Source organism: Frankia alni ACN14a (assembly GCF_000058485.1).
GTDB lineage: Bacteria > Actinomycetota > Actinomycetes > Frankiales > Frankiaceae > Frankia > Frankia alni.
On the sequence record NC_008278.1, the window covers coordinates 7,297,169 to 7,354,839 of the forward strand.

Annotated in this window: 51 protein-coding genes, 1 pseudogene and 1 riboswitch (1 of these 53 cut by a window edge); of the genes and pseudogenes, 28 read left to right on the forward strand and 24 right to left on the reverse strand. The window is 74.4% G+C overall.

Annotated features, from left to right (window positions below; genetic code table 11):
• On the reverse strand, nucleotides 1-1,018 hold the 5' portion of the coding sequence (locus FRAAL_RS32255; protein WP_055750092.1) for a glycosyltransferase 87 family protein. Its footprint begins 563 nt before the window's first position; the window shows 1,018 of its 1,581 coding nt (coding positions 1-1,018); it begins with the start codon at nucleotides 1,016-1,018; its stop codon lies beyond the left edge, outside the window.
• Nucleotides 1,019-1,214: 196 nt separating this feature from the next.
• Here FRAAL_RS32255 and FRAAL_RS29220 point away from each other — a divergent pair, with 196 nt between their 5' ends.
• Entirely contained in the window at nucleotides 1,215-2,471 is a 1,257-nt protein-coding gene (locus FRAAL_RS29220) for a Glu/Leu/Phe/Val family dehydrogenase (RefSeq protein ID WP_041939956.1), read from the forward strand.
• A 295-nt stretch (nucleotides 2,472-2,766) separates the two neighbouring features.
• On the opposite strand, the gene FRAAL_RS29225 is transcribed toward FRAAL_RS29220, so the two are convergent.
• Nucleotides 2,767-3,147, reverse strand: coding sequence for an RNHCP domain-containing protein (locus FRAAL_RS29225; protein WP_011607731.1), 381 nt, complete (start codon nucleotides 3,145-3,147; stop codon nucleotides 2,767-2,769).
• A gap of 261 nt (nucleotides 3,148-3,408) precedes the next feature.
• Between FRAAL_RS29225 and FRAAL_RS29230 the strand changes: the two genes are divergently transcribed.
• The 3 genes from FRAAL_RS29230 (at nucleotide 3,409) to otsB (ending at nucleotide 5,308) form a co-directional block, all read left to right on the forward strand.
• Nucleotides 3,409-3,717 carry a DUF3263 domain-containing protein gene (locus FRAAL_RS29230; RefSeq protein ID WP_011607732.1) on the forward strand — a complete coding sequence of 103 codons (309 nt, stop codon included), beginning with the start codon at nucleotides 3,409-3,411 and terminating at the stop codon, nucleotides 3,715-3,717.
• A gap of 8 nt (nucleotides 3,718-3,725) precedes the next feature.
• A complete protein-coding gene (locus FRAAL_RS29235) occupies nucleotides 3,726-4,373 on the forward strand; it encodes a LytR C-terminal domain-containing protein (protein WP_011607733.1) in 648 nt (215 codons plus the stop codon).
• A gap of 86 nt (nucleotides 4,374-4,459) precedes the next feature.
• Entirely contained in the window at nucleotides 4,460-5,308 is an 849-nt protein-coding gene (gene otsB / locus FRAAL_RS29240) for a trehalose-phosphatase (protein ID WP_011607734.1), read from the forward strand.
• Here otsB and FRAAL_RS29245 read toward each other — a convergent pair.
• Both FRAAL_RS29245 and FRAAL_RS29250 read right to left on the reverse strand, forming a co-directional pair.
• Nucleotides 5,286-6,785, reverse strand: coding sequence for an alpha,alpha-trehalose-phosphate synthase (UDP-forming) (locus tag FRAAL_RS29245; RefSeq protein WP_011607735.1), 1,500 nt, complete (start codon nucleotides 6,783-6,785; stop codon nucleotides 5,286-5,288). The two genes, otsB and FRAAL_RS29245, sit on opposite strands and share 23 nt — an antisense overlap.
• Nucleotides 6,786-7,109: 324 nt before the next feature.
• On the reverse strand, nucleotides 7,110-7,907 hold the full coding sequence (locus tag FRAAL_RS29250; RefSeq protein ID WP_041941141.1) for an HAD hydrolase family protein: 798 nt from the start codon (nucleotides 7,905-7,907) through the stop codon (nucleotides 7,110-7,112).
• 281 nt (nucleotides 7,908-8,188) lie between these two features.
• Nucleotides 8,189-8,304, forward strand: a riboswitch (SAM riboswitch).
• 8 nt (nucleotides 8,305-8,312) lie between these two features.
• Between FRAAL_RS29250 and thrC the strand changes: the two genes are divergently transcribed.
• From thrC to FRAAL_RS29265, 3 genes are all read left to right on the forward strand, one after another.
• Entirely contained in the window at nucleotides 8,313-9,590 is a 1,278-nt protein-coding gene (gene thrC / locus FRAAL_RS29255; RefSeq protein ID WP_041939957.1) for a threonine synthase, read from the forward strand.
• A 399-nt stretch (nucleotides 9,591-9,989) separates the two neighbouring features.
• Nucleotides 9,990-11,612 carry a chaperonin GroEL gene (groL, locus tag FRAAL_RS29260; RefSeq protein WP_011607738.1) on the forward strand — a complete coding sequence of 541 codons (1,623 nt, stop codon included), beginning with the start codon at nucleotides 9,990-9,992 and terminating at the stop codon, nucleotides 11,610-11,612.
• Between the two features lie 808 nt (nucleotides 11,613-12,420).
• The gene (locus tag FRAAL_RS29265) at nucleotides 12,421-13,011 is read left to right on the forward strand and encodes a Uma2 family endonuclease (protein WP_041939958.1); all 591 of its coding nucleotides are present in this window, start codon (nucleotides 12,421-12,423) and stop codon (nucleotides 13,009-13,011) included.
• A 28-nt stretch (nucleotides 13,012-13,039) separates the two neighbouring features.
• Here FRAAL_RS29265 and FRAAL_RS29270 read toward each other — a convergent pair whose 3' ends face one another.
• The 9 genes from FRAAL_RS29270 to FRAAL_RS29310 form a co-directional block, all read right to left on the reverse strand.
• Complete coding sequence (locus tag FRAAL_RS29270; protein WP_041939959.1) at nucleotides 13,040-14,776, reverse strand: DNA repair helicase XPB; 1,737 nt, start codon at nucleotides 14,774-14,776, stop codon at nucleotides 13,040-13,042.
• 143 nt (nucleotides 14,777-14,919) lie between these two features.
• Nucleotides 14,920-17,481, reverse strand: a complete 2,562-nt coding sequence (locus FRAAL_RS29275; protein ID WP_011607741.1) for a helicase-associated domain-containing protein — start codon at nucleotides 17,479-17,481, stop codon at nucleotides 14,920-14,922.
• Between the two features lie 42 nt (nucleotides 17,482-17,523).
• The gene (locus FRAAL_RS29280) at nucleotides 17,524-18,042 is read right to left on the reverse strand and encodes a hypothetical protein (protein ID WP_041939960.1); all 519 of its coding nucleotides are present in this window, start codon (nucleotides 18,040-18,042) and stop codon (nucleotides 17,524-17,526) included.
• 409 nt (nucleotides 18,043-18,451) lie between these two features.
• Entirely contained in the window at nucleotides 18,452-20,137 is a 1,686-nt protein-coding gene (locus tag FRAAL_RS29285; RefSeq protein ID WP_231861421.1) for a hypothetical protein, read from the reverse strand.
• A gap of 457 nt (nucleotides 20,138-20,594) precedes the next feature.
• On the reverse strand, nucleotides 20,595-21,032 hold the full coding sequence (locus tag FRAAL_RS29290; protein ID WP_041939961.1) for a DUF3180 domain-containing protein: 438 nt from the start codon (nucleotides 21,030-21,032) through the stop codon (nucleotides 20,595-20,597).
• A complete protein-coding gene (folK, locus tag FRAAL_RS29295; RefSeq protein ID WP_041941142.1) occupies nucleotides 21,029-21,646 on the reverse strand; it encodes a 2-amino-4-hydroxy-6-hydroxymethyldihydropteridine diphosphokinase in 618 nt (205 codons plus the stop codon). Before folK ends, FRAAL_RS29290 begins: the two co-directional genes overlap by 4 nt.
• A 4-nt stretch (nucleotides 21,647-21,650) precedes the next feature.
• Nucleotides 21,651-22,082, reverse strand: coding sequence for a dihydroneopterin aldolase (gene folB, locus FRAAL_RS29300; RefSeq protein WP_011607746.1), 432 nt, complete (start codon nucleotides 22,080-22,082; stop codon nucleotides 21,651-21,653).
• 68 nt (nucleotides 22,083-22,150) lie between these two features.
• Nucleotides 22,151-23,212, reverse strand: coding sequence for a dihydropteroate synthase (folP, locus tag FRAAL_RS29305; protein ID WP_011607747.1), 1,062 nt, complete (start codon nucleotides 23,210-23,212; stop codon nucleotides 22,151-22,153).
• Nucleotides 23,209-24,117, reverse strand: coding sequence for a GNAT family N-acetyltransferase (locus FRAAL_RS29310; RefSeq protein WP_011607748.1), 909 nt, complete (start codon nucleotides 24,115-24,117; stop codon nucleotides 23,209-23,211). The genes folP and FRAAL_RS29310 overlap by 4 nt, the downstream gene beginning before the upstream one ends.
• Nucleotides 24,118-24,903: 786 nt before the next feature.
• Between FRAAL_RS29310 and FRAAL_RS29315 the strand changes: the two genes are divergently transcribed.
• Both FRAAL_RS29315 and FRAAL_RS29320 read left to right on the forward strand, forming a co-directional pair.
• Nucleotides 24,904-26,493 carry an NsdA family TPR-like regulatory protein gene (locus tag FRAAL_RS29315; protein ID WP_041939962.1) on the forward strand — a complete coding sequence of 530 codons (1,590 nt, stop codon included), beginning with the start codon at nucleotides 24,904-24,906 and terminating at the stop codon, nucleotides 26,491-26,493.
• A 47-nt stretch (nucleotides 26,494-26,540) separates the two neighbouring features.
• A complete protein-coding gene (locus tag FRAAL_RS29320; RefSeq protein ID WP_011607752.1) occupies nucleotides 26,541-27,494 on the forward strand; it encodes an aminoglycoside phosphotransferase family protein in 954 nt (317 codons plus the stop codon).
• 89 nt (nucleotides 27,495-27,583) lie between these two features.
• On the opposite strand, the pseudogene FRAAL_RS35455 reads toward FRAAL_RS29320, so the two are convergent.
• Nucleotides 27,584-28,363: pseudogene (locus tag FRAAL_RS35455) on the reverse strand (phosphatase PAP2 family protein); the annotation flags it as partial.
• Between the two features lie 221 nt (nucleotides 28,364-28,584).
• Here FRAAL_RS35455 and FRAAL_RS29330 point away from each other — a divergent pair.
• A complete protein-coding gene (locus FRAAL_RS29330) occupies nucleotides 28,585-31,701 on the forward strand; it encodes a nucleotide-binding protein (RefSeq protein WP_041939963.1) in 3,117 nt (1,038 codons plus the stop codon).
• 18 nt (nucleotides 31,702-31,719) lie between these two features.
• Here FRAAL_RS29330 and FRAAL_RS29335 read toward each other — a convergent pair whose 3' ends face one another.
• Both FRAAL_RS29335 and FRAAL_RS29340 read right to left on the reverse strand, forming a co-directional pair.
• Nucleotides 31,720-32,997, reverse strand: coding sequence for a geranylgeranyl reductase family protein (locus FRAAL_RS29335; protein ID WP_011607755.1), 1,278 nt, complete (start codon nucleotides 32,995-32,997; stop codon nucleotides 31,720-31,722).
• Nucleotides 32,998-33,029: 32 nt separating this feature from the next.
• Complete coding sequence (locus FRAAL_RS29340) at nucleotides 33,030-34,223, reverse strand: DUF5926 family protein (protein WP_083866961.1); 1,194 nt, start codon at nucleotides 34,221-34,223, stop codon at nucleotides 33,030-33,032.
• A gap of 451 nt (nucleotides 34,224-34,674) precedes the next feature.
• Between FRAAL_RS29340 and FRAAL_RS29345 the strand changes: the two genes are divergently transcribed.
• From FRAAL_RS29345 to purQ, 3 genes are all read left to right on the forward strand, one after another.
• Nucleotides 34,675-35,580 carry an NAD(P)/FAD-dependent oxidoreductase gene (locus FRAAL_RS29345; protein ID WP_231861422.1) on the forward strand — a complete coding sequence of 302 codons (906 nt, stop codon included), beginning with the start codon at nucleotides 34,675-34,677 and terminating at the stop codon, nucleotides 35,578-35,580.
• A gap of 82 nt (nucleotides 35,581-35,662) precedes the next feature.
• Nucleotides 35,663-36,205 (forward strand): ATP-binding protein, encoded by a 543-nt coding sequence (locus FRAAL_RS29350; RefSeq protein WP_041941146.1) that lies wholly within the window; start codon nucleotides 35,663-35,665, stop codon nucleotides 36,203-36,205.
• Between the two features lie 135 nt (nucleotides 36,206-36,340).
• A complete protein-coding gene (gene purQ, locus FRAAL_RS29355) occupies nucleotides 36,341-37,051 on the forward strand; it encodes a phosphoribosylformylglycinamidine synthase subunit PurQ (RefSeq protein ID WP_041939965.1) in 711 nt (236 codons plus the stop codon).
• A gap of 74 nt (nucleotides 37,052-37,125) precedes the next feature.
• On the opposite strand, the gene FRAAL_RS36450 is transcribed toward purQ, so the two are convergent.
• On the reverse strand, nucleotides 37,126-37,374 hold the full coding sequence (locus FRAAL_RS36450) for a hypothetical protein (RefSeq protein WP_231861778.1): 249 nt from the start codon (nucleotides 37,372-37,374) through the stop codon (nucleotides 37,126-37,128).
• Nucleotides 37,371-38,150 carry an ATP-binding cassette domain-containing protein gene (locus FRAAL_RS29360; protein ID WP_308205971.1) on the reverse strand — a complete coding sequence of 260 codons (780 nt, stop codon included), beginning with the start codon at nucleotides 38,148-38,150 and terminating at the stop codon, nucleotides 37,371-37,373. Before FRAAL_RS29360 ends, FRAAL_RS36450 begins: the two co-directional genes overlap by 4 nt.
• Nucleotides 38,151-38,186: 36 nt before the next feature.
• On the opposite strand from FRAAL_RS29360, the gene FRAAL_RS29365 reads away from it, so the two are divergent.
• The 4 genes from FRAAL_RS29365 (at nucleotide 38,187) to purL (ending at nucleotide 43,481) form a co-directional block, all read left to right on the forward strand.
• Nucleotides 38,187-38,936, forward strand: a complete 750-nt coding sequence (locus FRAAL_RS29365) for an ABC transporter permease (protein ID WP_011607764.1) — start codon at nucleotides 38,187-38,189, stop codon at nucleotides 38,934-38,936.
• Nucleotides 38,933-39,604, forward strand: coding sequence for an ABC transporter permease (locus FRAAL_RS29370; protein ID WP_011607765.1), 672 nt, complete (start codon nucleotides 38,933-38,935; stop codon nucleotides 39,602-39,604). The genes FRAAL_RS29365 and FRAAL_RS29370 overlap by 4 nt, the downstream gene beginning before the upstream one ends.
• A gap of 459 nt (nucleotides 39,605-40,063) precedes the next feature.
• Nucleotides 40,064-41,008 (forward strand): ABC transporter substrate-binding protein, encoded by a 945-nt coding sequence (locus FRAAL_RS29375; RefSeq protein ID WP_011607766.1) that lies wholly within the window; start codon nucleotides 40,064-40,066, stop codon nucleotides 41,006-41,008.
• A gap of 160 nt (nucleotides 41,009-41,168) precedes the next feature.
• Nucleotides 41,169-43,481 carry a phosphoribosylformylglycinamidine synthase subunit PurL gene (gene purL, locus FRAAL_RS29380; protein WP_041939966.1) on the forward strand — a complete coding sequence of 771 codons (2,313 nt, stop codon included), beginning with the start codon at nucleotides 41,169-41,171 and terminating at the stop codon, nucleotides 43,479-43,481.
• Between the two features lie 7 nt (nucleotides 43,482-43,488).
• Here purL and FRAAL_RS29385 read toward each other — a convergent pair whose 3' ends face one another.
• Nucleotides 43,489-44,511 (reverse strand): DUF3027 domain-containing protein, encoded by a 1,023-nt coding sequence (locus tag FRAAL_RS29385; RefSeq protein WP_157892255.1) that lies wholly within the window; start codon nucleotides 44,509-44,511, stop codon nucleotides 43,489-43,491.
• A 238-nt stretch (nucleotides 44,512-44,749) separates the two neighbouring features.
• Between FRAAL_RS29385 and FRAAL_RS29390 the strand changes: the two genes are divergently transcribed.
• From FRAAL_RS29390 to FRAAL_RS29415, 6 genes are all read left to right on the forward strand, one after another.
• On the forward strand, nucleotides 44,750-46,366 hold the full coding sequence (locus tag FRAAL_RS29390) for an MFS transporter (RefSeq protein WP_011607769.1): 1,617 nt from the start codon (nucleotides 44,750-44,752) through the stop codon (nucleotides 46,364-46,366).
• Between the two features lie 147 nt (nucleotides 46,367-46,513).
• Nucleotides 46,514-46,972 carry a hypothetical protein gene (locus FRAAL_RS29395; protein WP_157734317.1) on the forward strand — a complete coding sequence of 153 codons (459 nt, stop codon included), beginning with the start codon at nucleotides 46,514-46,516 and terminating at the stop codon, nucleotides 46,970-46,972.
• 270 nt (nucleotides 46,973-47,242) lie between these two features.
• Nucleotides 47,243-48,268: a futalosine hydrolase gene (gene mqnB, locus FRAAL_RS29400; RefSeq protein ID WP_011607771.1), complete on the forward strand. Its 1,026-nt coding sequence runs from the start codon at nucleotides 47,243-47,245 to the stop codon at nucleotides 48,266-48,268.
• 20 nt (nucleotides 48,269-48,288) lie between these two features.
• Entirely contained in the window at nucleotides 48,289-49,134 is an 846-nt protein-coding gene (locus FRAAL_RS29405) for a 1,4-dihydroxy-6-naphtoate synthase (protein ID WP_011607772.1), read from the forward strand.
• Between the two features lie 85 nt (nucleotides 49,135-49,219).
• The gene (locus FRAAL_RS29410; RefSeq protein WP_011607773.1) at nucleotides 49,220-50,098 is read left to right on the forward strand and encodes an Fpg/Nei family DNA glycosylase; all 879 of its coding nucleotides are present in this window, start codon (nucleotides 49,220-49,222) and stop codon (nucleotides 50,096-50,098) included.
• Between the two features lie 16 nt (nucleotides 50,099-50,114).
• Nucleotides 50,115-50,465, forward strand: coding sequence for a rhodanese-like domain-containing protein (locus tag FRAAL_RS29415; RefSeq protein ID WP_011607774.1), 351 nt, complete (start codon nucleotides 50,115-50,117; stop codon nucleotides 50,463-50,465).
• A gap of 58 nt (nucleotides 50,466-50,523) precedes the next feature.
• Here the strand turns inward: FRAAL_RS29415 and purS are convergent, their stop codons facing one another.
• Nucleotides 50,524-50,793: a phosphoribosylformylglycinamidine synthase subunit PurS gene (gene purS, locus FRAAL_RS29420; RefSeq protein ID WP_041939967.1), complete on the reverse strand. Its 270-nt coding sequence runs from the start codon at nucleotides 50,791-50,793 to the stop codon at nucleotides 50,524-50,526.
• Nucleotides 50,794-50,944: 151 nt separating this feature from the next.
• Here purS and FRAAL_RS35920 point away from each other — a divergent pair, with 151 nt between their 5' ends.
• Together FRAAL_RS35920 and FRAAL_RS29425 are read left to right on the forward strand one after the other, a co-directional pair.
• Nucleotides 50,945-51,127: an HAD family hydrolase gene (locus FRAAL_RS35920; RefSeq protein ID WP_011607776.1), complete on the forward strand. Its 183-nt coding sequence runs from the start codon at nucleotides 50,945-50,947 to the stop codon at nucleotides 51,125-51,127.
• 54 nt (nucleotides 51,128-51,181) lie between these two features.
• Entirely contained in the window at nucleotides 51,182-51,577 is a 396-nt protein-coding gene (locus FRAAL_RS29425) for an HAD family hydrolase (protein ID WP_011607777.1), read from the forward strand.
• Between the two features lie 7 nt (nucleotides 51,578-51,584).
• Here the strand turns inward: FRAAL_RS29425 and FRAAL_RS29430 are convergent, their stop codons facing one another.
• Nucleotides 51,585-51,896, reverse strand: coding sequence for a hypothetical protein (locus FRAAL_RS29430; RefSeq protein ID WP_041941149.1), 312 nt, complete (start codon nucleotides 51,894-51,896; stop codon nucleotides 51,585-51,587).
• A gap of 108 nt (nucleotides 51,897-52,004) precedes the next feature.
• Nucleotides 52,005-52,232, reverse strand: a complete 228-nt coding sequence (locus FRAAL_RS29435) for a hypothetical protein (RefSeq protein WP_041939968.1) — start codon at nucleotides 52,230-52,232, stop codon at nucleotides 52,005-52,007.
• Nucleotides 52,233-52,469: 237 nt separating this feature from the next.
• Here FRAAL_RS29435 and FRAAL_RS29440 point away from each other — a divergent pair, with 237 nt between their 5' ends.
• Nucleotides 52,470-52,865, forward strand: coding sequence for a cold-shock protein (locus FRAAL_RS29440; protein WP_009741588.1), 396 nt, complete (start codon nucleotides 52,470-52,472; stop codon nucleotides 52,863-52,865).
• 18 nt (nucleotides 52,866-52,883) lie between these two features.
• Here FRAAL_RS29440 and FRAAL_RS33860 read toward each other — a convergent pair whose 3' ends face one another.
• Nucleotides 52,884-53,057 (reverse strand): hypothetical protein, encoded by a 174-nt coding sequence (locus tag FRAAL_RS33860; protein WP_173402717.1) that lies wholly within the window; start codon nucleotides 53,055-53,057, stop codon nucleotides 52,884-52,886.
• Between the two features lie 349 nt (nucleotides 53,058-53,406).
• Between FRAAL_RS33860 and FRAAL_RS29445 the strand changes: the two genes are divergently transcribed.
• The gene (locus tag FRAAL_RS29445) at nucleotides 53,407-55,506 is read left to right on the forward strand and encodes a protein kinase domain-containing protein (RefSeq protein ID WP_372667114.1); all 2,100 of its coding nucleotides are present in this window, start codon (nucleotides 53,407-53,409) and stop codon (nucleotides 55,504-55,506) included.
• 43 nt (nucleotides 55,507-55,549) lie between these two features.
• Here FRAAL_RS29445 and FRAAL_RS29450 read toward each other — a convergent pair whose 3' ends face one another.
• Nucleotides 55,550-56,185, reverse strand: a complete 636-nt coding sequence (locus tag FRAAL_RS29450; RefSeq protein ID WP_011607782.1) for a TetR/AcrR family transcriptional regulator — start codon at nucleotides 56,183-56,185, stop codon at nucleotides 55,550-55,552.
• 287 nt (nucleotides 56,186-56,472) lie between these two features.
• Here FRAAL_RS29450 and FRAAL_RS29455 point away from each other — a divergent pair, with 287 nt between their 5' ends.
• Complete coding sequence (locus FRAAL_RS29455; protein ID WP_011607783.1) at nucleotides 56,473-57,282, forward strand: HNH endonuclease family protein; 810 nt, start codon at nucleotides 56,473-56,475, stop codon at nucleotides 57,280-57,282.
• Nucleotides 57,283-57,671 lie beyond the last annotated feature (389 nt).

The window sequence follows — 57,671 nt, forward strand, 5'->3', positions numbered from 1 at the left end:
CCGTCCGGGCGGGTCCGGCCGCCGGCCGGCGGCCCCGCGTCCACCACCACGCCGCCGCCGCGACGATGACGACGCCCTCGACGAGGCTGCACGCGGTGGCGACGGCGCGGGCCACCGAACCGCCGAACTGCAGGGAGCCGTAGGAGTAGGCGGGCGCCGGGCCGCCGAGCATGTGGGCGACGACGAACGGCGTCGCGGCCACCGCCTCGATCTGCAGCCCGCGGGCCTGCTGCGCGCCGAGGAAGCCCAGGATGTCGCGCCACCAGCCGGTCAGCGCGACGACGGCGGCAAGCAGCCCCACCGCGCCCGCCAACCCGCCGGCCAGCCGGGCCGCCCCCGCCCGCAGCCGGGCCGGCCACCGGGCCGGGGAGCCTGCCGGCGCCGGAATCGCGACCAGCAGCAGCAACGGCCACACCTTGAGCAGCGTCCCCACGCCGAGGTGGAAGCCGGCGCGGCCGAACCGGGCCCGCGACACGGCGAGCACCGCGGCGAGCCCCGCCGCGGCCGGAAGCAGGTCGAACCGGGCCAGCGCCACGGGGCCCAGGGCGGTGATCCCAAGCACCCAGAACAACGCCGCGCCACGGTCGCGCCGCGCCAACGCGGCGGTCACGGCGAGGTCGGCGAGGAGCGTCAGCACGACGAACGCCACCCGATAGGGCACCGCCGAAAGGGTGTGAGCCAGCTCCGGCAGCACCAGCGCGACCGCCGCCCCGGGCGGGTACTGCCAGCGGTCGTCGCCGACGGGCAGCCCGCCGCCGTGGCCGAGATCGTGCGCCCAGCCGGCGTAGATCCGAACATCACCGAGGACGGTCTGCTGAGCACCGAACGTCTGGCCGGTCAGGACGCCGGCGACGAGCAGGGTGCGAGTGAGCAGCCAGCCGCCCCACAACCGGCGGGCGGCCGATCGGGGTGCCCCCGGACCGGTCCGGGATGTGGCTGCCCGGCCGGCGGCGGCGGTCGCCCGCGGGGCGGGCGGGCGGGGCGCCCCGGCGGACGGGGCCGACTGATCCGGGCGCACGCCCGCGACCGTACCCGCCCGTTCGGGCGGCCCGAGGCGCGCCCTCGAGGCGCCGGGCGGAGGGCCTCTGCCGTCACCTATTGTTTGCGCCATATCGAGTCACTGCCACGGTGCGCAACGGAGCGCGCCGTGGCCGACGAACCCGGCGGCGCGTTCGGCGGCAGAGGGTGGCTCGAAACGCGCCGCGGAGGTGCCTGTGATCCTCGGATCCGGCTCAGCATGGGACACGGCCTGCGTTCAACTGGGGAACGCGGCTCGTCATCTGGGCCTCGACGACGGACTGCACGAACTGCTCCGCACGCCCCGCCGGGCGATCACCGTCAGCGTGCCACTGCTGCGTGACGACGGATCGCTGATGGTGTTGACCGGCTACCGGGTCCAGCACAACCTCGCCCGCGGCCCCGGCAAGGGCGGCATCCGCTTCCACCCCAGCTGCGACCTCGACGAGGTCAAGGCACTGGCGATGTGGATGACCTGGAAGTGCGCGCTGATGGGGATCCCCTACGGCGGGGCGAAGGGCGGCATCGCCGTGGAGCCGGCGCTGCTGTCCCGCCAGGAGCGCGAGCGCATGACCCGGCGCTACGCCGCCGAGCTCGTCCCCCTGATCGGGCCGGAGAAGGACATTCCCGCCCCCGACGTGGGCACCGACGAGCAGACCATGGCCTGGATCATGGACACCTACTCCGCCCACACCGGCTACACCGCGACCGGCGTCGTGACCGGCAAACCGCTGTCGATCGGCGGCTCCGCCGGGCGGGCCGGGGCGACCAGCCGCGGCGTGCAGCTCGCGTTGTTCGCCGCCCTGCGCCAGACCGGGCGGGACCCGTACGACACGACCGTCGCCATCCAGGGCTTCGGCAAGGTCGGGGCGCTCGCCGCCCAGTACCTGCACGACGCCGGCTGCAAGGTCGTCGCCGTCTCGGACGTCAAGGGCGGCGTCTACAACCCGCAGGGCCTCAACCCGGCGGCGCTGATCCGCCACCTCGCCGAGGGGGCGGAGACCGTCGTCGGTTTCCCGGGCACGGACACGCTCACCAACGACGACCTGCTCGAACTCGACGTGGACGTGCTGGTCCCCGCGGCCCTCGAAGGCGTCATCACCATCGAGAACGCGGACCGGATCAAGGCAAAGATCATCGTCGAGGGCGCCAACGGCCCGGTCACGGCGGACGCCGACCGGATCCTGGAGGACCGGGGCGTGATGGTCGTGCCGGACATCCTCGCCAACGGCGGCGGCGTCGCGGTCTCGTACTTCGAGTGGGTGCAGGACATGCAGGCCTACTTCTGGTCCGAGGACGAGGTCAACGACCGGCTGCGGACCCTGATGGAGCGGGCCTACGGCGAGGTGGCGATGCTTGCCACCACCCAGGGCGTCACCATGCGCGCCGCGGCGCACATCATCGGGGTGAGCCGGGTCGCCGAGGCCCACCAGACGCGCGGCCTCTACCCCTGAGCGACCCGCGACACCCCCGAGCGGCCCACGGCCGACACGCCGTTCCCACCTGACACCGACCCGTCCCCTCCCCCACGCCGACCCCCGAGGACGGGACCCGCTCGTCCGGGCTCAGATCCGACCGGCGGGACGCCCGCCGGCGCGAGGTGACGCGCCGGCACCGGAACGGGCCGCGCCGGGCGGCATCCCGGGATGTCCGGGACTGCCACCGGACGGTGCCGGTCGCCGAGTTGCCGAGGGTGACCACGGTCAAGGCCACCGATCGTGCGATCTCTCGGCAACTCGCGCGGCTGCCCTACCCGGCCGCCTCCCGACCGGGCCGCCTCCCGACCGAACCGCCTCCCGACCGGGCCGCGTCGGGGAACACCGCCGCCTGGGCCGCCGCGGCGGCGACGGCGAGCAGGGCGTCGCGGTCGTCGGCCGGCGCGGTGCGGTTTCGGCGGCGGTGACCGCAGCGCTCGCAGGCGTGGGTGAGCATCACGTCATGCGTGCGGGCCTCGACGGCCACCGGGCGCATCACCCCACCGCAGGCGGCCGCGCGGTCGCCGGGATGCACGTCGACGTGGCGCGAGCACAGGCAGGCCGGGCAGTGGTTGGTGTATCCGTCGCCGCGCACGGCGGTCCCACAGACGAGGCAGTCGAAGTCCTCCGTGGTGCGGGTGAATCGCCGGCTCACCGGTCCAGCGTAGCCATCGGCCGCCGGGCGGCACGGTGCGCACGGTCCGCGGACCCGGACCGCGCAGAATGCACCGCAATCGGCTCGGCCCGGTGTGCAACGAGCTCGGGTGGCGGTCATCGGCCGGAACGTGTGTTCCCGGAGACGACCGGGGATGTCGGACCCACAGGATGAAATAGTGGGCGGCGAACCATACCGGGCGTGGCGTGACCGCGCCCGACCGCGCTCGTCATCCCGGATGCGTCCCGAGGAGGTCCCGCTGTGCAGGCAGCTCAACCCCTGCCGCCCGAGGAACCCGGGCGGACGAGCACCCCGGCCGCGGAGCTGTCCGACCGCGACCGTCGCATTCTTCGCTTCGAGCAGGGCTGGTGGCGTCATCCGGGGGCGAAGGAGGAGGCGATCCGCGCCGAGTTCGGCCTGTCCTCGACCCGCTACTACCAGATCCTCAATCGACTGATCGACTCGGACGCGGCGCTGATCACCGATCCGATGCTCGTCCGGCGGCTGCGCCGGCTGCGCGAGCAGCGCCGGGCCGCCAGGTCCGGCCGCCGGGACCGGAACGAGGAGTAGAGCTCCGCATGACGCATGGCACGAGCGCGCCACCGCGACGCCGCCCCCCGGGCCGGCGCGCGGACCGGCTGCACGCCGTGGCGGCGGGGGCCGTCGCCGTCCTCGCCGTGCTCGCGGGCATCCTGCTGGTGAACCTGGTCAACGGCTCGTCCGACCCCGAGCGGCCGAAGCCGGTCGCGGCGCCCGCCCACACCCCGGACGACGCCGGCCCGAGCCCGTCGGCCTCGGCGCACCGCACGACGCCCGCGGCCTCGCCGACCCGCCGCCCGAGCCCGGCCGCGACGACGCCGCCCGCCGAGCGCCCGCCGTCCCCGACACCCGCGCCGCCGCCGGCAGCGCAGAGCCACCGGCCCACCGTGACGGCGCCGGTGGTCGTGCTGAACAACTCCCGGGTCTCCGGCCTCGCGGAGGTCGCGGCCGGGCGGGTCGAGGCGGCCGGGTTCACCGTCGAGCGGACCGGGAACTTCCAGTCGGTCTACAACGTGCCGGTCTCGACGGTGTTCTACGACGACGACGACGCCGCGGCCGCCCAGGCGCTCAAGGACGCCGTCCCGGGCATCGAGAAGATCGTCCCTCGCTCGCAGACGAGGATCGTCTCCACCGACACCCTGATCCTCGTCATCACTCGCGACTTCCCCGCCGACCCGGAAAAATGATCAGTGATCGTCCCGCCTGAGACATCCCCCGGTGGGAATGTCCGCCGGCCCTCGACCATCGACGACATCGACCCCGGGAAGGCTCCGTGAGCGATTCCGCCCCGCACAGCACGCCAGCGCCCCGCACCCCCGCCGGGGGTGCCGGGCTCGCCGCCCTGCTCACCGCGCCCGACCGCGCGCTGATCGCCCTCGACTACGACGGCACGCTCTCCCCGATCGTCGCCCGCCCGGCCGACGCCGTCCCCGCACCCGGGGCGATCGAGGCACTGCGCCGCATCTCCCGCGCGGTGGGCACGCTGGCAATCATCACCGGGCGGCCGGTCGACGCGCTGCTGGAGCTGACCGGGCTGGAGAAGCTTTCCGACCTCGGCGAGCTGGTCATCCTCGGCCAGTACGGACTGCAGCGGTGGGATTCGCAGTCCCGGGCGATCACCAGCCCGGAGCCGTTGCCGGGCGTGGCCGCCGTCCGCGCCGCGCTGCCCGAGCTGCTGCGCGACGCCCCCGCCGGCACGGTCGTCGAGGACAAGCACCAGGCGCTCGTCGTGCACGTGCGCCGCACCGCCGACCCGGACGCGGCGCTGGCCGCGCTCGCCCCGGCGCTGACGACGCTGGCCGAGGAGCACGGGCTGGAGGCCGCCCCCGGCAAGAAGGTGCTGGAGCTGCGCCCGCCCGGCCACGACAAGGGGGGCGCGCTGCGCGAGCTCGTCGCCGCCCGCGGAGCACGCTCGGTGCTCGTCGCCGGGGACGACTACGGCGACCTGCCCGCCTTCTCCGCCGTCGACGAGATGCGGGCGGGCGGGCTGCCCGGCATCTCGGTGTGCAGCGACAGCCCCGAGGTCCCCGCCGTGTTGCGGGAGCGCGCCGACCTGGTCGTCGGCGGTCCCGCGGGCATGGTCGCGCTGCTGGAGGTGCTCATCGAGCGTCTCGGCGGCTGATCGGTGCGTCGGGGCGGTCGGCGGCGAGGGCGTCGAGCTGGTCGGTGAACCAGACCCGCGGTGGCAGCCGGCCCGCCACGGCGGCGAGCTCGCCGGCGCGGCGCCGGCGGTCGGCCGCGGGCATCGTCAGCGCCGCGTGCAGGGCCTGCGCCGTCGCCTGGATGTCGAACGGGTTGATCACCAGCGCAGCCCTGCCCATCTCCGCGCAGGCCCCCGCCTCCCGGGACAGCACCAGCACGGCGTCGCGCCGCGACACGACCGGCCCCTCCTTCGCGACGAGGTTCATCCCGTCCCGGATCGGGTTGACGACGAGCACCTCGGCCAGCGAGAGCGCGGCGATCGACCGCGGGTAGTCGTCGGTGATCTCCAACCGCAGCGGCAGCCACGTGTCGGTGGCGAACTCGTCCTCGATCTCCGCGGCGAGCCGCTGCACCGCGGCCGTGTACTCGCGGTACTCCGGCAGGTCGTGCCGCGACGGGTAGGCGCAGACGAGGTGCATCACCTTGCCGCGCCACTCCGGGCGGGTCCGCAGCAGCTCGCGGTAGGCGGCGAGGCCGCGCACGATGTTCTTGGACAGCTCGGTGCGGTCGACCCGGACGATCAGGCGCCTGCCCTCGGCCAGCTCGACGAGCTCCGCGGCCCGGGCGGCGACGTCGGACGCGTCGGCCCGGTCGCGCAGCTCGTCGGCGTCGACGCCGAGCGGGTGCACGCCGATGCGCACCGTGTGCCCGGCTCCCGCCGCCCCGGCGGGCGGCGCCACCGTGATCGAGCGTCCCTCGACCCGCACACCGAGCAGACCGCGGGCGCACTCGGTGAAGGCGTCGGCCCACGCGTCGGTGAGGAACCCCAGCCGGTCGGCGCCGAGCATGCCGCGCAGGATCTGCTCGCCGACGTCGTCGGGCAGCATCCGGAAGTACTCCGGCGGCGCCCACGGGGTGTGGCTGAAGTGGCCGATGCGCAGGTCCGGGCGCAGCCGGCGCAGCTGCCCGGGGACGAGGGTCAGGTGGTAGTCCTGGACGAGCACCGAGGCGCCCGGAGCGGCCTCGTGCGCCAGCGCCTCGGCGAACATCGCGTTGTACGCCTCGTAGGCCGCCCAGTCGCGGCGGAACGACGGGTCGAACACCGGCTGCGAGGCCGGGGCGTAGAGCAGGTGCTGGATGAACCACAGGATGCGGTTCGCGACCGCGTTGTAGGCCCGGTCGAACACGACCCGGTCGACGTCGAGCATCCGCACGGCCGTGCCGCCGGTGTCGTGGCCGGCGAGGTCGAGCCGGCCGGCCGGTGCGGCGCGCACGGCGCGCCGGTCGGCGTCGCCGAGCGCGGCGCACACCCAGACCATCGGCAGGGCGTCGGGCGGGGCGTCGGCCGCCGCCTGCCCCAGACCGCTGACCAGCCCGCCCGCCCCCCGGCGCAGCACCAGCTCCCCGCTGTCACCGGTGGCGAAGGCGACCGGCCCCCGGTTGGAGGCGACCAGCACCCGCGCCGTCCCCAGCGGTGAAGGACCCCCCGACGTGCCCTGCTCGGCTTCCCGCGTCCGCTGCACACTGCGGAGGGTAGGCCATCCGGGCGGCCTTCCAGGCCGGACCGCCGGCCACACCGCGGCCATCCGGCGCGGATTCCGGCGGATATGGCCGGAGATCGTCCGTCCGGTGTCCGAACACCGTCCGGTCGGCCAACACCGGGCGAACCCTCCCTGAACCGGCGTCGGACCGGCCGTGAACCAGCGTCGGACCGGCCGTGAACCAGCATCGAACCGCCTGCGAACGCGCCTGGAACAGGAGGGGCGCTGCCGGCGAGCGGGTCAGGCGGCGACGGCCGTGCGCACGGCGCTCGCCCACCCCGCGCCGACCGTGCCCGCCTCGACGGTGACGTTGTCGTACCGCTCGAGCAGGGCGGTGATGTCGGGGTGGCGAAGCGCGTTGGCGACCAGGTGCATGCGGCCGACATGCGGGGCCATCGCCAGGTCGCTGGCCGAGTCGCCGATCGCGATCGCCTCGGCCGGGGACACGCCGCGCCGTTTGAGGTCGTAGGCCACCGCGTCGCCCTTGCCCACCCCGTCGGGGACGAGGTGGTAGACGTGCGGCGCGACGCCCAGCCCGGGCATGTGGGCGGGCGAGATCAGACCGTTGTCACGCATGCTCAACCAGGCGAAACCGGTCTCGGCGAGCCAGCCGTCGACCTCGGGGACGTCGATGCGACCGCGGAGCATGACGTCGACCTCGCGGCCGGCGTGCCAGGGGGTGTGCAGCTCCAGGCGGCCCGGGTAGTTCTCGATCAGCCGGTCGAGCAGCGACGCGGGGACCTGGTCGAAGTCCGGCGGCATGGCGCCGCGCAGGATCTCGCTGTCCCGCCCGTCGTTCCAGCCGACGATGGCGCCGAGCTCCCCGATGAAGCCGTCCGCGCCGAAGATCTGCGCCGCCTCGACGAGCTGGGGCCGAGTGCGGCCGCTGACCAGCACCAGCGCGATGCCGGCCGCGTGCAGCTCGGCGAGCGCCTGCGCCGGGTCCAGGGTGATCGCCCCGCCCTCGGCGCGGAAGAAGCAGCCCTTCGGGCCGACCATCGTGCCGTCGAGATCGGTGTAGACGACGCGAATACTCACTGTCACGGACTCCCTGGTCTGCAAGGTGGGTCGGCCCGCCGGCACCGACCGCCCGGGCACCGGGCGCGAGCGGCGGTCGCCGGACGCGGTCCGGCGTTCCCGGTGCCGGTGGACGTGCCCGGCCCCGGTGACCGTGCCCGGGGCGCCGAGGAACGTCGATGAACATTGTGGGGCCGCGGCGGGCCGCACCCGACGAAACACGATCTCATGAGCGTGAACCACGAAACACCGGTGCACGATCTCCGGCACTCGGTCTACAGTACGGACAGACAACTTCATCTGGCTCATCCAGAGGGGCAGAGGGAACGGCCCAGTGAAGCCCCGGCAACCACCCGCATCCGATGCGTGGCAGGTGCTAATTCCGACCCGTGGCAGGTTGCCCCGGGAAAGATGAGGAGCTTCTTCATGACTCTCGCGCCCGAGCGTGCCGACACTCCCGCCCTCGACGTCGCGAACCCCGCGGTCGGACTGTCCTGTCGCCACTGCGGCGCCACCTACCCCCTCTCCCCGTCCCACGTGTGCGTGGAGTGCTTCGCCCCGCTGGAGATCTCCTACGACCCCGACCTGCTCGGCCGGGTCACCCGGGAGTCCATCGAGCGTGGGCCGGCCAACCTGTGGCGCTACGTCGGCCTGCTGCCCGCGGGGCACGACCCGGCGCGCCGGGTGTCGCTCGGCGCCGGCTGGACGCCGCTGCGCCCGGCCCCGCGCCTGGCCGCCGAGCTGGGGATGAAGACCCTCTACGTCAAGGACGACAGCGCCAACCCGACGCACTCGTTCAAGGACCGCGTCGTCTCGGTGGCGCTGAGCGCCGCCCGCGAGCTCGGCTTCACCACGGTGGCCTGCGCCTCGACCGGCAACCTCGCCCAGTCCGTGGCCGCGCACGCCGCCGGGGCCGGGCTGCGCTCGGTGGTGCTGGTGCCGCACGACCTGGAGGCCGGCAAGACCGTCTCCACCGGCGTGTACGGCGGGACCCTCGTCGCGATCCAGGGCAACTACGACGATGTCAACCGGCTGTGCAGCGAGCTGGCCGGCGAGTACGAGTGGGCGTTCGTCAACGTCAACGTCCGCCCGTTCTACGCCGAGGGCTCCAAGACGCTGGGTTACGAGGTCGCCGAGCAGCTCGGCTGGCGGCTTCCCGAGCAGGTCGTCGTGCCGATCGCGTCCGGCTCCCTGCTGACCAAGGTCGACAAGGCGTTCGGCGAGCTCGGCAAGCTGGGCCTGGTGGAGCCGACGCCGTACCGGGTCTTCGGCGCGCAGGCCGCCGGCTGCAACCCGGTGGCCGCGGCGTTCGCCCGCGGGGTCGACACGGTTGCCCCGGTGCGACCGTCGACGATCGCCAAGTCGCTGTCCATCGGCAACCCGGCCGACGGCCCGTACGCCCTCGACGTCGCCCGCCGCACCGGCGGTGCGATCACGGACGTCAGCGACGACGAGATCCTCGAGGGCATGCGGCTGCTGGCCCGTACCGAGGGCATCTTCGGCGAGACCGCCGGCGGCGTCACGGTCGCGAACCTGCGCCGCCTGCTGCGCGAGGGTCTGCTCGACCCGGCCGCCGAGACCGTCATCTACAACACCGGCGACGGGCTGAAGACCCTCGACCCGCTGGTCGAGACCGGCGGCCCGACGGCCACCATCAAGCCGTCGCTGCGTGCCTTCGAGGCCGCCGGCCTCGGCGACGACTGACCCCGCCGGCCTCGGCGACACTGACCGCCCCGGCGCCCGGCGCCGATGCCGCGGCCTGTCGGCTGGCCGACACCGGGCCGGCAGCCGGCGCGTCGCGGCCCTGCCACGCGGCCTGACCGGGGGCGTCGCCGTGCCGCGCCCGGTCGCGCAGCGGGCCGTGGAGGCCGCGGTGCGCAACACGGAGAAGCGGCGGCGAGCTTGCACTCTCCCATGCCGAGTGCTAAACAGGACTTGGCACTCTCACCTAGGGAGTGCCAAGGCTGAAACGGCGAGGCTGCCCGTTCCGCCCGGCGTCCACGGTGGTTGCACCGAGGTCGGAGCCGGCGGGAGCCGTCCGTCGCGGGCGTCGTTGTGGCCAGGCCATCGAACCTGCCATCCCACTGGGAGGACCCAGAAACCATGCCGAAGATCATTGCCTTCGATGAGGAGGCTCGGCGCGGCCTGGAGCGCGGCATGAACCAGCTGGCCGATGCGGTCAAGGTCACGCTCGGTCCGAAGGGTCGCAACGTCGTTCTGGAGAAGAAGTGGGGCGTCCCCACGATCACCAACGACGGTGTGAGCATCGCCAAGGAGATCGAGCTCGAGGACCCGTACGAGAAGATCGGTGCGGAGCTCGTCAAGGAAGTCGCGAAGAAGACCAACGACGTCGCGGGTGACGGCACCACCACCGCGACGATCCTGGCCCAGGCCCTGGTGCGTGAGGGTCTGCGCAACGTGGCCGCCGGTGCGAACCCCCTGGGCCTGAAGAAGGGCATCGAGGTCGCCGTCGAGCGGGTCTCCGAGGAGCTGTCGAAGCAGGCCAAGGAGGTCGAGACCAAGGAGCAGATCGCCTCGACCGCCTCGATCTCCGCCGGTGACTCCGCGATCGGCGGCCTGATCGCCGAGGCGCTGGACAAGGTCGGCAAGGAAGGCGTCGTCACCGTCGAGGAAAGCAACACCTTCGGCCTCGAACTCGAGCTCACCGAGGGCATGCGCTTCGACAAGGGCTACATCTCCCCCTACTTCGTCACCGACGCCGACCGTCAGGAAGCCGTCCTCGACGACCCCTACATCCTCATCGTCAACAGCAAGATCGCCGCGGTGAAGGACCTCCTCCCCCTGCTGGAGAAGGTCATGCAGACCAGCAAGCCGCTGGTCATCATCTCCGAGGACGTCGAGGGTGAGGCGTTGGCGACCCTCGTCGTCAACAAGATCCGCGGCACGTTCAAGAGCGTCGCGGTCAAGGCCCCCGGCTTCGGTGACCGCCGTAAGGCGATCCTCGGTGACATCGCGATCCTCACCGGCGGTCAGGTCATCTCCGAGGACGTCGGTCTGAAGCTGGAGAGCACCTCGCTGGACCTGTTGGGCCGCGCCCGGAAGATCGTGGTGACGAAGGACGAGACGACGGTCGTCGAGGGCTCCGGTGACCCCGACCAGATCGCCGGCCGGGTCAGCCAGATCCGCAACGAGATCGACAAGTCCGACTCCGACTACGACCGGGAGAAGCTCCAGGAGCGGCTGGCGAAGCTCGCCGGTGGTGTCGCGGTCATCAAGGTCGGCGCGGCCACCGAGGTCGAGCTGAAGGAGAAGAAGCACCGCATCGAGGACGCGGTGTCCAACGCCAAGGCCGCCGTCGAGGAAGGCATCGTCGCCGGCGGTGGCGTCGCGCTGCTCCAGGCCTCGATCACCGCCTTCGAGAAGCTCGACCTCTCCGGCGACGAGGCCACCGGCGCGAACATCGTCCGCCTCGCGCTCGAGGCACCGATCAAGCAGATCGCGTTCAACAGCGGTCTCGAGGGCGGCGTCGTGGTCGACAAGGTCCGCAACCTGCCCACCGGCCACGGCCTCAACGCCGCCACCGGCGAGTACGTCGACCTCATCGCCACCGGCATCATCGACCCCGCCAAGGTCACCCGCTCCGCCCTGCAGAACGCCGCCTCCATCGCCGGCCTCTTCCTCACCACCGAGGCCGTCATCGCCGACAAGCCGGAGAAGAACCCGGCCCCGGCCGTCCCCGGCGGCGGCGGCGAGATGGACTTCTAGTCCAGCTCCTCCGCGTCACCCAGCGCACGCGCTGGATCAGCACCACCGTCACGACGAAGGCGGCTCCGGCTCACGGGGCCGCCTTTCGCCGTTCCCCGTCGCCCGCCGTGCGCCGTACCCGCACGAAGGCGCAGCAGTCCACTCGGCCTGTGGGCGGACTACCGCGCAGACCTCCACCCGTTCCGACGCCACGTCAATGCCGCAATACCCCTTTATTGGGGTGATGAATATCAGAGTCGTGCGTCACACTGAAAGTGTGCACCATCGACACTCGCACGGCAAAGCCGACATCTCCGGCTTTTCGTCGAGCTTGACCGGCCCAGGAAGATCGCCGAAGGCGATCTGACGGACACCCCGAACGGTGCCCTGGGCCAGGGGTCCCCGTGAATCGCCGAAGGCCCCAACGGCTCCCCCAGGAAGATCGCCGAAGGCGATCTGACGAAGACCCCGAACGGTGCCCTGGGCCAGGGGTCCCCGTGAATCGCCGAAGGCGATTCACGGGGGAAGGCGCCGCCTCCGCGGACGGGAGGTTCCGCGGAGGCGGGCTCATCGGCCTGGGAGCGGCGCCACTCGGGACGGAGCGAACGCCGGGAGGTGCCCCCAAAGACGGCCTTGCGCCAAGAAAGATCCTCGGCCACCAGCAACGGCGATCAAGTTACCACCCGGTATTGGGGCCGACAAGAGCTTTATGTCACTTCTTTTCAACAATTCGCGGTGGGGCCGGTTAGAGCTCGACTATTTGCACGACACGGACAATTAACGCAGCCGGCCTTTCGACAGGACCGCCACGGCGGGGCACCATGGACACGTGGTCCAGGCACCCGCGCAGTCCCGCTCCCACCGCCCGTCAGTGACCGTGCCCGCGCCTCCGGTCATGGTCGAGGACCTGGATACCGGCGGGTATGACGATGCCCGGCTGGAGCTGCTCGACGGGCTGTGCCTCCTGCGCCCGTGGCCGACCCCCCTGCGCGCCCGGGTGACCAGCCGGCTGACCCGGTTGCTGACGCGGGCGGCGACCTCCGGCGCCCACGTCCTGCCCGCCGGCGTCGGGGTGGAACTGTCGGAGCGATCCCTGCTCGTGCCGGACATCGTCGTGGCCCCGAGCGCCGAGGTGGTGGGCCGCCGGCTACGCGAGACGCCCTACCTCGTCGTCGAGGTCGCGGATGCGAGCACCCGCCGCTACGACCGCACGCTGAAACTCGACCTCTACCGGGAGCGCCGGGTACCGGCGTGCTGGCTGATCGATCCGGACACGGCGACGCTGGAGGCGTTCGAGCTGGTCGGTGGCGTCTACGTGACCGCCAGCGCGACCGGCCCACACGGTGAGTTCGCCGCGACCCGACCCTTCCCGGTGACCGTCCGACCCGCCGAACTGATCGACCCGCCCGACGCCGAGTAGGCGGCGGCGCCGCCGCGGGCCGGGCCGGTCAGCCCCGGCCGCCGGCGAGGTCGTCCGGATCCGCCAGATCGTCCGGATCCGCGAGGTCTCGTGGACTCGCCCCGTCGCCACGGCCGGTGTCACGCGAATCGGGGATGTCGTCGGCGTCGACGATCGTGTACGCGTAGCCCTGTTCGGCGAGGAAGCGCTGGCGGTGGGCCGCATACTCCTGGTCGAGGGTGTCGCGGGCGACCACGGTGTAGAAGTGCGCCGCCCGGCCGTCCGCCTTGGGCCGCAGCACCCGCCCGAGGCGCTGCGCCTCCTCCTGCCGGGAGCCGAAGGTGCCCGAGACCTGCACCGCCACCCCGGCCTCCGGCAGGTCGATGGACACGTTCGCGACCTTGGAGACGACCAGCGTGGTGATCTCGCCCGTGCGGAACGCCTCGAACAGCCGCTCGCGCTCCCGGTTGCGGGTCGAGCCCTGGATGACGGGGGCGCCCAACAGCTCGCCGAGCTCGTCGAGCTGATCGAGGTAGGCGCCGATCACCAGCACCCGGTCGTCGGAGTGCCGGCGGACCAGACGCTCCACCACCGCCCGCTTGCTGTGGGCCGTGGCGCACATCCGGTAGCGCTCCTCCGGCTCGGCGACGGCGTAGGTCATCCGCTCGTCCTCGGTCAGGGTGACCCGCACCTCGGTGCACTGCGCGGGGGCTATCCAGCCCTGCGCCTCGATCTCGCGCCACGGCGCGTCGTACCGCTTCGGCCCGATGAGCGAGAAGACGTCGCCCTCCCTGCCGTCCTCACGGACCAGGGTCGCCGTGAGGCCGAGCCGGCGGCGGGACTGGATGTCGGCGGTCATCCGGAAGACCGGCGCGGGCAGCAGGTGCACCTCGTCGTACACGATCAGCCCCCAGTCACGGGCGCCGAACAGGTCCAGATGCAGGTACTCGCCCTTGCGGCGTGCCGTCATCACCTGGTAGGTCGCGATGGTGACCGGGCGGATCTCCTTGCGCTCGCCGGAGTACTCGCCGATCTCGTCCTCGGTCAGCGAGGTGCGACGCAGCAGCTCGTGCCGCCACTGCCGACCGGCGACCGTGTTCGTGACCAGGATCAGCGTGGTCGCGCCGGCCTGGGCCATCGCCGCGGCGCCCACGATGGTCTTGCCCGCGCCCGAGGGCAGCACGACGACCCCCGAGCCGCCCTCCCAGAAGCCCGCGACCGCGCCCTTCTGGTACTCGCGCAGCTCCCAGCCGTCCTGCCGGAGCTCGATCGCGTGCTTCTCACCGTCGACGTAGCCGGCCAGGTCCTCGGCGGGCCAGCCGAGCTTGAGCAGCGCCTGCTTGAGCCGGCCGCGCTCGGACGGGTGCACGGCGATCGTGTCGTCGTCGAGGCGCGTGCCCAGCATCGGCGCGACCTTCTTCGCCCGCGCGACCTCGACGAGCACGGCCCGGTCGAGCGCCCGCAGCACCAGGCCGTGGACCGGATCGTTCTCCAGCCGTAGCCGGCCGTAACGATCCATGGTGTCGGCGACGTCGACGAGCAGCGCGTGCGGGACCGCATACCGGGAGTGGCGGACGAGCGCGTCCACCACCTGCTCGGCATCGTGCCCGGCGGCGCGGGCGTTCCACAGGGCCAGCGGGGTGACCCGGTAGGTGTGCACGTGCTCCGGGGACCGCTCCAGCTCGGCGAACGGCGCGATGGCCGCGCGGGCCTCGGCCGCGCCGGGATGGTCGACCTCCAGGAGCAGGGTCTTGTCCGACTGAACGATCAACGGGCCGTCCGCCACCCTCACCATCCTCCAGGTCCGCCGTAGGGCACAGGCCCACGCCGGGCAGGTCCCGACGGGCACGCCACCGTGCTGGCGACGTCCTTCGACGGTACAGGCGCCCACCGACAGGTTGTCGACCCCGCCCCACCGCGGCCCACGGCTCAGCTCGGGTCGGCCGCGTCCGGCGTGGCCGCCGTCCAGTCCGCCGGCGTCGCGGCGCCACCGGCACCGAACCCCTCGTCGATGTCGGCGACCCCGGTCACCCGGTGCAGGGCGAAACGGCGCGGGCCCGCGCTGAGCTCGTCCCAGGCTGTCAGCCAGCCGCCGTCCACCGCGGTCGGCCGCACGATCCGGTCACTGGGCGTGCCCTGCTGGTCGACGTACCCGAGCAGGACCCGACGCCGGTCCCGGACGGCGCCCTGCAACATCACCAGGATCAGCGGGGCGGAGCGGGTGAGTCCGATCTCGGCGCCGGCGACGCCACCGGCCGCCCGCAGCGCCCGCGCGCTGTCGTCACCGCGGCGGACCAGCCGCAGCACGTCGCGCGCCTGCGCGAGCCGCCCGTCGGCGACGTCGACCGGCGCCGGGCGCGGCCTGGCCGGGGTCCGGTGGGCGGCCGGCCGGCTGAGCACCACCCTGCCGTCGGGAGCCTCGGCGACCGGCGCGTAGCCCGCGGCGCGCAGGCCGGCCAGCAACTCGCCCGTCGGCAGCGACGAGATGACGATGGTCGGCGCGATCCGACGCAGCCCCAGCGCCTGCGTGCGACGGCTCGCGACCACCTCGGCGAGCAGCGCGGTGTCGTCGCAGCGCAGGTAGCTCGACGCCGGACCGGCGCGCAGCCGGCCGTGCCGGCGGGCGGTGTCGTCGATCAGGTAGGTCAGTCCCTGGGGAACGCCGGTGCGGCCCAGGCGACCGAGCGCGGCGTGGATGTCCTCGGCGACCAGCCCCGAGTCGAACCCCCGACGCAGCGACTCCTCCGAGAAGCGGTAGACGGTCGCGGCCCCGGACGACTCGACGTCCGCCATCCGCGCGAGCTGCGCGGCCACCCGGGGAACCAGCGGGCCGGGGGCGACCGCGGTCAGGTCCGCCTGCAGCAGCAGCTCCTCGACCGGTTCGGGCAGCAGCGGCGCCAGCGCGTCGGCGAGCCGGGCGCACAGCGCCGCGTCCCCACCGGCCGGCCGGCTCGGCAGGCCGACGACCCGCGCCGGGTCGGCGCTCTCCTCGTCGAGCTGCGCGGCCAGCAGGCGCCCGACGGCGCTGGGTGCGCCCCGCCCGGTCAGACCGAGCAGCTCCGCCTCCGCGAGCGTGCCGTCGATCATGCCGGCCAGCAGCGTGCCGGCCCGCCGCGGCGCCCGCCAGGTCAGCAGGGCGCGCAGCGACTCGCCGGTCGGTGCCACCCCGGCCGGCGCCGCCGCGAGTGCGCGCAGCACCTGGGCCCGCAGATCCGGCGCGTTGGAACGGCGGACCTCCAACGACAACGCGGCGATCTGGCGGCCCCGCTCGTCGCGCTCGCCCACCAGCCAGGCGGCGCTCGGTGACCGCAGCCAGCCCTCGACGAGCACCGCCCACCGCGCCGCGACCAGGTCGGTGCCCCAGCGGTCGTAGGCGGCGGTGGGCACGTACTGGACGTCAACGCCGGCGGTGGCGTCGACGAGTCCGGCGGCCGCCGCGAGCTCCACGACGAAGGCGGCGGTCCGCTCGTCGGTGTCGAGCAGCTTGGCGGTCGCGCGCAGGTCGCGCACGCTCAGGCCGCCGGTGCGCAGCGGCGTCACGGGCGTCGTGCCCCACGCCTCAAGCAGCGTGGTGACCCAGCGCACGACGGTGTCCGCGGCGAGCGCGGCCGCGGCGTCGGCGGCCGAGGCGCCGACAGCGCCGCCGGTCAGCTCGGGCGGATGCGGATGCAGCCGGCCGGCCGGCTCGTCGCCGCGCACCGCGAGGCCCACCTCCCGGGGCAGCTCGACGGTGTCGTCGTCGATCCCGACCAGCAGACCCCGGGCGAGCAGCTCCTCCACCGGGCTGCGGGCGGTGGCGACGGTGAGCAGCCGACCCGCCTCGGTGGTGGTGCCGAGCGCGGGCCCGGCCGCCAGCCGGAGCAGGAGCTGGTGGGCCCGTTCGGAACATCCGTCGAGCCAGCCGCGGACCCGGCTCGGTTCGGCGAACAGGTCGGCGATGGCGTCGACGAGGTCGGCTCGCACGGTGAACCTGCCCCCGGACTCCGTCGGATCCGTCGCGGCCGGGATCAGGTCCAGGGCGCCCGCGATCCTGGCGAGCTGGGTGTGCCGGTAGACCGACAGGCACTCCCGCACCGGTCGGCCGAGCCCGAGCGGCCGCGCCCCCACGAGGTCGACGACCATGCCGACGACCCGGAGTGCGCCGTCGTCACCCCAGAGCAGACCCAGCTCACGCAGCCGGCGCACCACCCCGGCGACCTCGTCGTGCCCGCAGAACGCGGTGAGCTCGGCGAGCGGCACCGGGGAGGGCAGGACGGTCAACGCCTCCAGCACCTCGCAGGCGAAGGTGTCGAGGCGTTCCAGGGCACGCGCGACGCTCACCCGGATCTCCAGCCGGGCGGCCAGGACGTCGAAGTCGGGGGGCGGTGGCGTCGCGAGATCGGGCCGCAGCAGGAAAAGCCGGATGATCGCCTCGTCGGGCAGCGCGCGCAACCAGCCCACGAGCGTCGTGGACTCGTCTGGCGCGCGATCGGCCGGCATCGACACCATCATGACGGTAGCTGGCCCGGCGGCGGCCGGACACAGCGCCGCGACCTACCCCGAACGCGCCGCGTCACCCGTCCGCAGGACGGAGTCGCAACCCCGGCGGACGCCGCCGTCACGGCGGACCGGCGGCGCCCCGGCGACCTGAAGGTCCGCGCGCCGCATGGTCGGGCCGCCACCGCCGCCCGCCCCGAGTCCGAGCCGGGCCGTGCCGACCTGGTCCAGCACCCAGCCGCAGCAGGTGTCCCAGCGCAGCACGGCGATCGCCGGATCGGTGCCACCCGGGGTGCGCAGGACGGCGAACGCCCAGTCCGGCGCGCCGGTCGAGGTACGGATGCCGGTGATGCGCAGGTCCGCCGCGACCGTGGCGACCAGCGGGCTGTCGAGCACGGCGGCGGCGATCGCGGCGGCCTCGGCCTCGGTCGCCGGGCGACCGGGGCCGTCGGAGACGTCGGCCGTGGTGGCCCCCGTCCCCGTGAGACCCGGCGCCGTCCAGTCCCGCTGCGGCACCCCGCGACCGGCGTCGCCAGCCAGCGGGACCGCAGGGGCTACTGCGAGTCTCGGACGCACGTGGCCTCCTTGGATGCCTTGGCAGGCCAGGGCACGCATTCGGTCGAACATCGGCGACCAGGCTGCCCGGCGGTTGCGGGCGCTCACGAGACGAGGCCGACGGAATGCGACAGACCTACCAATACCGATTGGACACGCCGAGGACCGCCGAACGCAAGGGGATTCGGCAAACTGGGACGCATCAATTTCGGCCGGGTCCGCTTCCCCCTCCTCGGGGGCGGGGAACGTCACACGCAACCTAGATCGCAGGTTACCCGAACATTGACTTGATCACACGCAAGGGCGACCATAAAGCGACAAGCTCGACAACGGCGACAACAATGCCCCTCCACCTGACAAACCGGTAACTATGTCACCGCCTGCGACGGCATTCCCACCCGGACCACCAAAACGGCCACCTGTCGGGCCCTCAGCGCAGCGCGTCGACCCGATCGACGAGGAACGTCAGGTGGTTTGCGCGGCCCCAGTCCGCGATCCGCGAGATCGTTCCGGCGTCCCCGGGCAACGCCAGCGTCCGGCCGAGCGACACCCCGACGACAAGCGCCACCAGCACGAGCACGGCCTGCAGCAGGCCGGGCCGACGGCGCCCGCCCGGGCGAGCGCCAGGCCCGCCGACCGGTCCGCCCGTCCGGGCACGTCCGTAGCCGCGTTCGCGCGCACCCCGGCGGTCGTGTGAGTCGTCGCGGTCGTGCGGGTCGTCACGGTCGTACGGGTCGCGGTCGTACGAGTCGTCACGGTCGTACGGGTCCGGCGGCGGGCGCCCCTCCTCGGGCGGGCGGTCGAATCGCCCGCGAGGTCGGTCGTCTCGGCGCACGGCCGTGCCCCCGGTGGGCCCGCCGGCCTGCGGCGATCGCCCGGAGGTCCGGGCCCGCCGGTCATCCGGGAGGCGGTGACCCGCCCCCAGTCGCTCGGCGCCGGCGGGTGGCCGCGTCCCGTCCCGGGTCGCCCCGCGGGGCTGCCAGCCCTCGCGGACGGCGGGCTGATAGCCGGTGAAGCTGACTTCGTCCAGCGCCGAGCCGCCGTCCGGACTCCGTCCGCGGGGGCCGGCCGGCCCCGGTTCACCGACCGGGACCGCCCGCTGCACGCCGGTGAAGCTGACCCGGTCGAGCAGGCTGGGCGCGGCGGGCAGATCGCTGGTCGGGCCGGCGGCGGGGCGCGGCTCGGGCTGACGGAGCTCCCGGTCCCGGTGGCGAGGATCCCGATCGCGGGGATCGCCGTGGCGAAGATCCGGATCGCGGCGATCGCCGTGGCGGGGATCGCCGTGGCGGGAGTCTGGGTGACGAGCGTCCGGACGGCGAGGGTCCGGACGGCGAGCGTCCGGCGCCCCGGGGACGGGGGCGACCGTGGCCTGCCGACGCTGGTCGGGAAAGCGCCGGCCGCCCGGCGGATCGACCGCGGGAAAGTCGCTACGGCCCGGCGGATCGGCGTCCCGGAATCCCCGCCAGGCCGGCGGGGCATCATCCCGAAAGCCGGTCGGCGGCGGCGCCGGTTCGCCGCCGAACTCCGCGTACGCCGGCCGTCGCCGAATTCCGGCGAGGTCCGATCGGTCGAACCGGTCGGACCGATCGGACCGGTTCGACCGATCGGACGGATCAGCCAGCGGATCACCGCCCGGAGTGCGGTCGGCGGGATCGGGACGCCACGGGCCCGGCGGCGGTACCTCCGCGGGATCGAACGGCACCACCTCGGCCCCGCCGGCCGTGGGATTGCCGAAGGCCACAGCTCGAAACGTCTGGCGGGCCCGGCCCTGCGGCGCTCGCCCGGAGGGTGGAGGGACGGCCGGGGGCACGTCGGCGGACCGAGTCGGCAGGCCACCGTCCGGGGGCTGCGCGGTCATCATGTCCGCCGGGTCGAACCCGGTCACGGCCGCGATGCGCTCGGCCCGGGGCTCGGGGCGCCTGGTGGGGCCGGTCTGCAGGGTGCCGAAGGCGACGATCCGGCCGCCCCCGGTCTGCTCCAGCCCGGGTGGGTCCGCGTACCGAGCCGGCTCCGGAGGCGGGAGAGGGGGCGGGGCCGGGAGAGGGGGCGGGGCGCGTCGGCCGGCGTCGGACGGGTAGCCCCGCGCACCATCGCGGCTCCGGCCCTCAGCGACCACCACCCGCACCTTCCCGCCTTCGCGTCCTGCCACCGCGACATCGGCCGATCAGCAAAATTCTTGCCAATCACCACAAGGTGGTCTTAACACGGACAACCCTGGCACCGATCGGGGTCACATGCGGCGATTCACCTCAGAGTAGCTCCGGTGTCGAGCTGCCCAACAACCAGCTCGGCGGTCATGACCAGCCCCGATCCGCCCACCGCGGGCACCGGGAGACGGCAGGCTCGTTCGGGCCAGCACAGTCGTACCCCGGCAGGTCGGGACGCCGGGCGGCGGGTCGGGCCCGCCCGCACCAGGCGCGGGAGTCCGACCGGGGCGGCGCCGATTCCCGTGCCGCCCCGGCACAGTAGTTGCGGTACGTCCTGCATGGTCTGACGCGGCGAACCGTGCACACCGCGCCGCAGCCCAAGCCACGCAGGCCGGCACCGAACACCGGAGTCGGTGAGCGGCTGCGCTACTGCTTCTTGACCCGGCACACTCGTTCCAGGACCAGCCCGCCGACGACGAGCACGACGGCGGCGGCCAGGCCGAGCCCCGCGCTGATCGCGTCGCCGCCCGCGGTCGGGAACTCGTCCGTCCGCGGCGTGGTGTACGCGAGCGCGCCCGCCCAGGCCCCCGCGAGCGCCGCTCCCACGACCGAGCTGGCCTTCGCCAGGGCCGCCAGGCGGGCAACGGTGAGCGGCAGGATCGGCCGGGTGCCCGGCCGGCCCTCCAACCGGTGCCGGGTCTGGGCGGCGACCTGAAGCTCGATGACCCCGATGACCAGCACCGACAGCGACGCCGTGCGGGGCAGCGTGGGAATGGACCGGTAAGCCCACCACAGCAGCAGGTAGCCGAGGATCCCGAACACGACCGCGGCCAGTGCGAGATCGCGCGGTCGGGTGGGTCTCACGCCGACGCACCGCCTGCACCGAGCTCCCCGGCCGAGGTGGACGTCCTGGCGGTGCCGGACGGATCGGGGCCGGACGGATCGGGGCCGGACGGATCGGGGCCGAGCCGGCCGGAGGCCCGCCGCAGGCCGGCGAGCTCCCCGGCGCTCGCCATCCTGGCGACCAGGTCCGCGACCCGGCCGTGATCCGGCAGGGTCGCCTCGGGGTCGACGTCCAGCCAGGGAACGCAGACGAAGGCCCGCAGGTGCGCCCGCGGGTGCGGGATGATGATCTCTGGGTCGTCGCTGTGCAGCGTGCCGAGGGCGATCACGTCCACGTCGAGCGTGCGCGGCCCCCACCGCAGGGTCCGCGTCCGCCGCGCCCGCTCCTCGACGGCACGCACGGCAGCCAGCAGCTCCCGCGGTGGCGCCGGCGCCGTCAGCACGACCGCGTTGAGGTAGTCGTCCTGCTCGGGACCGCCCACGGGGTCGGTCTCGTACACCGACGAGCATGCCCTCACGCCGAGGAGCTCGTCGAGCTGGCGCACGGCGGCCCGCAGCAGCGCCCAGCGGTCACCCAGGTTCGAGCCGAGCGCCAGCACCGCGTGGGCGGCCTCGGCCATCGGGTCAGCGGCCATCGGGTCAGCGGCCATCGGGGGCGGGGCCGATCGGAGGCGGCGGGACCGGGGGTCGGGCCCGGGTCACGGTGACGGCGACATCCCTGAAGGGGAGCGGGATCGGCGCAGCCGGCTTGTGCACGGTCACCTCGGCGCGCACCACCCGGTCAGCGCGCAGGCAGGCGGCGACGAGACGCAGGGCCAGGGTCTCGATCAGATCCACCGGCGGCCCGCCGACGATCTCGGCGAGCGTCTCGGCGAGCTCGCCGTAGTGGACGGTGCGGGTGACGTCGTCGTCGCGCGCCGCCGCGGAGACGTCCAGCCAGACGACGGCGTCGATGACGAACTCCTGGCCGAGTTCCCGTTCGGCGGCCAGCACCCCGTGGTGGCCGCGGACCCGCAACCCGGTCAGGGTGATCCGGTCCAGCGGCACGTCGCCAGGCCCGGCCCCGACCAACTCCGACCGACCCGCCTCCGACCGGCCCGCCTCCGACCGACCCGGCTCCGAGCCGTCCGTCACCGGGCTCACCACGGCACCTCCCGCTCCCCCGCACAGCCGGGCGTGGCCGCGGGTCGGGCCCGGCGACTCGGCCCCGACTCGACGCTGCCGCCGCCGCTGCTGCCCGTGCCCCGGGCCGGGCCGGCGCCGGTCCGCGGCGCCGTGCCCAGCCGCGGCCGGTGCTCGGCCGAACCGCCGGCGGTGCCGGGCACGACCACCGGCAGACTCGCGGTCCTCGCCGCGTCCCCGGCACCGCCCTGCCGCCATGCCCGCACGACGCGCACCGCGTCGGCCGCCGGTCGCACCGCGTGCACGCGCACGGCCCACACACCGGCGGCGGCCAACAGCGCGGTGGTCGCCTGCGTGGCGTCGTCGCGCTCGTCGCTCGGGCGCGCCAGCGCGCCCCCGGTGGCCAGGACCGTGCCGAGGAAGGACTTGCGCGACGTGCCCACCAGCAGCGGCCGGCCGAGGGCGGCGAACGCGTCGATGTTGTTCAACAGCGCCCAGTTGTGCGCCGCCGTCTTGGCGAAGCCGATTCCCGGGTCGAGGATCACTCGCTCCGGCGCGACCCCGGCGGCGACGACCACCTCCAGCCGCGCAGCGAGCTCGGCGATCACCTCTGAGACGACGTCGCCGTAGACGGCTCGGCTGGACATGTCGACGCTGGGCCCGCGGGCATGCATGAGCACATAGTGAACGCCGCGGTCGGCCACCAGGGCGAGCAGATCCGGGTCGCAGCCGCCGGAGACGTCGTTGACCAGCACCGCCCCCGCGTCGACGGCGGCGGCGGCCACCGAGACCCGGCTGGTGTCGACGCTGACCCGTACCCCGGCGGCGGCGAGCTCGGCGACGACCGGCAACACCCGGCGCATCTCCTCCGAGGCGACCACCCGGGACGCGCCCGGCCGGGTCGACTCGCCGCCGACGTCGATGAGATCGGCACCCTCGTCCACCATCCGCAGCCCGGCCCGCACCGCGTCCACCGGGTCGAGGAACGTGCCGCCGTCGGAGAACGAGTCGGGCGTGACGTTGACGACGCCCATCACCCTGGTGAGGCCATCCGGCTCGAGGAGGTCGTCGACGCTCACGCGACCCCCGTCCCCGCCGGCCCGCCGTCCCGGGCAGCCGGCAGGTCCCGGGCAGCCGAGAGCGGCGCCCGGCGGTAGGAGTACCGGTAGACCGGCCGGAAGCCGAGATCGGCGTACAGACCCCTGGCCACGGTGCTGACCTCCTCAACCTGGAGATAGGCGTGCGTGGCTCCGCGCGCCCCGGCCCACTGCGCGAGCGCGGCGACGACGCGGCGCGCCGCGCCCCGGCCGCGGGCCGCGGGCAACGTCGCCATGCTGTAGATGCCCAGCCAGCGATCGTCGGCGACACCACGGCCCACCGCCACCGGCGCACCGTCGACGGTCAGCGTCACATAGACGGTGGGCAGGCGCAGCGCCGAGAGCACGGCGAGGGTACCGGCCCGCTGCCCGTCGAAGGTGGCGAGCACCTGCCCGGCGACCCGCAGCCACGCGTCGCCGGGCACGTGGGCCGTGGTCACCGCGAGCGAGGTCGATGTCGACGGCGATGTCGACGGCGATGTCGACGTCGACGTCAGCGCCCCGAGCGGCGCCACGCACACGTCGGTGGGCCCCGTGTCGTCGTAGCCGGCGGCGTCGAGCACGGTGGCAAGCTGCGACGGCTCGGTGACGGGGGTCTGCTGGAAGGTGGGCGGCAGGCCGGCGGCGGCGTAGAAGTCGGTGACCGCGGCCAGCGCGGCCGGCACGTCGGGCACGCCGCCATGCGCCCAGACCGAGTTCCCGCGCCGGGACGAGCCGGCGGAGGCCCGCAGCGTCCAGCCGCCGATCTCGATCTGCCGCAGCGGCGGCCACGCCCGGTGGGCCACGGCCTCGAGCTCGCGGGCCACCGACGCCTCGGCCGCGGGTAGATCGGCCCGCGGGCCGATCAGCGGGTCCGACGCGCAGGGCGCCGCCTGGTCACCGGGCACGGCGCGCCCCGGTCGACCGGGCCGGTCCGCGCCCCCGGCGCGACCTGCTGGAGTGGGAGTTCTGCTGGGCCGCATCCGCCATCATCCCGAGGCTACCGACCCGATGGCGTCGATGGACGGCGGCACAGGTCGGATGAGCACCACCTCTGTACCCCACCCAGCAGCGGCAACCATGACCGAATGTCATAATTTCCGAACTATTGCCGCTTCGTTCCCATTCTGGCGCAGACCGACGGTCGGTTGCCACCGGCGACCGATCCGGCCTCACCACGCAAGGCCGGCGGATTCCGACGGCACCTGCACAATCCTTCACCGTTCGGTCCGGTCAGGACGTGATTTCCTTCTCCCGCGGCCGCCGGAACCGGTCTCGGCGCAGCCCCACCAGGCGATCGAGAGCCGCCGGCCACAACAAGATCAATTGTGGAAACCTCGGAGAAACACCACGTAGAGCCACAATGACCGGCACATTGCGGCTGCTTCATCGTCACCCTCCGGCGCAGTGGTCCTCCTACTATCGAGAACGAGGAACCGGGAGAGCCGGGTCACCACGACCGGCGTGATCGGCCGGTGGCAGCGTCGCCACCGCGCGATCGCCGGAACAGCCGGCCATCGACCGCCGAAGCAGACCGGACCGCCGCCGGAGCAGCCGGTGGTCACGGAACCCGTCAGATCGCGTGGTCTCACTGTGCGCTTCCGACGGGTTGCCCCTCGAAGCGGACCTCGCCCCTCGCTACCTTGTCAACACGGTCGCAGACCGTGATGTCTTCGGAAGGAAGGACGCGCGGCATGCCGCAGTCGAGCGGATCTTCACCGGGCCGTGGAGCCGACCACGGGTCCTCGGGTCCGACCGGTCGCTCCGGCCCTCTCCCGGTGCGGCGAGCGACGAGCGAGTCGATCAGCATCCCGCCGGCCCGCACCCCCCCGGATGATCATCCGGAAGACTACCTGCCGGAGCCGCCCGCGCAGCCGCCGGTCGACCGGTGCGACCTCGGCCCCATCAGCGCGCCGTCCGCCCAGCGGCTCTGGGCCGCGGACGACCTCGCGGACCTGGCCCGTGCCGCGTCCCTGTTCGGCCAGGATCCAGTCGGCCCCGGGAGCACCATCGGGAGCGGGAGCACCATCGGGAGCGGGAGCCCGATCGGTTCCGGCTGGTCGGCGGGTGGCCCGCACCCGTCGTGCGCGGCGCCGTCGACGCATCCGGCCACCCTGTCCCTGACGATGTTCGGCGGCCCGGCCGCGTTCGCGCCGACCACGGCCGGGCCCGCGCCCGCCGACGCCGCACCCCCGGCCGCGCGGCCCGCGGCCCCGGGCGTCTCCGACCGACGCCAGTTCCACCGCTACGCCGGCGCGGCGATGATGACCGCGATCCTCGCCGAGGGCCAGATCATGGAGGTCTCCGACGTCCTCGCGGCCAGTCCCATCCAGCTTGCGCTGGAGCGGGCGGACGACATGCTCGGCGACCTCCTCGACGCCCACGAGGCGACCCCACCGGCGCACATCTTCGCCCAGACCGCCCGCCTGCGCCGGGGGCTGGAACGACTCGGCCGCCGCTCGATGCCGACCGGCGACGCCCGTCGCCGCGACGTGCTCACCGGGCGGGTCGCGGTCCTCGGCGCCGACGCGGCCTTCAAACTCGGCGACATCGAGACCGCCCGGTCGCTGACCGCCCTCGGTTTCCAGGCCGGGGGGCTCGCCGGGGAGGGGGCACTGCGCGGCTCCGCCCGGGAAGTCGCCGCGGTCAACGAGTTCTACGCCGGCCGCCCCGACGAGGCCCTCCGCCTCGCCCGCGACGGGCTGACCCACGTCGGCGACGGACCCGTGCGCGCGCGGCTCACCTGCCAGGTGGCCCGTGCCCTGGCCGCCCTCGGTGATGTGCGCGGCGCCGCCCAGGCGTTGGACCAGGCCTACGATCTGGCGGATCTGATCCCACCGGACCAGTGGGGCCGGCCGGGGCCGAGTTTCGAGAACTTCAACCCGGTCGAGGTGTCCTACAACGCCACCACCGCGCTGTGCCTGCTCGGCCGGCCGAAGGCGGCGCAGGAGCACGCCGAACTCGCCCTGCCGAAGCTCGACGCGATGAACGCCCCCGGCTTCCGTTCGGTCATCCGGCTGGACCTCGCCCTCGCCCTCGCCCGCCAGGGCCGCCTGGAGCTCGAACGGGTGTGCGACCTGGCCACCGAGGCCATCCAGATCTCCTGGGGACGCACGGTCGCCTCCGTTTCCGGGCGCGCCGACCAGCTCCTGTCCGCGACCCGTCCGCACAGCGAGGTGCGGGAGGTCCGGGACCTCGCGCTGCTCGTCCGGGAATGGCAGCGCTCCGCCGCCGGGCAACGTCCCGGACCGGGTGCGGTCACCGCCCCGGGCCTGACCGTCTGATCGGGCACCCCGACCCGGGGTGTCCCTCGATCGGGAGGACCGCGGCGATGGCCGACGACAGTCCTGCTCGGCACGATCCACCCGGCCCGCCGCGGCGGGCCCGTTTCACGGCGGCAGCCACCCGTCGCGCGGTGGCCGAGCTCGCCGCCCGCGCCGGGCTCGACGACGCCGGCGCCGTCCTGGTCAAACGGACGGTGAACGCGGTGTACCGATTACCCCGCGCGGGAGCGGTCATGCGCATCACCGGTTCCGCCGCGATGACGCACCGGGTGGCGAAGGTCGTCCGTGTTGCCGGCTGGCTGGCCGATCGGCGCGCCCCGGCCGTCCGCCTCCTGCCCGGCGTGCCCGCCCCGGTCGAGGCCGGTGGCTTCGTCGCGACCGTCTGGATCGACGCGACGCCCGCCGGAGCACCGTCCGCCGGCCCGGCCCCGCACACCGGCGACCTCGCCGCCCTGCTGCGCGTCCTGCACACCCTCGACCCGCCCAGTCCACCGCTGCCCCGCTGGGACCCCCTCGACGACGTCCGGCGCCGATTATCGGACGCGGAGGTGTTGGCCGGCGCCGACCGCCGGTTCCTGGAACGGATGACCGAACGCGTCGCCGCGGCGCTCGATCACGTCCGCTACGCCCTGCCCACCGTCGTCGTGCACGGCGACGCCCACCTCGGCAACCTGATCCGGGCGGCGGACGGCCGGGTACTGATGTGCGACTTCGACGCCACGAGCCTCGGCCCGGCCGAATGGGACCTCGTGCCGGTCGCGGTCGGCCGCAGCCGGTTCGGCCACGATCCCCAGGCCCACCGCGACCTCGCCCGCGGGTACGGCTTCGATGTCACGTCCTGGGAGGGCTATGCCGTCCTGCGAGCCGTGCGCGAGCTGAAGCTGGTCACCAGCGTCCTGCCCGTGCTGGCCAGCAGCGCGACCGTCGCGGCCCAGTTCCGGATCCGGATCGACAGCCTGCGCCACCGGGACCACGACGCCCGCTGGTCACCGTACCGGTGACCCTGCTCCCCCGAAGCCGGGCCCGCCGGCCCGGCGCGCCCGGCGGCGAGTGCACCCGGCTGCCACGGACGCAGCAGAGCCGCCATCCCCAGCGCCCACGCGACGCCGAGAAGGTAGCCGCCGACGACGTCGGACACGAAGTGCACCCCCAGCCCGAGCCGGGAGAAACCGGTCAGCGCGACGATCAGGCCCCACCCGACCCACCAGGGCCACGGCGCCCGGCGACCGGTGACGGCCCGGACTGCGACGAGGCAGACGACGGCGGCGACCATCGCGCCGAGCGCGTGCCCGGAGGGGAAGCTGAGCCCGGCGGCGTGCGCCACCGGATTGGTGAACGACGGCCTGGCCCGCCCGATCAGGTCCTTGAACCCCGTCACCAGCAGGCCCCCGGCGCCGACCGTGACCAGGGTGAACACCGCCAGTCGCCGGGTGGCCGCAGGATCGGCCCGGCCCACGCCACCGCGGCCGGAACGCCACCACAGCACGGCGGCGCCGACCGCCGCGATCACCCGGAAGACCGTCGGGTGGAAGATCTCGCTCACCCAGCGCAGGGCCGTCACCAGCCATCCCGTGGTGGCCGCCAGCCGACCGAGCGCCTCCGCGACGTCGGCGTCGTTCTCCACCACCGGCATCCAGCCGACGTCGACCATGATCGCAAGTATCACGAACGCCAGGGCGGCGGCCTGCGCCCCCCGGCGAATCCCGCGGGTTCCCGATGGCATCGTCGTGTCCCTGCCCAGCTTCGTCCGGCTTATCCCGGGCAGCGCCCGGCTCTCGAACCGCGCGAGCTGGGCGTTGCCGAGGCGATACGGGCGAGGCACGACGGATGGGACACACCGGCCCGTGCGGTCCGTCCTCCCGCATGTCATTCTGGTTCAACCCGCCGGACCCGTCCGGCCGGCCACGTCCTGCCACAGACGGTCGGTTCAGCTCGCCTCGAACCGACGTACCGTCCCCCCGCACGGGCGTCAGACAGCCCCGGCCGCATGGCTCGGCTCGCCCGATCGGAGGGGAGACCCTTGGACATCGCGGAGGGAAAGCCCGGATCGGAAGATCCAGCCCTGGGCCGCGCCGCCCGGGGAGTCCGGCCGTGAACGGCGACGGGCGAGAGATCAGCGCCATCCAGGTCGGCGGTGTGACCGACACCGAGCGGACCAGCGGTGACGCCGCGCGGCGCGAGGGCGATGCCAGGCTGGTCGCGGGCGACTCCGGGTGGGCCGCCGGCGACTCCGGGTGGGCCGCCGGCGGCACCGGGTGGACCGTCGGGGAGCCTGGGTGGACCGTCGAGGAGCCTGGGTGGACCGTCGACGAGCCTGGGCGCTCGCAGTCGCCCGTCCGTGGTTCGACCCGCGGGCCGGCCGGCGGAAGCGCGCTGCCGGGACCCGGGCATCCGTCCTGGCCGCAGGGCCGGCGGCCGGCGTCCTGGCCGGCAACCCCGCTCCCGGGCCAAGGAGCAGCGGGCGGTTCCGGGTGGTCCGCCGCGAGCACCGCCGGCCCCGGTCCCGCCGCGGGCCAGGGCTGGTCGGTCGACGCTGCCCCGCGCGGCGGTGACGCGGTCGCCCTGCCGTCCGAAGGGGCCGGTCACGCGGCGCCGCCGGCTGTCTCCGACACCTGGCCGTCGATCCCCCAGGCCGAGCCCGGCCCGGCCCCCGATCCGGCCCCGCAACCCGGTGGGACCAGCCGCAACGGCCGGATGCTGCCGATCGAGACACGCACGTTCGACCCGCTGCTCGACCGCCTCCCGCTGGCCCCGGGCGGGTCGTTCGGTCAGCCGTACCCGTCGGCCCCACCCGCGCAGACCCGCGCCTGGCGGGCGGAGCCGCTCCCGCCCGGCCCCCGGGCACAGCCGCCCGCCGCGCCGCCCCCGGCTGCCCCTGCGCCGCCCACCCCGCCGCTGCCGCCCACCCCCACCCCACCGCTGCCAGCCGCGCCCACGGCGCGCTACGCCACTCCGGTGATCCGCGGCGACGAGCGCCTGGGCGGTCCGGCCGGTTCGGGGTCCCTCCCCCCAGCCGGCACCGGTGCTGGCGCGCCCCCTGGCGAGCGCTTCGACGGGTACCGCCCCTCGACCGAGTACCCGGCTCCGCCACCCGGCAGCACGGCCACCGAGGCGATCGCCCTCGGTGGGCCGCTCACCGGGCCGGCGGCGCTTCCTGCCCCGCCGGGGCGCGTCCCCTCCTGGCTGCGCGACCCCACCGTGTCACCGGCCCGCCACCGGCCAGCGCCAGTGGACCCCGCGGCCTCGGTGGGCCGCGAGGGCCGCGGTCCCGGGCCCGACCCCCGGCGCCGGCTCCCGGCACCCGAGGCCCCGCACCCGGGCGAGACGCGCCAGCACCGCCCGCCCGCGCAGCCGCCCCACCCGGGCTGGGCCCACCAGGGCCGGCCGGCCGACCCACCCGGCCACGACCTACCCGGCCTCGACATGCCCCGCCGCGAGATACCGGCCCGCGACATGCCCGGCCGCGACGCGCCCCGGCCGGCGCCGCGCGTGGACAGTCATCGCCGCGTCATCCGGCAGGAGGCGCTCGGCCGCGGCGGCGCCCTCCCCACCCCGCCGCCCGTCGACGGTGCGCCGTACGGTGCCGGGCGGGCACCGGTCGGCCCGCCGCAGGGGTCGACCCCGTATCCCGACGACGGTTCCTACCGCCGGGCGAGCCGCCCGACGGATGCCGACCGGCAGCGCGCCCAGCGGAGCACCGGTTCCGGACGTCACCGCGGCGCCCGCACCGACCAGCCGCTGCGCACCGCCCAGCCGCCCCGCACCGGCCAGGCCCCCCAGATCAACCAAGGCCCCCAGATCAACCAGGCCCCCCAGACCGACCAGGAGTCCCGCACCGACCACACGCCCCGCACCGACCGGGAGTCCCGGGCGCGGCCGGACCAGGAACCCCGGCCGGACCGCGGCCCCCACCGCGAGCGCCGCCACCCCGCCCAGGACGTCGGCCCCCGCCGGGATGCGGAGATCCGTCCGGACCGCGGGCACCGCCAGGACTCAGCCGGCCGCCAGGACGGTGGGACGTGGTCGAGCCGCGGGGCGCGAGCCGGCCGTGGATCGCGGGCGGACTACGACCCCTACCCGGACGACGCTCCGTCGGTCTCGGCCGCTCCCTACGTCCCGTATCCGGACGGCGAGGCCCCCCTCGGCCAGACCCGACGGCACCGGGCGGACGGGTCCGACCCGTATCCGTCCGGGGAACACCCGTCCACCGGGACGACGCCGGGCGAGACCCGCCGGCCGACCGTCGCGCAGCCGGGGCCACGCGACGCGGGTGGCCGCGCCGGGCTGCTCACCAGCGCCCTGCTGCCCCCGCCGCCGCAGACGGCCTCCCGCGGTTGGCGCAAGCTCGTGTACCAGGTGTCGGCCGGCGCGGTGAATCCCGGGCCGTCGCCCGACGAGGTCCGCGATCGCCGGCAGCTCGCCCGCATCCGCACGCCGCTGCTGGACTGCCACCGGATCGCGGTGCTGTCCCTCAAGGGCGGGGTCGGCAAGACCACGACGACGGTGGCGGTCGGATCGACCCTGGCCAGCCTGCGGGGTGACCGGGTGGTGGCGATCGACGCGAACCCCGACCGCGGCACCCTCGGCTCGAAGGTGCCGCGCACCTCCGCGCACACCGTGCGGGAGCTGCTGGAAGATGCCCCGCGCCTGCACCGGTACGTGGACGTTCGCAAGTACCTGTCCCAGGCCGACTCGCGGCTGGAGGTGCTGGCCTCCGCCAACGACCCGGAGCTGTCCGACACCTTCGGCGCCGACGACTACCGGGCCGTGGACGATCTGCTCCAGCGGCACTACTCGATCCTGCTCACGGACTGCGGGACGGGCATCCTGCACAGCGCCATGCACGGGGTGCTGGAGCTCGCCGACACCCTGGTGATCGTGAGCAGCGCGACGGCGGACGGCGGCTCCAGCGCGAGCGCCACGCTGGACTGGCTGGACGCGCACGGGTACGCCGATCACGTTCGCGAGGCGGTCGCGGTGATCTCGATGTTCCCGGCGCAGGGCGAACGGGTCGACGTCGACGCTCTCGCCCGCCACTTCGAGGCGCGGACCCGGCGCGTGGTGCAGGTCCCCTTCGACCCGCACCTGGCCGACGGCGGGCGGATCGTGCTGTCGGACCTGAAGCGGGAGACCCGGACGGCCTACCGGGAGATCGCGGGAGCCGTTGCCGAACGCTTCGGCGAGGAGCGCGGCAGCGACCTCCGTTGAGCCGGGGCCGCCCCGAGCTCAGCGGCCCAACGCCGCCACCGCGGCGCGGACACCGGGGCGCCGCAGCTGGCGGGCGACCGTCGTGCGGCCCTCGATGAGGCGGGTGAACAGGCCGAAGGTGCCCGGGCCCGCCATGAGTGCGTGCATCACCCCCGGCCGCCGGGTGAACGCGCCGAGCACCTCGCGGCCCGCCGCCATCTCCGGCCCCAGAGTCGCCTCGACGCGAGCCGGGTAGGCGTCCAGGGCGGCCGAGCCGACGGGCCCGGCGGCGCCGGGGGCACCGACTGCGCCCGCCGCCGCCTCCCCGGCGAGCCGGCCCGAACGCAGCGCGAACGAGATGCCCTCCCGGGTCCACGGGTCGAGCAGGCCGGCGGCGTCCCCGACGACGAGGACCCGGCCACGGCGCAGTGGGGAGTCGACGGCCCGGACCCGGGTGAGGTGGCCGGAGTCGTGCTGGCGGGGGACGCCCGCGAGCCCGAGCCGCGCGACGAACCGCTCGTAGTAGCCGCGCAGGGCGGCGCCCCTGGCCCGGTCGCCGATCACCCCCACCGTCAGCACGCGCCCCTTGGGGAACAGCCAGCCGTAGGAGCCGGGCACCGGGCCCCAGTCGAGCAGCATGCGGCCGGCCCACCGATCGGCGAGCGCGGCGTCCACGACGAACTCACCCTCCAGGCCGACGTCGATCTGATCGCACCGGACCCCGACGTGGGTGCCGCAGCGCCCCGAGGCGCCGTCCGCCCCGATCACGACCCGGGCCCGCAGGTCGGCGCCGCCGCGCACCCGGACGTGCACCCAGCCGTCGTCGGCCCCGAGCACCGCGGCGCCCGCCCGCCGGTCGGCCGAATCGGCCACATCGGCCGCCTCGGCCACATCGGCCGCCTCGCGCAGGCCCAGCACCTGCACGCCGGTCCGCACGACCGCGCCCGCCGCCTCGGCCTCGGCCAGCAGCGCGGCGTCCAGGTCGGCCCGCATCACCATGGACAGCCAGGGCGGCGCGTCCGGCTGGCCGCGGCTGACCGTGTACCGGCCGTCCAGGGTCATGGTCAGCGAGCTGACCGTGGCGCGGACCAGGCCGGCCAGATCGATGCCGACAAGGTCGGTCGACAGGCCGACCAGGCCGCCCCCGCAGGTCTTGTAGCGCGGCATCGACGACCGTTCGAGGACGCAGACCCGGGCCCCGGCGGCCGCCGCCGCCCGCGCCGCGCTGCCCCCGGCGGGGCCCGCCCCGACGACGATGACGTCGAACGTGCTGTCCGGCCTGTCGCTCGTGCTGTCCGGCCTGTCGCTCGTGCCCACCGCAATCCCCTCCTGTCGGACCACGGCCCGCCTCAGCGCAGGGTGAGGCTGCGGCCGACGAGACCGGCCCGGACCCGGCGCTCCGGCGCGGTGAGCGGGGTCGGGTCCGCGAGCGCCTCCCGGTAGGCGAGCGCCAGCGCGGCGGCGGGCTCCTCGCAGCGCTCGGCCGCGGTGTCCGTGGCGAGATCCCAGACCGGGATGACGAGGCCGTCGGCCCGGAAGAAGCCGACGAACCGGGTTCCCGGACCGACGGTCAGCCGCTCGGCCGCGGCCAGCCGGGCGAGGGCGTCCAGCAACGCCTCCTCCGAACGGGCGGCGTCGCCGGTGTCCGCCGCGCCCGTGGCCGCCGGGTCCGTGGCCGCCGGGTCCGTGGCCGCCGCGCCCGAGGCCGCTCCGGCCGGCGCGGCCAGGGGCAGCGCCCAGCGCAGATGCCACCGGTCGCTCGGGTGACACCAGTAGGCGGCGGGCACGGCGGACAGCCGCACGGTGGGTACCACGGTGGCGTTGGCGCGCTCCAGCATCGCCGCCACCTCCTGGTTGGGCCCGCTGTCGTCGTCCGACGGCGGCAGCCACCACCCGAAGCCGGAATGGACGGTGATCTCCAGGGGAGCGGGGTCGAGCAGGTCGGTGAGCCGGGGCAGCCCGGCCAGCCCGTCCGGCCGCTGCTCGACCAGGCGCGGCGACGAGGCCGCCGGGACGTCCACCACGTTGCCCGGGTCGGCGTCGAGCGCGGCGAGCAGCGCCCCGGCGATGTCCCGGGACGGGTCCAACCCGGGTAGCGCGGTCTGCATCGCGACGAGGATCTCCCCGTCCTCGCGGACCAGTGCCGGCGCCGCCTGCGGCAGCATCGTGCAGAGCGTGATGCGCCTCTCGGCGTGCTCGGGATGCTTGGCGAGATGGTCGGCCGAGAGGATCACCGGGGCGGTCGCGCTCGGCACCAGCTCTCGCAACGCGACCAGGTCGGGCTCGTCCCGGCGGCCGAGGAAGGGCCGCAGTACCGGCGCCGGCCGCCGCCGCTCGCCGTGGCACGCCTTGTAGCGACGCCCGGAGCCACAGGGGCAGGGTTCCCGCGGCCCGACAACGCCGGTCGCGCCGGTCGGATCGGCCGAGCCGGTCGAGCCGGGCCCCGGCCCGGAGGGACGGCGGCGGGCGGCGGGGGTCGAACCGGCCGCGAGGCGAGAGGAGGGGCGGGCGCCCGGACGCTGGGGTGCGGGTCGACGTGCGATCGCGGGCTCCTGAGGTCATGACCGTCACGCACGGTCGTGGGCATGGGCTGGGTACGGCTGGATTCGGGGTAAGGCTAGGCCATGAGCGGCGCGAGGCGGGAACGCCGGGCGCCGCGGCGGCACCCCGCCCGCGCATTCCGGGAGAACCCCCATCCACCCTGGGTGTTGTCCCGTCAAGCCGGCACCGGCCGTACCCGGGCCTCGGGGTCGACAGGCACGATGATGGTGCCTGTCCGCCGGGGCGCTCCCGGCGGGTGCGCGGAGATGATCGCCGTGCTCGGCTCGCCTGCGCCGCCCGGTCGGACCCCGCGATCCCACGAAAGCGACATCCCGGGGCGGAGAATGGGGGTTTTCCCGCGAGCCGGCCAGCGTCGATGTCGAGACAACGGGGGGCTTGGTGGCAAAGGTCGTCGTGGCCGGCGGTGGAATTGCGGGAATCGCCTGTGCCAGTGTGCTGCAAGCGCGAGGAATCACGGTGGAGGTCCGGGACCGGGGCCGGGTGATCGGCGGCCGGATGGCCTCTCGGTGGATTGACGGGCGGATCGTGGACTCCGGCGCTTCCTACTTCACCGTCACCGCACCCGAGTTCGCCGAGGTCGTGGACGACTGGACGGCCCGGGGCACGGTGCGGCTGTGGACCCGGCGGATGTCGGTGATCAGCGGGCCGGACGCGACGCTGACCGCGGCCGAACCGGGGCCGCTGCGCTACGCCGCGCCCCGCGGGCTGCGGTCCCTGGTCGCGGACCTCGCGTCCCGCGCCGGGGTCAGCGTGACGCAGTCCGCCCCGATCGTCCGGGTCACCCCGGGCCCGCTCGTCGACGGCGAGCCGGTGGACGCGGTGGTGCTGGCCATGCCCGATCCGCAGGCGGTGCGCCACCTCGACGAGGCCTTCACCGAGGAACGCGCCCTGGTCGCCGACCGGCCCTGGTCGCCCGCGCTGGCGCTGCTCGCGGGCTGGTCGCACCGCTGCTGGGCGCCCATGGACGGCGCCTTCGTGCACGACGACGACACGATCGAGTGGATCGCCGACGACGGGCGCCGCCGCGGGGACAACGCGCCCGTCCTGGTGGCGCACTCGACGGCCGGGTTCGCCCGGCCGCGGCTGACCGAGCCGGCCACGGCCGGCCCCGCGCTCATCGAGTCGCTGCGGCGGCTGCTCGCCATCCCGGAGCAGCCCCGGTGGATGTACGTGCAGCGGTGGACGTTCGCCCGGCCGCAGCGCCCGCACGAGCAACCGTTCCACCTGTCCGACAATGGAATCGGCCTCGCGGGCGACGGATGGGGCCGCCCGAAGATCGAGAATGCCTGGCTCTCGGGCACCGGGTTGGGCCGGGCGATCGCCGAGCGACTCCGATGATCCGCAACGGTGTGACGCACTTCCGAGAATGTTCGTCTACCAGGGTCGATTGACGTTGCTCGCGGGGGGTACACCAGCCGACATGGAGATCAAACTAAGCCTGTCGTTGCCTCGCGATGAGATCTCCATACCGGTGGTTAGACGAATCTGTACGCAGTCGCTAAAGGTTCTCGGGGTATCCCAGGAATGCATCGATGATGTTGAGCTTGCGTTGACGGAGGCATGTGCGAATGTTCTTCTCCATGCCCAGATCGAGGACGAGTACGAGGTGTCGGTCGGCGTCGACAACGAGGTGGCCGTCATCGAGGTGAGCGACCGCGGCGGCGGCCTGGACAGCACCTTCGAGAGCGTGTTCGATCCGGACCGGGCGACCCGCCCGACCCCGGACGGCACGGCGCCGGAGAACGTCCCGGAGCAGGGGCGGGGAATCTTCCTGATGCGGGCGCTCATGGACCGCGTCCAGTTCCACCGCGTCGAGGGCCCACATCGGGGTACCCGCGTCCACCTGGAGAAGGTACTGGCCTGGGAGGAGAGCGCCCCGGGTGCGCAGCTGGCCCGGGCACGCAGGGCGACCGGCCCGTGGGGCACCCCCCACCCGCCGAAGGCCGCCGACGAACCCGTCTGACCCCACCCCAACCCACCCACGGTCACCGCGTGGGCGTTCGACCGGCCTTCCCGCGCGGGGGAAGCGGCTACCCTGACGCTAGTTGACGGAAGCTGGCGGAAGTTGACGGCGAGCGGGGGCTGGGTGGGTGCCGGGATGGATGCGGTGAGGACCGACGCGACCAGGACGACGGCCAGGATCGGGGTCGTCACCTTCCCGGGTTCGCTCGACGACCGGGACGCGGCGCTCGCCGTGCGGGCCGCCGGCGCCGAGCCGGTCGCCCTCTGGCACGGCGACGACGACCTCGCCGGGGTCGACGCCGTCATCCTGCCCGGCGGCTTCTCCTACGGGGACTACCTGCGCGCCGGCGCGATCGCCCGGTTCTCCCCGATGGTCGCGGCCCTCGTCGCCGCGGCCGCCGACGGCCTGCCCACGCTGGGCATCTGCAACGGCTTCCAGGTGCTGTGCGAGGCCGGCCTGCTGCCGGGCGCGCTGACCCGCAACGCCGGGCTGCACTTCGTCTGCCGCGACCAGCGGCTGCGGGTCGAGACCACGGCGACGGCGTGGACGCGCGACTACCAGGCCGGCGAGGAGATCGTCATCCCCGTCAAGCACGGTGACGGCCGCTTCGTGGCGAGCCCCGAGGTGCTCGCCGAGCTGGCTGCGCAGGACCGGATCGTCCTGCGTTACCTCGGCGGCAACCCCAACGGCTCGGCCGACGACATCGCCGGGGTCTGCAACGCCGAGCGCACGATCATGGGCCTCATGCCTCACCCGGAACACGCCGTCGACGAGCTGACCGGCTCGGGCCTGGACGGGCTGCGCATGTTCACCTCGGTGCTGACCGGCCTGCTCGCCCGCGCCTGAGGCGGCCCGCCGGTCACACCGGCCCGAGACCGGGCGCGGCGGGCGCGGCCGGCTGCACCCGACCCGGCGGGCTACTAGAGCTCGGATGCGAGCTCGTCGGCGGGCTCGTCGTCCCGCGCCACCGACCGGCGCAGCGCCGTATGCAAGGCCGCCGGCGTGAGCACGCCGACCAGCTCGCCGTCGGCGTGGACGTCGAGCGCGCCGCTGTCCTGCGCCAGCAGCGCGGACAGCGCCTCCCGCAGGGACGCCCCCACCTCGATCCCGCCCGGCCGGTGCCCGCCGGGTCGGGGCGGTTCGAGATCCTCCCGGCGCAGCGTGGTCACCGACAGCCGCCGCAACGCCCGGTCGGAACCGGTGAAGCCGGCGACGAAGTCGGTGGCCGGGCGGCCGAGGATGCGGGCGGGTCGATCTGCTCCAGGTGACCGCCCTGGCGGAACACCGCGATCCGGTCACCGAGCCGGATCGCCTCGTCCAGGTCGTGGGTGACGAACACCACCGTCTTGCGGATCTCCCGCTGCAGCCGCAGGAACTCCGCCTGCAGCCGGTCCCGCGCGATCGGGTCGATCGCGGAGAAGGGCTCGTCCATGAGCAGCACCGGCGGATCGGCGGCCAGCGCCCGCGCGACGCCGACCCGCTGCTGCTGCCCGCCGGACAGCTCGTGCGGGTAGCGCCTGCCCATCGTGGCCGGATCGAGGCCGACCAGATCGAGCATCGCGTCCACCCGCGCACGGATGCGGGCACGGTCCCAGCCCAGCATCCGCGGCACGGTGCCGACGTTCGCGTGCACCGTCAGGTGCGGGAACAGGCCGATCTGCTGGATGACGTAGCCGATGCGCCGGCGCAGCCGCACCGGGTCGGTGCGGGCCACGTCCTCGCCGGCCACCAGGATGTGCCCGGACGTCGGCTCCACCAGCCGATTGATCATCTTCATGGTCGTGGTCTTGCCGCAGCCGGACGGGCCCACCAGGCACAGCAGCTCGCCGGCGGGCACGTCGAGGGAGAGGTCCGCGACCGCGACCGTGCCGTCCGGATAGCGCTTGCCCACCCCGCGCAACGAGATCATCGGGTCCGCCGCGGTCGTCGATTCCACGGTCGTCATGGGCGTCGAGTCCTCCGTACCGGTTACGGTGCTTCGGTGACCATCGTCGCGTCCGGGAGCTGTCTCGAACGGAACGCCTGGATCTGCGGAGATTACGTCGAGACCCGCTCGGACGAGCTGTCCGCGGCGCTGCGCGAGCACGTCAGCCTCACGCTGAGCGCGGTGGCGATCGGGCTGGTGATCGCGGTGCCGCTGGTCCTGCTCGCCCGGCGCTGGCGGTTCGCCGTCGCCTGGATCAGCGGGCTGGCGAGCATCCTGTACACGGTGCCGTCGCTGGCGTTCTTCGCGCTGCTGCTGCCCGTCACCGGCCTGTCCACGACCACGGTGCGGATCGGGCTGGTCGCGTACACGCTGGTCATCCTCTTCCGCGGGCTGCTCGCCGGGCTCGACGCCGTGCCGGCGGACGTGCGCGACGCCGCCCGGGGCATGGGCTACGGCCCGCTGCGGCTGCTGGTCACCGTGGAGATCCCGCTCGCCCTGCCCTCGATCATGGCCGCGATCCGGGTCGCGACGGTCTCGACGATCGCGCTGGTCACCGTCGGGGCGACGATCGGCCACGGCGGGCTGGGCGATCTCATCTACGACGGCCTGACCAGCTCGTTCAAGTCGGAGGTGCTGACCGCCTCGGTGCTGTGCGTGGCGCTGGCGGTCGTCGCCGACCTGCTGCTCGTCGGCCTGCAGTGGTTGCTGACCCCGTGGCGCCATGGCCGCCGGACCCGCGCGGGCCGGGCGGTCGGCCCGCCGTCCGCCGCGAACCCGCAGCATCCGCAAGGGACCGCCGTATGAGCACCCTCGGCAGCGCGTTCGACTGGCTCACCACCGGCGCGAGCTGGCGCGGCGACGAGGGCATCGCCCACCGCCTCGGCGAGCACCTGCTGCTCACCGGCGCCTCGGTGGGCATCGCCTGCGCGGTCGCCCTGCCGGTCGGGATCGGCCTGGGCCACCTCGGTCGGGGCGGCACGCTGGCCATCAACGTCTCCAACATCGGACGGGCGGTGCCGACGTTCGCCGTGCTCGTCCTGCTGGCGATCGGACCGCTCGGCATCGGCGACACGACCACCGTCGTCGCGCTCACCCTCTTCGCGATCGCTCCGCTGGTCACCAACAGCTACGTGGGGATGCAGGAGGTCGACGCGGGGGCGAAGGAGGCCGCCCGGGGCATGGGCATGTCCGGCGGCCAGCTCCTGCGCCGGGTCGAGCTCCCGCTGGCCCTACCGATGATCATGCTTGGCCTGCGCCTGGCCGCGGTGCAGGTGGTGGCGACGGCGACGATCGCGGCGCTGATCGGCGGCGGCGGGCTCGGCCGCTTCGTCGTCGACGGCCTGGCCAACAACCGCCGCCCCGAGGTCGTCGGCGGCGCGATCCTCGTGGCCGTGCTCGCGCTCGGCGTGGACGGCCTCCTGCTCGTCCTGACCCGCGCCGTGTCGACCGCCCGGACTCCCAGAACCCGCTGAAGCCCGCTGAGCCCGCTGAGCCCCGCGCAAGGACCTCGATGGGGCAGCGGCGACTCGACCAGGGCACATGTCCGTACGGCACCCCGTACAGCTTGGTTGGGCATCTCCTACGCCTCGGTACCGGACTCGAATCGGCTGCGTGACCGATTGTCCACCTTGGCGCTGTTACTTGTGTCTTTTCCGGTTGCGGAGGCTCCCTGACCCGGAGGAGCGTGTCCCGGACGTCCGGAAGTTGTCGGACCGGGGTGCGAGGGTGGGGACGGTCGGGGGCCACCAGGCACGCGCCCGATGATCAGGGAGAGCAGTCGAAGATGAACGGTGGGGTCCTCGAACGTGACTGATGCAACAGCACCGAGCGAGTCGCGGAGCCGACGCGAACCAGGGAGCCGACGCGCCCCGTGGGGCCGGCTGCACCGCGGCGCCACAGCCGGTCACCGCCACGGCGGGCGTCCGCGCCGCGTGGTCGCGGGTCTGGCCGCGCTGGTCGCCCTCGCGCTGACCGCCGCGGCCTGCGGCTCCGACTCGGACGGCGGCAGCAGCGGCGCCGCCGGGGCCAGCGCGACGACCTCGGCCGGGGGCTCGCTCACGGTCGCCGACGCCGGCTTCACCGAGAGCAAGATCCTTGCGGAGATGTACGCGGCGGTCCTGGAGAAGGCCGGCTACAAGGTCGAGCGGACCTCGGTGCAGCAGACCGAGCTCGCGCAGTCGTCGCTGGAGAAGGGCACGGTCGACGCGATGCCGCAGTACGTCGCGACCTACGCCGACCTGCTCAACTCCAAGGTCCACGGTCCGGACGCGGCCTCGGTCTCCTCGCCGGACCTGCAGAAGTCGCTGGCCGCGCTGCGCCCGCTCGCCACCGGGCTCGGCCTGACGGTGCTCGACCCGGCCGACGCCGTCGACCAGAACGCCTTCGCCGTCAGCAAGTCGTTCGCCACCCAGCACAACCTCAAGACGCTGTCCGACCTGGGCGCCAGCGGCCAGACGGTGAAGATCGCCGCCGGCCCCGAGTGCGAGAGCCGGCCGTTCTGCCAGCCCGGCCTGGAGAAGACCTACGGCATCAAGATCAGCGAGATCGTCAAGACCGGGGTCGACACGCCGCAGACGAAGGCCGCGGTCAAGGACGGCACGGCGCAGCTCGGCCTGGTCCTCACCACCGACGCGACCGTCTCCGACTACGACCTCGTGGTGCTGACGGACGACAGGAAGCTCCAGAACGCGGACAACCTCGTGCCGATCGTGAACACGAAGTCGCTGACGCCGCAGATCTCGGCGGCGCTGAACAAGCTGGCACCGGTACTCACCACCGCCGACCTGGCCGAACTGAACAAGAAGGTCGACGCGCAGCGGGAGAAGCCCGCCGACGTCGCCAAGGAGTACCTCAGGAGCAAGGGCCTGCTCAGCTAGCCGCACCCCGGTCACCCCACCGCCGCGCCGCCCTTCGCGGGCGCCGGCGCGGTGGTGGGGCGCGCCCGCCGGGTCGCAGTGGCCCATGCCACGCCGGGCGCGCGGGGCCGGTGTCCGGGCACAGGGGCCGCGAGCTGGCGGAATCCGCGAGGATGGGGGGGTGACCGGCAACCCGACCGCCCCGGCGGCCACCTCCGAGACCACTGGCAGCGCGACGTCCGGTGCCACCGGCACCGCCGAGCAGCCGTACCGCGAGCTGGGACTCACCGACGACGAGTACGCCCGGATCGTGGCGACCCTCGGCCGGCGACCCAGCGACGCCGAGCTGGCGATGTACTCGGTGATGTGGAGCGAGCACTGCTCCTACAAGTCCTCCAAGGTCCATCTGCGGCAGTTCCGGGACACCCCGGCCACCGACCGGCTGCTCGTCGGCATGGGGGAGAACGCCGGTGTCGTCGACGTCGGCGAGGGCCTGGCCGTCACCTTCAAGATCGAGTCACACAACCATCCGAGCTTCGTCGAGCCCTACCAGGGGGCGGCGACCGGCGTCGGGGGCATCGTCCGCGACATCCTGACCATGGGGGCCCGGCCGATCGCGGTGCTCGACCCGCTGCGCTTCGGCGACGCCGACGCGCCCGACACGGCGCGCACGCTGCCCGGGGTCGTCGCCGGCATCGGTGGCTACGGCAACTGCCTCGGCCTGCCCACCATCGGCGGCGAGGTCGTGTTCGACCCGACCTACGCCGGCAACCCGCTGGTCAACGCGCTCTGCGTCGGCGTGATGCCGGTCGGCCGGGTGCAGACCTCGGCGGCCACCGGGGTCGGCAACGCCGTGGTCCTGCTGGGCGCGAAGACCGGCCGGGACGGGATCGGCGGCGTGTCCGTGCTTGCGTCGGCGACCTTCGACGAGGGCGGCGGCCCGGCCCGGCGGCCGTCGGTGCAGGTCGGCGACCCGTTCACGGAAAAGATCCTGATCGAGTCCTGCCTGGAGCTGTTCGACCGCGGGCTCGTCACCGGCATCCAGGACCTCGGCGGCGCCGGGCTGACCTGTGCGCTGACGGAGACGACGGCGGCGGGCCTGGCCACCGGCCAACCCGGCGGCATGGACGTCGATCTGGACCTGGTGCCGCTGCGCGAGCCGTCGATGGCCGCCCACGAGGTGCTCGCCAGCGAGTCCCAGGAGCGGATGCTCGCGATCGTCACGCCCGAGGCGCTGCCCGAGGTCCTCGCCCTCGCCGAGCGCTGGGGGGTGCTGGCGACCAGGATCGGCACGGTCACCGACACCGGTCGGCTGATCGTGCGCTGGCACGGCGAGGTCGTCGTCGACGTGCCACCCGGCTCGCTCGCCGACGAGGGCCCCGTCTACGAGCGCCCCCTACGCCGCCCCGCCGACCTCGACCTGGTCCGGGCGGACGCTCCGACGGCGGCCCGACTCGCCCGGCCGACCACGGCGGCGGAACTTCGCGAGACCCTGCTGCGGATGATCGCCTCCCCCAACCTGTGCTCCCGGGCCTGGGTGACCGACCAGTACGACCGGTACGTGCAGGCCGCCACGGTCCTCGCCCAACCGGAGGACGCCGGGGTGCTGCGACTGTCCGAGTCGACCGGGCTCGGCATCGCACTGGCCACCGACGGCAACGGGCGCTACGCCCGGCTCGACCCGTTCACCGGCGCGCAGCTCGCCCTCGCCGAGGCATGCCGCAACGTCAGCGCCGCCGGGTCGGTGCCGATCGCCGTGACGAACTGCCTGAACTTCGGCTCCCCCGAGGATCCCGAGGTGATGTGGCAGTTCGCGCAGGCGTGCGCGGGCCTCGCCGAGGGCTGCCGGCGCCTCGGCCTGCCGGTCACCGGCGGCAACGTCTCGTTCTACAACCAGACGGGCGCCGCGCCGATCCACCCGACGCCGGTGATCGGGGTGCTGGGCCTGTTCGACGACGTCGCCCGGCGCACCCCGATCGGGTTCACCGACGAGGGGGACGCGCTGATCCTGCTCGGCGAGACCGCCGACGAGTTCGGCGGGTCCGAGTGGGCCTGGGTGACGCACCGCCACCTCGGCGGGCAGCCGCCGGCGGTCGACTTCGCCCGGGAGAAGCTGCTCGGGGAGGTCCTCGTCGCCGGTTCCCGCGACGGCATGCTCACCGCCGCCCACGACCTGTCCGAGGGCGGACTCGCGCAGGCCCTCGTCGAGTCGTGCCTGCGCGGTGGCCGCGGCGCACGGATCGTGCTGGGTGCCGACGCCGACCCGTTCGTCGAGCTGTTCAGCGAGTCGGCCGGGCGCGCCGTCGTCGCCGTGCCGCGCTCGGAGGAGCTGCGCTTCACGGACATGTGCACGGTGCGCGGCCTGCCCTGGCGGCGCATCGGCGTGGTCGACGGCGACACGCTCGACGTGCAGGACGTGCTGCGCGTCGGCCTCGACGAGCTGCGGGACGCCCACGAGGGCACCCTGCCCGCCCTGTTCGGCCGCACCGCCTAGCAGGCGGTCAGGAGTGGCCGTAGGGCTCGGGGTCGGCGCCGTCCTCGGCCAGCTCCCCCGGCTCGGCGTCCGCCACCGAGCCGGGGCTGTGGGCGGCGACGCCGATCAGCTCGACGTCCGTCGGCTCCAGGTCGGAGGGGTCCTCGTCGAAGACGATCGGTTCCGGATGCGCCGACGGCGCCACCAGCGCCTCGGAGTGCGCCCCGCAGCCGTGATCGATGGCGGTGACCCGACCGTCGTCGGGGGCCAGCTCGTTGGCGCAGGCGCCGAACATGCGGCCGAGCGCGCCCGCGAGACGGACATGGAAGCCGCAGGTCAGGCACGAGGCCGGGGCGACCTTGGCGATCGAGGCGTCCGGCCCGGCGTCGCCGGCGTACCAGCGCTCGACCGCCTCCTCCCGACCGGTGACGGACAGCACCCGGGCTCGGCCCAGACCGAGCTCGAAGTAGTCGTCGGTGTCGAGGAGCTCCTCGACGTCCTCGACGCGCAGCGCGAGCCGGGGATCGTCGATCGCCGTGGGCAGCAGGTCGCCGACCCCGACATCGCCCGGCCGCAGCCGCTCCGACCACGGCACCCACGCCGGGGCGAGCAGCGCGCCCTCGCCCGGCATCAGCACCACGTCGTCGACCGTGACCTTGCGCACCCGCGAGGCCCGGGTGACGACGACCGTCCACGCCCAGCCCGGGTAGGCGGGCGAGGTGCAGGCAAAGCGGTGCAGCACGATCCGGTCCCCCTCGGCCTCGATGCCGAGATGCTCGCCGACCTCGTCCTCGGCACCCGCCTGCTCGACCGCGGCCGCGCGGGCCACGTCCACGGCGGCCGCGCACACCGCGTCCACCGCCGGCTCCCGCGACGTGCGGGCCACCCGGGACCGGGCGGTCGCGACCGCCGCCGGGTCGGCGACCGCCTCGGTGGCGATGCTCACGTCGGGCGGCGGCGCCGCGGTGGTGGGGGCTGACGACGCCCGGGGTCGCGTCCGCCGCGGCGGCGCGTCGGCGTCCGTCGCCGGAGCCGTTGTCACCGTTGTCACGTCTGGGACCTCCGCGCTGCCCTGGGCCGTTGCACCCGCCATGTGTTCCGCGTGTTCCGCGCCGGCCGCCTGCGCAGCGTCCGGCACCGAATCCGCACCGAGGGTAACGGATGGATCCGGCGGCTCGGTCGTGGCGGAACGGACCTCGGGAGCATCCACGCAACGTATTCTCACCCACGGACACTCGCACCGCCCGACGTGGTCGTAGGAGCGCAGGCCAGGGACGAGGACACTCGGCATGGTGAACCTGGGCAGCACGGTCTCGAACAACCTGCGAAGGTTGCGGTCGAGCGTGCGCGGGGACGGTGCCGACCGGACCGGACTGTCCGCCCTCACCGAACTGTCCTTCGTCAACGCCGCCGGCGACGCGCTGGTGACGGTCGCACTGGCCGGGTCGCTGTTCTTCTCCGTGCCCTCGGGGGAGGCCCGGTCGAAGGTCGCCCTCTACCTGCTCATCACCATGGTGCCCTTCGCCCTGCTGGCACCGGTCATCGGGCCGCTGCTCGACCGGGTCGCGCACGGCCGGCGCACGGCGCTCGCCGCCATCTGCCTGGGCCGAGGCCTGCTGGCCTGGCAACTTGCCGGGGCCCTGCACGGGCTGGCCGTCTACCCGCTCGCCCTCGGCCTGCTCGTGCTCTCCCGCGGCTTCGGGGTGGCGCGCAGCGCGGTCATCCCCCGGGTCGCCCCGGCCGAGCTCACCCTCGTCAAGGTCAACTCGCGGATCTCGCTGGTCAACATCGTCGCCGGCGCCATCGTGGCGCCGGTCGGGCTGGGCATCGCGCACGTCCCGTTCGTCGGCTATCCGTGGGTGCTGCGGCTCTGCGCGATCGTCTACATGGCCGGCGTCCTGCTGGCCTTCAACCTGCCCAGGCACGTCGACTCGGCGGCCGGCGAGCTGCCGCTGCGCGCCCCGGTCGCGCCCGGCGGCCGGCGCGGGCTCGGGGCGCGGCTGCGGGCGTTCCTCGGCGCGCTGCCGGTGGCTCTGCGCGCCACCGCGGTCCTGCGCGGTCTGGTCGGCTTTCTCACCTTCTATCTTGCCTTCCTGCTGCGGACCAACGGCGGCAACAACCTGTGGCTGGGCGGCCTGGCCGTGGCCGCGGGCGTCGGCAGCGGGCTCGGCGTGTTCATCGGTGGCCGGCTCGGCCGGCGACGCCCCGAGGGCATCCTGATGCTCGCCCTGGTGCTGGCGGCCGGCGGTTGTCTCGGGGCCGCCATCACCTACACCAGATTCACCTCGCTCGTCGCGGCGCTGCTGGCCACGATGGCCGGCTCGATGGGCAAGCTGGCGCTCGACGCCGTCGTCCAGCGCGACATCCCGGAGGCGACCCGCAACTCCGCGTTCGCCCGCTCCGAGACCGCGCTCCAGCTGACCTGGGTCGCCGGTGGCGCCCTCGGGCTCATCGAGATGCCTGGGACGGTCGGCTTCGCGGTGGCCGCCGCCGTCGTGTGCGCCACGCTGTTCGTCCAGGCCGGCGCGCTGCGCCGCTCGCGCCTGGCGGCCCGTGACCGGCTGGCGGGCGCCGAGCTCCCGCCGCCGGGCAGCGCCGTTCCCGCCGGTGATCCCCTCGACGCCGTGCCGGCTCCCGCCGGTGAGCCCCGCGTGGGGCCGCCCGGGCCGGCGTACCCGGTCCACCCGGACCAGACGGCATACCCGGGCCAGACGGCATACCCGGATCAGACGGCATACCCGGACCAGACGGCATACCCGGGCGCGGCGGCGATGGTGTCCGCGCCGGCGCCGCCCGGCGATCCCTGGTGGGAGACGCCGGCGCCCATCCCGCCCACGCTGGAGGACCCCACCCGCCCGGACGCGCCGCGGCAGCGCCGGGGACTGGGTCGCCGGCGGCGCGCCTGACTCACCCGGCCTGACCGGTCTGTCCGACGGCAGGGCCCAGCCCGCATCCGCCGGCGGGAGGTGACTCCGCTCACGACGGTGGCCCCGCGCCACTCGCGGACGCCTCGACCTGGGACGCCACGACTGCGGCGGCGATAACCTCCGAGCGTGCGCACGTCAACGCGGTCCCGTCGCCGGCCGTTCCCACGGCCCGCCGCGCCCACCGCCGCCGTCGCCGTGGCCGTCGCGGTCGGTCTCGGGGTGGCCGGCTGCGACCGTCCGACACCGCTGGTGACGATGGAGTCGGGCGGCGACTTCGTGCAGACGAACGCGGCCCAGTACCTGCGGGACGGTGCCCTCATCCAGCAGACGGTCTCCCCGCCGCACCTGCACGCCCGGCCCGGGGGCAGCCTCAACATCGACGTCCCGACCTCGGTGGCCGATCGCGGCTACTTCCTCTCGGTCAACAACCAGCGGCTCACCGAGACGATCAACGACACCCACTACCGCTACCTGCTCCCGAACGTGCAGGCGACGGTGAACCTCGTGGTCTTCGCCGCGCCCACCGGCCCGAAGTCGACCACGGCCTCGGGGAGCTGGCCGTTCGTGGTCTCGATCAAGCTCTGACCCGCATTCCGCCGCGCCGCCCACCCGTGACGGCGGCCCGACCGGCGACCATACGGGCCGGATCGGGGGACATACCGTCCGGGTACCCCCGTTGCCACCGCCCGGCCCCCCGGCATGCGCGCAGCGTGCCCCTGGTCGCCATCAGGGCCACGCAGCGTCGACCGTGGTGCTAAGGTCCGGCAACAAGTCCGATTTGCACCACATCGAAAATCCCGTGCCGTTACATCGCCGTCCGGCCCGGTGGCATTCGAGTAGATCGACCGACAGCGCATGACGGCAGACGAGGACATTCCAGATCATGATCCGGACCTGGTCGTGAGCCGCACCCTGATCGTCACCGCGGTGACAGCCGAGGCCGACGCGGTGTGCGCAGGGCTGATGGGTAGCTGGTCGCGTGGCCGGACGAGGTTGCCGGCCGGCCCGGGCAACCTGGTGTCCCCGGACTGGGACCGCCAGTTGCTCACCACGTCGACGTTGGGCCCCTACGTCGGGCGCAGGCGTGGCCCGGTCACGGTCCTCGCCGCGGGCACCGGCGGCCCGGCCGCGGCCGCCGGCACCGCGACGGCCCTGGCGGTCGCGAGCGCCGCCGGGCAGCCGTTCGATCTCGTGGTGACCATGGGCGTGGCGGGCGGGTTCCGCGGCTGGGCGGAGCTCGGCGACATCGTCGTCGCCGAGCGGATGGTCGCCGCGGATCTCGGCGCCGAGTCCGGCCTCGACGAGGAGCCCCCGCCGGCACCGGCCGGCCGGATCAGCGAGATGGACCGCAACCTCGGCTTCCACGCGGCCGGCGCGCCGGCCCGCCGGGGCCCCGATGGACGCGGCCCGACCGGCGGCGGGGTGTTCCTCACCCTGGACGACCTGGGACTCGGCTCGTCCACCGTGCGCCCCGAGCCGGAGCTGGTGTCGCGGCTGCACACCGTGCTCGACGCCACCGGCCGGCGGATCGTCACGGGTACCGTGGTCAGCGTGTCGACCGTGACGGGCACGGAGCGCCGGGCCAGCGCCCTCACCGAGCGGCTGGACCCGGTGGCCGAGGCGATGGAGGGCTACGCCGTGGCCCTGGCCGCGCGGTCCTTCGGCGTCCCCGCCGCGGAGATCCGTGCCGTGAGCAACCCGGTCGGCCGTCGTGACCGTGCCGCCTGGAACCTGCCGGCCGCGCTGGCCAGCCTGCGCACGGCCGCGGCGGCGCTGGTCGCGCACCCCGAGGGCCTGGTCGCGGCCGAGGCGTTGCCCGCCGCCGGCGGGACGGCCCCGGCGGGCTCGGGCCCCCAGCACGGCAGCAACGGCGCGCGCTGAGACGAGCGGGAGGACAGCGGATGAGTGAACGCCTGGCGGCCACGGCGCGGGACACCCGGTCGCTGTCCCTGGCCATCTCCCCGTGTCCCAACGACACGTTCGCCTTCCACGCCCTCGCCCACGGGCTGGTGCCGGACGCGCCCGCGGTGACGGTGACGTTCGCCGACATCGACGTGCTGAACTCCCGCGCGGCCGAGCGGCGTGACGATCTGGTCAAGGTGTCCTACGGGGCCCTGCCCTGGCTGCTGGCCGACTACCAGCTGCTGACCTCCGGCGGGGCGCTGGGGCGCGGCTGCGGCCCGCTGGTGCTCACCGCCGGCCGCACCGACCTGCGCGGCGCCCGGGTCGCCATCCCCGGCACCCGCACCACCGCCTACCTGCTTTTCCGACTGTGGGCCGCCGATCGCGGCGTGGCGAGCATCGACGTGGTGCCGTTCGAGAAGATCATGCCGGCGGTGCAGGAGGGTCGGTACGACGCGGGGCTGGTCATCCACGAGTCGCGGTTCACCTACCCGTCGTACGGGCTGACGGCGCTCGCCGATCTCGGCGACTGGTGGGAGGAGCAGACCTCGCTGCCGATCCCGCTGGGAGCGATCCTCGCCCGCCGCGAGCTGGACGGCGCCGCGCTGTCCGCCGCGGTGCGCGCCAGCGTCGCCGCCGGGTTCGCCGACCCGTCCGCGAGCGCGGACTACGTCCTGGCCCATTCGCAGGAGATGGCGCCGGACGTCGTCGATGCGCACATCAAGCTGTACGTCAACGAGTTCAGCCTCGACCTCGGCGACGAGGGGTTCGCCGCCATCGAGACGCTGCTCGCCCGCGCCGCCGACGCGGACCTCGTGCCGAGGCTGACCCAGCCGTTGCGCTGAGCCGGCCGTTGCGCTGAGCCGGCCGTTGCGCTGAGCCGGCCTTGCGCCGGCCTGGTATCGGTGCCGCGGGTGAGACACTGCGGTCATGCCGGAGCTGCCGGAGGTCGACGCCCTCGCCGCCTTCCTGCGCGAGACGGCGCTGGGCCGGGTCGTCGAGCGGGTCGAGCCGGTCGCCGTGAGCGCCCTGAAGACGTTCGACCCGCCGGTGTCCGCGCTGCACGGGGCCGCGCTCGCCGCGGTCGAGCGGCACGGCAAGTTCCTCGACCTCGTCTTCGCCCTTCCCACCGGGGAGCGCCTCGACCTCGTCACCCACCTGGCCCGGGCCGGCTGGCTGCGCTGGAAGCCGAGCCAACCGGCGGCGCCGGCACGCCCCGGGCGGGGTCCGCTGGCGTTGCGGGTGACCTTCGACGACCGCAGCGGCTTCGACCTCACCGAGGCCGGCACCCAGAAGCGGCTGGCCGTGTATGTGGTCCGCGACCCCGCCGAGGTGCCCGGCATCGCCCGGCTCGGCCTCGACCCGCTCGGGGCGGACTTCACCGTGGCCGCGCTCGAGGAGATCCTCGCCGCCGCCGGGCGCGCCCAGCTCAAGGGGGTGCTCACCGACCAGTCTCGCCTGGCCGGCGTCGGCAACGCCTACTCCGACGAGGCGCTGTGGACGGCGCGGCTGTCGCCGTACAAGCCGGCCTCGGGGCTGTCGGCGGCGGAGACCGCGAGCCTGCACGCCGCGCTCGTCGGGGTGCTCACCGCTGCCCGCGACAGCGCCGCCGGGCTCGCCGCCGGCGAGCTGAAGGCCGAGAAGAAGGCGAACCTGTCGGTGCACGGACGGGCCGGGTCGCCCTGCCCACGCTGCGGCGACACCGTGCGGGAGGTCTCGTTCGCCGACCGGGCCCTGCAGTACTGCCCCACCTGCCAGACCGGCGGGCGGACGCTCGCCGATCGCCGGCTGTCCCGACTGCTGAAATAGGTGGCAGGATGGCAGGGTGAGTTCTGATCAGATCCCGGCCGTCAGCGTCGCCGACCTGCCTGCCGACCTGTCCGCGGACGGTGCCCCGCTGCTCGTGGATGTCCGGGAGCCCGACGAGTGGTCCGCCGGCCACATCGCCGACGCCCTGCACATCCCCATGGGTGAGCTCGTCACCCGGCTCGACGAGGTGCCCCGCGAGCAGGACGTGGTCGTCGTGTGCCGCTCCGGCGGACGCTCCGCCGCCGTCACGGGCTACCTCGTCCAGGGCGGCTGGCAGGTCCGCAACCTCACCGACGGCATGCTCGCCTGGCAGGCCCACGGTCGGCCGATGGTGAGCGAGAGCGGCGCCGCGCCCAGAGTCCTCTGAGCCCGGCGGCGTCCTCCCCGGGGCTTGTGGGTACTAGGCCCCGGCGGCCGACTGGGTACTAGGCTCCGGCGGCCGACGCATCCTCGACCCGCACCACGTAGTCCTCGATGACCGGATTGGCCAGCAGTGTCGACGCGAGATGCTCGACCCGCGCGAGCACCGCGCCGTCCAACGCCACGCCGTCCGCCAGCTCCAGCTCGAAACGCTTGCCCTGGCGGACGCCGACGATCCCGCTCACCCCGAGGCGGGGCAGCGCGTTCAGCACCGCCTGGCCCTGCGGATCGAGGATCTCCGGCTTGAGCATCACATCCACCACAACCCTGGTCACACCCGCGGACACTACCGGCCCCGCGGCCCCCTCGGCGCCGATTGCGGGCCGCCGGGGGCCGCGGCGCCGAGTCGGCCCGCTGTGCCCATGCCGGTGGGCCCTGCCGGCGAAACGTCCGGCCGGTCCGTCCAGTCCGGCCTAGGCTCGGTTCGTGCCGTCCTGGAAGGCCGCAGCCCCGGTGGTCGGGTTCGACCTCGACCTGACCCTGTTGGACGCCCGTGCCGGCATCCGGGCCACCGTCGCCGCCCTGTCCGGTGAGACCGGCGTGTCCGTCGACGCCGAGCTGGCCGTCTCCCGGCTCGGACCGCCGCTGGAGAGCGAGCTCGCCCACTAGTTCCCCGCCGCGCAGGTCCCCGCCGCCGCCGCGCGCTACCGGGAGCTGTACGCCGTGCACGCCCTTCCCGTGTCGCGGCCGATGCCGGACGCCCGCGCCGCGGTGGACGCGGTGCGCCGGCTCGCCGGTCGTGTCGTCGTGGTCACCGCCAAGAGCACCGCGCTCGCCCGGGCGAGCCTGGACCGCATCGGCATCGCCGCCGACGTCGTCGAGGGTGCGCTGTTCGCGCGGACGAAGGGCGCCGCCCTGCGCGCCCACCGGGTGGACGTCTTCGTCGGGGATCACCTGGGCGACATGATCGGCGCGCGCGAGGGCGGCGCGCTCGCGGTGGGTGTGACCACGGGTCCCTGCTCGGCGGGAGATCTGCACACCGCCGGCGCGGACGTCGTCCTGACCCGGCTCGGCGAGTTCCCACCCTGGCTGCTGGGCGAGGACACCCGCCGACGCTGAGCGTCGTTCAGTCGACCGGCAGGTGCGGATTGGTCCGGTAGAGCTCCGGATCGGCCTCCTCGGGGATCCGGGAGCGGACGGCGGCCAGCACCCCGGCCAGCGCGACGGCGAACCCGAGGGTCAGCCCGCCGCCGGCCACGGCGTTCAGCCACGTCGGCAGGTTCCTGACCCCGAAGAAGAACGGGATCACCGCGACCGCCGCGGCGATCAGTCCGATCCCGAACAGCACGCAGCCGGCCCTGACGAGCCGGTCGGGGCGGCCGGCCGCCGGCTCACCCCCGGGTTCGACCTGCTCGGACGGTGTCGGCGTCGACGGCACAGCCGCCAGCCTACGGGCCGCCGCCCAACCGCGGCAGCGGCCATGGGCACCGGCCGGCGGGGACTCCTGGGGTGCCCGGCTCCGGGGCGGGCACCCCGCGGGCGGCGCTCAGACGACCGGCGCGCCCTCGCCCTGCTGGTGTGCGCCCCGCTCGACATGCTCGCGGTAGTTCGCGGCCTCCTGGTCGGAGACCTCCAGACCCTCGGCCGCGCGGCTCGCCTCGGGGTCGTCCGGCCCGCTGTCCGCGCCGAGCACGGCCTCGTCCCGAGCCCGGCTCCGCTCGGCCTCCTCGAAGTCCTCCGAGGTACGAAAGTCCTCGCGATCGGGATTCGCCATCGAAACGCCTCCTGCCATCGGGGACCGGCCGTCCAGTCCGGACGGTCGGCCCAGGGTCAGGACCTGGCATGCCCGGGGTACACCCCGGATAACACCGCAGCGGCGATCGTCACTGGTGAGGTCCGGCCGACAGCCGATCGCGACCGAAGACCCCGCGCGTGGTGCGGTCGGCGGATAGCCTGGGATTCCCTCAGCTTTCGTCGCGTTGTCCTGTCGTTACACAGAACGAGGTCGCCCGTGCCCACCGGCAAAGTCAAGTGGTTCGACGTTGACAAGGGCTTCGGCTTTCTCAGCCGCGACGACGGCGGCGACGTCTTCGTCCACAAGGCCGCCCTACCGGCAGGGGTGGAGCGGCTCAAGCCGGGCGACCGGGTCGAGTTCGGCGTCGCGGCCGGGCGGCGCGGGGACCAGGCGCTGTCGGTCCGGCTGCTGGCCGCGCCGCCGTCGGTGGCGAAGGCGGCCGCGCACGCGGCCCGGCGCAGCCCCGACGAACTGCACAGCATGGTCGAAGACATGATCAAGGTGTTGGACGATGTCCAGCGCGATCTGCGCCGCGGTCGCTACCCCGACCGCCGGATCGCGCAGCGGGTGGCCAAGGTCGTGCACGCCGTCGCCAATGAGCTGGAGGCGTAGGAGGCGGGGCGTCGGCCCTCACGGCTCCGTCGGCGGCAGGAAGCTCACCCGGCGGCCGCAGCCGGTGCACACCGCCACCTGGGCGCCGGGTTCGTCGTCGGACGCGACGAGATGGGTCAACGGGACCGGCCCCGCGCACCAGGGGCACAGCAGCCACGGTCCGTCGACGCCGGGCGGGCCGCCGGTATCCATCCGCCCACGATGCCTCATCCCCCCGCGGGCGCGGGCCACTATCGCCACATCCACTATCCGCAAACGCCCGGAGTCCGCAAACATCCACAATCGCAACACATTGTCGGCCAACCGACCCGAACGACCGGCCGAGAGCCCGTGCGTGCCGAAGACGGCGCCCGGTGCGGCAGACTGCGAACGGAGACGACGCGACCCAGAAACACCGGCGAACCCCGACCGCCGCGTGCCGCCGGACGGGGGCGAGCCGGTAACGGGTCGGGTCCGGGCCGTGCGTGGGATCGGGAGCTGAGAGGCATTCGCGTGACAAGCAGTGGGCAGCGGTCGTGATCACATCCCTGGGGTGCTGACCGTGGTCGACGACGCCGCGGGCCCGAACCCCCGCCGCACCGACCCGGGCGACCCGCTCAACCCCCACGAGCCGCGGTCCATCGGTCCCTACGCCCTCGTCAGCCGCCTGGGCGTCGGCGGGATGGGCACGGTCTACCTGGCTCGCAACACCGCCGGGCGGCGGGTCGCCGTCAAGGTGATCCGGCCTGACCTCGCGGCCGACGAGGAGTTCCGTCGGCGGTTCCGGGCCGAGGTGGAGGCCGCCCGGCGGGTCGCCCCCTTCTGCACCGCCGAGGTGCTCGACGCCGATCCGAACGCGCCGGCGCCCTACCTGGTCACCGAGTTCATCGACGGCGTCCGGCTGGACGAGCAGGTCGAGTCCGGTCCGCTGGCCTCCTCGACCCTGACCGGTCTGGCCGTCGGGGTGGCGACGGCCCTGACCGCCATCCACAGCGCGGGGCTCGTGCACCGCGACCTCAAACCGAGCAACGTGATGCTCTCGCTGTCCGGCCCCCGGGTGATCGACTTCGGCATCGCCCAGGCGCTGGAGGGCGCGAAGGCGAAGCCGACGGCGTGGGGGTTCGGCTCGGCCGGCTGGATGGCGCCCGAGCAGGTGCACGGCCAGCCGATCGGACCCGAGGCGGACGTGTTCGCGTGGGGCATCCTCATCGCCTACGCCGGCACCGGCCGGCACCCCTTCGGTGACGGCTCGGACATCGAGATCGGCATGCGCATCGTGGGCTCCGCCCCGGATCTGCGCGGCCTGCGGGAGCCGCTGGTAGGGCTGGTCAGCGCCGCTCTGGCGAAGCATCCCGACGACCGGCCGAGCGCCCGGGAGCTGTTGCTGCGGCTCGTCGCGCAGCCGCCGGCCCGCGGCGGCCCCGCCCTCGGGCCGGCGATCGGCCAGGTCGAGGAGCTGCTCAACCGCACCGGAGAGGTGCCCCGCCCGGCGCCGACGCGGGTGGGTCCGGCGACCTCGGCCCCCGCCCGCCGCCCGCCCTGGGACGGTGCCCCGGCGGTGCGGCCCGCCACGGCCGTCCCCCCGGGCCGCGCGCCCGCCGCGGACCGGGCTCCGGGTGCCCACGGGCCCGGCCCGGCGCCGGTGGGTGGCCCGGCGAACAGCGGCCGGCCGCGAGGCACCCCCTACCCGGCGACCGCCGGCCCTCCCGGTGGTCGCGGGCCGGCGGCCGGGCCGGGCGCACGCCCGTCCCCGGACGCCCGCGCGCCGTCCCCGCCGGACAACCGCCAGCCAGACGGCCGCCAGCCGGACAGCCGCCAGCCCGCCGCACCGAGCGGCCGCCAGCCGGGCGGGCCGGCGCCGGGCACACCACCCGCGGCCAGGTGGGCCGGTCCGGGCGGCCAGCGCGCACCGGGCCAGGCGCCGGGACCCGGGCCCCAGCCGGCGCGGATGGCCGAGCCGGCACGGATGTCGGGACCTGCACGGATGCCGGCGCCGGCACGCGTCCCGGAGCCCGCGCGGGTGCCGGGTCCCGCGCCGATGCCGGGCGCCGCCGACACCCCCTACCCGCCGTACCCACCGTCCGCCCCGCCCCGGCGCGGACCGGACCGCCGGCAGCTCGCACTGATCGTCGGAGTCGTCGTGGCGGCGCTGATCGCCATCGCGGTCGTCGTCGTCCTGCCGGGCCGCGGCGGCGGGGCTGACGCCGGCCGGCCGCCGGGCTCCACCGCGACGGTCGCGGGCGGTGCGTCGGTCACCTCGAGCCCCACCCCCACCGCGGGGCTCGGCCTGCCGGCGACGGACGGCCGGCTGGAGTTCGTCGTGGCGGGCATCGACTGCTCGAAGTCCCAGCTGGGCGGCGGGCTCCTCGCGCTGCGCGCGAGCGGCAGGTTCTGCCTGGCCCAGGTGACGGTCCGCAACACCGGCGACACCGCCGCGGCGCTGGACAACGCCACCGAGCTGCTCTGGGACGACCACGGCGACCGGCACGAGGCGAACTTCCTCGCCCGCTTCAAGCTGGACGAGAATCTGTGGGACTCCATCGACCCCGGCGAGACCAAGCGCGGCACCCTGGTCTTCGACGTCCCCCGCGACGCGCAGCCGCAGGAACTCGAGCTCCACGAGAGTGCGCAGAGCGACGGGGTCCGCATCCCGGTCCGCTGACGGCCGCAGCCGCCGGCCGGCGGCCGTCGGCAGCCAGCAGGCCTCAGCCGACGCTCGGCGAGGTCTCCCCGGTGCCCGCCAGCGCGGTGTAGGCCGCCGCCGGCACCGGCAGCTGTTCGCCCCGGGAGTCCGGCCGGAAGCCGGCCAGGATGATCTCCAGGGAACGCCGCCAGGACCCCGGTGCGACCCGCTCGGTGAGATCCACGACCAGCCGCAGCGACCGCATCAGGACCAGCAGGTCGGCCAGCACCACGTCGCTGCGGACGGTGCCAGCCCGCTGGGCCCCGGCGAGCATCGCCGCCACCGGTGGGACGACCTCGGCGATCATGCGTTCCGCGGTGTGCCCGCTCCACAGCCGCTGGGCCAGGAAGGCTCCGTGGCAGGGATCGGCCGCCAGCACCCGCACCACGAAGCAGTGCAGCGCGCTGGCCGCCGGTTCCGTGGCGGCCACCGTCACGGCGAGCTCACGGATGTCGTCGACGGTCGAGCGCAGAATCGCCTCGACGAGCGCGTCCTTGTTCGGAAAGCGTCGGTAGAGGGTGCCCATGCCGACGCCGGCGCGGCGGGCGATCTCCTCGACGCCGACGTCGTTTCCGCGTTCGACGAACAGCTCCCGAGCGGCGGTGAGGATGCGGGCACGGTTCAGTTCGGCGTCGCGGCGTAAGGGCCGGGCTGGCACAGCCGACGATCGCGGCGACGCGGACGGGACGGCAACCACGTGCTACCCGCGGGGATGGGACGGCGTCGGGGCGGCAACCTTCGCCAGCAGTCTGAGCATGGCAGCACACTGTAGGGGATTGACCGGCTACGGTGCGATGCTTCGCGCCAAGAACTGCTCTTTTCGGGTTGTTCCAACCACCAGGGCCCACGATCTCCCGCTAACGTGACTCTCTGCCCGGACGGGCGTCAAGCGGGCAGAGACGTTCTTCCCGTGGACCCGGGGCGTCGAGGTGGCGGGGCGTCGAGGTGGGGAGTCAGGTGCGGACGAGCGCTGTCGGTGCTGCGGGGGGACAGGCAGGACCGGACGGACGGCCGGGATCGCCCGGGCGGATCAGGTCCGTCGGGCTCGCGCTGCTGCTCGCGGTGGCCACGGCGCTGGTCGCCTGCGACAGCCTCGGCGACCAGACCGGCGCGGCGGATCCGGGCGCGGCGAGCTCGGCGGGCTCGGCGGGCTCGTCCGCCAGGGGCGCCGCGGGCTCGGCGCTCGCGCTGCTTGCCACCCTGCCGGTCCGCGTCGAGGACAACTCGCCGAAGTACCAGCGCGACGAGTTCGGCACCGCCTGGTCCGACGTCGACCACAACGGCTGCGACACCCGCAACGACATCCTGCACCGGGACATGCGCAGCACCACCGTGCGGCGCTCCGACGGCTGCACGGTGCTGACCGGCGAGCTCACCGATCCGTACACGACCCGGATCATCCGCTTCGACCGTTCCCGCAACGCCTCGGCGGTGCAGATCGACCATGTCGTGCCGCTGGCCGACGCCTGGCGGACCGGCGCACTCGACTGGACCGACGCCCAGCGCCTGCAGTTCGCGAACGACCCGGAGAACCTGCTCGCGGTGGACGGCCCGACGAACCAGCGCAAGAGCGACCACGACGCGGCCGAATGGCTGCCGCCCAGCCCCGGCGAGCAGTGCCCGTACATCGCCCGCCAGGTGGGCCTGAAATCGCGCTATCACCTGTGGGTGGTGGCGGCGGAGGCCCAGGCGATGCGAACCGTTCTCCAGAAGTGCCCCGCCCAGCCGGCCCTGGGCACCACCGCCGCCCGCTAGACCGCGGGCCCGCCGCCCGGCCTCCGACCTGGATGATCTTCGTTTCCGCGGACCCCATACCCGCGGCATGACCCGCCCCCGGGAGGGTCTGGCACGGTCCTGACGGTTCCGCGGAACCGCGCCGACGCCATCGGAGGCGAGCCCGACGTCAGGACGACCCCGACGTCAGGACGACCCCGACCCCCACGATCAGCCGTCCACTTCGCGACAGTCACCCGCCCGACCCACCCCCGAGGCCGCACCCCGTGGGGTGGCCACCGGGCCCACCCCCGCCCCGAATGGTCGCCCTAAGACCCCAACTAGCTACTTTGTGCCAGCCACAACGACCCCGCACCAGACGGGGTGGTCGACCCAGGCACCAAAAAAAGACGCACCCCCGCGCCCCCCGC

What these genes read in the sequence shown, in the direction of transcription:
- FRAAL_RS29235 (WP_011607733.1), top strand. Translation starts at nt 3,726, where the DNA reads ATGACGCATGGCACGAGCGCGCCACCGCGACGCCGCCCCCCGGGCCGG.
- thrC (WP_041939957.1), top strand. Translation starts at nt 8,313, where the DNA reads ATGACTCTCGCGCCCGAGCGTGCCGACACTCCCGCCCTCGACGTCGCG.
- groL (WP_011607738.1), top strand. Translation starts at nt 9,990, where the DNA reads ATGCCGAAGATCATTGCCTTCGATGAGGAGGCTCGGCGCGGCCTGGAG.
- FRAAL_RS29275 (WP_011607741.1), bottom strand. Translation starts at nt 17,481, where the DNA reads ATGATGGTGTCGATGCCGGCCGATCGCGCGCCAGACGAGTCCACGACG.
- folK (WP_041941142.1), bottom strand. Translation starts at nt 21,646, where the DNA reads ATGGCCGCTGACCCGATGGCCGAGGCCGCCCACGCGGTGCTGGCGCTC.
- FRAAL_RS29315 (WP_041939962.1), top strand. Translation starts at nt 24,904, where the DNA reads ATGCCGCAGTCGAGCGGATCTTCACCGGGCCGTGGAGCCGACCACGGG.
- FRAAL_RS29320 (WP_011607752.1), top strand. Translation starts at nt 26,541, where the DNA reads ATGGCCGACGACAGTCCTGCTCGGCACGATCCACCCGGCCCGCCGCGG.
- FRAAL_RS29350 (WP_041941146.1), top strand. Translation starts at nt 35,663, where the DNA reads ATGGAGATCAAACTAAGCCTGTCGTTGCCTCGCGATGAGATCTCCATA.
- purQ (WP_041939965.1), top strand. Translation starts at nt 36,341, where the DNA reads ATGGATGCGGTGAGGACCGACGCGACCAGGACGACGGCCAGGATCGGG.
- FRAAL_RS29360 (WP_308205971.1), bottom strand. Translation starts at nt 38,150, where the DNA reads ATGACGACCGTGGAATCGACGACCGCGGCGGACCCGATGATCTCGTTG.
- FRAAL_RS29370 (WP_011607765.1), top strand. Translation starts at nt 38,933, where the DNA reads ATGAGCACCCTCGGCAGCGCGTTCGACTGGCTCACCACCGGCGCGAGC.
- FRAAL_RS29390 (WP_011607769.1), top strand. Translation starts at nt 44,750, where the DNA reads ATGGTGAACCTGGGCAGCACGGTCTCGAACAACCTGCGAAGGTTGCGG.
- mqnB (WP_011607771.1), top strand. Translation starts at nt 47,243, where the DNA reads ATGACGGCAGACGAGGACATTCCAGATCATGATCCGGACCTGGTCGTG.
- FRAAL_RS29405 (WP_011607772.1), top strand. Translation starts at nt 48,289, where the DNA reads ATGAGTGAACGCCTGGCGGCCACGGCGCGGGACACCCGGTCGCTGTCC.
- FRAAL_RS29410 (WP_011607773.1), top strand. Translation starts at nt 49,220, where the DNA reads ATGCCGGAGCTGCCGGAGGTCGACGCCCTCGCCGCCTTCCTGCGCGAG.
- FRAAL_RS29435 (WP_041939968.1), bottom strand. Translation starts at nt 52,232, where the DNA reads ATGGCGAATCCCGATCGCGAGGACTTTCGTACCTCGGAGGACTTCGAG.
- FRAAL_RS33860 (WP_173402717.1), bottom strand. Translation starts at nt 53,057, where the DNA reads ATGGATACCGGCGGCCCGCCCGGCGTCGACGGACCGTGGCTGCTGTGC.